Origin of the sequence: Rhodococcus sp. IEGM 1307 (assembly GCF_030056915.1) — a bacterium.
GTDB classification, from domain to species: domain Bacteria; phylum Actinomycetota; class Actinomycetes; order Mycobacteriales; family Mycobacteriaceae; genus Rhodococcus_F; species Rhodococcus_F opacus_D.
This window is the reverse complement of the sequence record NZ_JASHKW010000029.1, coordinates 1-57,671: the sequence shown is the minus strand read 5'-3', so window position 1 is coordinate 57,671 and position 57,671 is coordinate 1. Positions and strand designations below refer to the sequence as shown.

The following is a 57,671-nucleotide window of genomic DNA, read 5'->3' as shown; positions in this document are numbered from 1 at the left end:
CGCCGAATACCGGGAACGACCGGTACGCCTTGTGCCGGTCAGATCCGAGGCCTTGAGCGCGGCGACCGACTCGGACACGACCTGCGGCCTGTGGCTCTTTCGAGAGCACGACGACCTCATCGTCTACGGCTCCGATGTCTTGGAGTACCACGCGGACCAGATTATCGGTCATGAAGTGGGCCACATGATGCTCAAGCACGACGAACGTGCCCTGGTTGATCTCGATGGCGGGGTGTTCTCGACGTTGCTCCCCGACCTTGCGGGATCATCCATCCTCAAGGTGCTCGGCCGAAGCAGCTTTGAGGACGAGCAGGAGCATGACGCCGAGGTCTTCGCAGACCTGATCATGGTCGAGGCAATGACAGTCCGCCAACGGCGAGCGTCCCTTCTCCGCAGTACCTTTTTCCGGTGACTTCACCCGTAACCGGCTGGATCGCCTGGCCCATCATCATCCTGCTGCTGGTCGTAACCCTCACGAGATTCCGGCTACTCAATCGAACGCCGACCGATCAACTTATCAACCAGGCGTTGTCGTTTGCCGCTGCTGGCATGCTCCTCCGTGAGCAGATCGTGGAGGACGTCTTAGCTCGCTACCTCGGCCCATTCGGCGACGTTGATCTTCTCCGGCAGATCTCTTTCGGCTTCATCGTTCTCATCGTGCAGGCCATCTACGGAATGGCACAACTGTGGGCCGCGGGTCAGCGAACGGGGGTCGAAGCCGCCCAGGTCGATGAGGTGGCAGTGTGGCGGAGGCAGTGGATCTACTACGGAATCGGATTGGCGTCCGGCCTGACCGTCCTTGTAGCAGGCTCTCCTGCACGAAACGCCGGACTCCTCATTGACCAGTACCTCGGTTGGCCGGCCGTGATTGCTTGGCTCGCCTTCTACGCACCCATCCTTATGTGTGGTGCGCTGATCGTCCGCGTGTTTTCGAAGGAGATTTGCGCCAAGGACACCACTCGTCGAGAGCGCCTTCTCTACGTCCTCAACGTGGCTCTGGCGGGTGCGCTCGTAATCGATTCCGTTGTTGCACCACTGACGACGTTGTATGAGGTCGTCACCGCCACCCCAACACGAGATCCGCAGATGACGGTCAAGGCTCTGACCTTCTTCCTGGCAACTACAGGTGCCACTGCGGTGGTCACCGTTCCGACAGTCGCGGTCGTGATGAGTCGGCTGGGCTGGGACAGGACCGGGCGAAGCATCCGTCGGTTGCATCTGCTGTGGCAAGACCTCACTGACGCATTTCCCGATGTCCGTACAGCTCGTGCCGAAAACCCGGCTCGCCAACTTCATCGGATGATCATCGAGATACATGACGCCTTGCTCCGACTGCGCCGATTCGTCGCGCCCGCCGCGCAGGACGACATCGACTACGTCGCAGCTACGCACACCGACGAAGACCGGCGCAAGCAACTCCTGGCTGGACTGCAGATAGCGCGCGCCCTTGAGGCCAAACTGTCGGACCTCGCTCCCCACGATGGAGGCGTTCGGCTCGAGTTCCTCAACCTACGCCCCCGCGAACAGCACCTCACCGCCACGAGCGATCAATTGATCGCGCTGGCAGACGACTGGCCGACGGTCCGCCATTACGTCGAGACTTACGTGCAAGGCCCGAGCGCAACCACTGGCCCAGCCAGCTGAGAAAGGCACACCCTGATGGTTACAACGACAACTGGTGAGGCACTGCCGCACCCGCGCTACCGCCTTCCGCTGCTCGGGGATCTCCTCACGATCAACCCGGCGAAGCCCACGCAGACCAGCATGAAAGACGCGCGACAGCTTGGCCCCATCTTCGAACGCTTGATCGTGAACTATCCCATGGTGATCGTGTCAGGCCCGGAACTGATCGCCGAGGTCAATAACGAAGACACCTGGACCAAGCACGTTGGCGTCCTCTTCAAGAAACTCCGCCCGATCTCCCGCGACGGTTTGTTCACGGCGTACAACGACGAGCCGAACTGGGCGAAAGCACATCGCATTCTCGCGCCGGGGTTCACCCAGCAGGCCATGCGCGGCTACCACGACACGATGTGCGAGACCGCCCAAGAACTGGTGTCGGCGTGGGAGAGCAAGGAGGGCGGCTGGGTCGACGTCCCCGAGGACATGAACCGATTTACCCTCGAGGTGATCGCCCGAACCGGCTTCGACTACACGTTCGACTCATTTCGGCGTGCCGACACCCATCCCTTTGTCGAGGCCATGATGCGCGGCCTGACCTACATAAATCGCAACTCGAACCTGCCTCCAATCCTGCAGAAGACAATCGGCCGTAAACAGGCCGCGCAACACCAGCGCGATATTCACTACGTCAAGCAGGTCGTCGACGACGTCATCAAACGACGCAAGACAGAAGACTCAGGAACACACAACGATCTGCTTGCCCGAATGCTGACCGAGCCCGACCCGGAAACCGGTGAGTTGCTCGACGAGGTCAACGTACGGAATCAAATCCTCACCTTCCTCGTTGCAGGGCACGAGACATCGGCAGGGGTACTCGCCTTCGCATTGCATTACCTCGCAACGAACCCCGAGATCGCTGCAAAAGCCCGCGCTGAACTGGACGACAGGTGGCCAGCCGGAGACGTGACAGCGATCAGGTACGAGGACGTCGCGCGATTGCGCTACCTCCGACGGGTCGTGGACGAAACTCTGCGCCTGTGGCCCATTGCTCCGGGTTACTTCCGAGAAGCGAAAGAAGAGACGGTAATCGGCGGAAAATACCGCTTTGCTCCCGGTGACTGGGTTTTCGTGCTCACGTTGCAGGCGCACCGTGACCCGGTGTGGGGCCCCGATGCGGAGGAGTTCAATCCGGATCGATTCTTGCCTGAGAACATGCGACCAATACAGAGCTCAGTGGTCTACAAGCCGTTCGGAACCGGGTTGCGTGCGTGCATTGGCCGACAGTTCGCGTATCACGAGACGATCCTCGCGCTGGCGTTCCTGCTGCACCGCTTCAACTTCGAGGAAGACCCTGCATACCAACTCAAGGTCCAGGAGCAGATCACTCTCAAACCAGAAGGCTTGCGGCTTCGCCCCCGTCGTCGAAATTAGCGCTTTGGCTTACTGGCGACGAACAACGCCACATTGCCGACCTGAGAGACCTCGACGCGACCGAACGAGACCCGCAGAGCTTCGACGAGACCGTCGTAATCGTCGTCGCGGTTATGGAAAGCCCCGAGACGGTTGTATGCCTCACCGAGCGTGAGGCCGAAGATGTTCCGTTTCACCCCCCGCCCGAGAACTGTTGAACCGAAGAGGACGCCATCCGCTGCAAGCACACCGGCCAGGTTCTGAAAGACCATACTCTTCTCACTCCACCCACCCGGTAAACAGTGAAGGACGTAGTTGAGACCGACGGAGTCGAATGGTCCCAGGTCCGACGGCACGGGATCCAATACGTTGGCTTCCACTGTCCGCACGTCATAGCGCGGGGACAACCGACGGTAGGAGTGATTGAGACTGTTGGCGTTCAAGTCCAGGAGGGTGAGCTCGGTCCCCGCTGGCAGTTGGGCATTCGCCAGGTACCAGCCGCTCCCAGGACCTACCTCGAGATGACCGCGTCCGACGTGCTGGTCGTACATCTCCACGAATCGTTCTCGGCCGCAGCGCCAGGCTAGATCGTTGGAGAGATGAACCACCCATAGGTCATAGATGAGCAGGAAGGGAGCGGTATACGGCGCAGCTCCAGCCTGGACGGCCTTGTCATCAACCTTGGACACGCAACTCCCATCATTTGGTGGTACACCGTGTCACACCATATGGGCCAGGAGCTGCACAGAACAAGTGTGGGGAACGCACAGCGCAACCTGGCTCCGCCGTCCCCGAAGGTGTACACGGCATCGAGTGTGACGTCAGCGACGCATCGGTCGATGCGGCCTGCACGCACATCGAGACCGAAGACGGACCGTCGAAGAAGTCGTGCGAATGCCGGCATCACCAACGACGCCCTTGAACTGGAGAGCGATTCATACCGTTGACCTGCGCAAGAAACGTCCCCACTCGTAGCTCTCGCTACTGCGAACCGCGTAGCTCGGCATACGCGGCCTGGGCCTTGGGGAGTGCGGCAGCGTACTCGGTGGCTGCGGTCTCGCCCTTTTTGTAGAAGTGTTCCTTCTCGTTGTAGCCGCGTGGGTCTGCGAGCTGGACGGCCAGGGCGTAGGCAGCCGGTTCGTCGGCGCTGACGGTGATGGCGTTGTCCATGAATGTGTTCGTGGCGGCCTTGACCGCATCCGTGGAGTCGGCAGCAATGTTGTACCCGAAGCGCCAGCCGTAGACGTCGCGGATTCCCGTCGCAGGCGGGGCCATCGAAAGTCCTGACCTCCAGCCGGTTTCCGCCTCGGCCGCTAGGAGGGCCGCGAGTGCCTGGTCAGGGTTTCCGTGACGTGCCTCCACGGTCTCGACGATCGCTGTGGCGTTGTCACGGTGAATCTTGGCGATGAGGTCACTGTTGGCCTCGGCCCCGAACGGAGATGCGTCCGCGGTGGTGGTCGGCACGCTGGTGGGAGTCGCGGTGGTCGACTCATCGCTGCTGCATGCGGTCAGGCCGACGGCGAGAACAGCGGTGATCAGTGCTGCGGCAACGTTCTTGCGGGTCACGAGGTCCTCCGGGTCAGTAGCGAATGTCGTCGATGAGCCAGAGGTCACCCTCGCGGACGACGGAGACCCATACCGTGGTGTCAGGTTTGACCGTATCGGTGTTGCTGCCGTCGACCGCGGTCTGCTTGATGGTGGCTACGCGGTGGACGACGGTATCGGTGTCCTCAGGGCAGCCGGAGCATTCGACGCTGACGTCAGCGATGACCTTGGCCTGCTCCTGCGCCCACTCATCCCACTGCACGCCAGGCCCGCGCTCAGTGCGGGCGTCGACGAGCATGCGGTCAGCGAGCTTGCCGGTCAGCCAGTTTCGGGCCCGCCCAAATGCGTCGTTCTGGTTGGTGTCGGTAGCCGGGTACCAGGTGAACGCCACGGTCAGCCCCTGTCGCGCGGCCTCTTCAGCGTCGCGGGAGGAAGTCGGCAGCTCGGCGGTCTCGACGTCGACTGGCGACACCGCGGCCGCAGTGGCCGTGGGCGCGCTGGTGGTCATCGACGCTGCCACGCTCGCCGAGTCCTCGCCGTCGTTGGTTCGGGAGAGATACGCGTAGGCCAGGAATCCGACGACAGCGACCACCAACACCACGATGACGAGCTTCCGTGCACTCACGTCGCCCTCCCTCCCCGTGGCAGAATTCGGCCATTTACCACGATAAATGACACGTCCCCCGTCCTCCGAATGGGTGGTCCGGCGCGGGGCGGTCGACATCGACCACGGCAGCTGGAGGTATTCGTTGTACTTGTCGCCGAGTTGTCTCGTAACCTGCGGTTTCGCGTAGCTTTCTCACCGTTCTGTCGGTGGCTCTTCTCATCGAAATGTCGCTTTCCTTGGCCGGCGGCCAGCTTCCAGCACTCGGCGGCGCCTCCCGCCCCATCCGCATGAGTCGCTGACCTGGAGGTTCGTTGGCAATCCGGTTCGCCGTCGACGAATTGGCGACAGAATCGTGAGAAGGGCAAAAGTAGCGTGAGAACCTACACATGCGGAGATTGCACGTCCCCCTACATCACGCGGCGGGCCTTCAGCCCTGCCTGGAGTGGAGCTTCCTTGACGACATCGCCCGGCGTGGGGGCGTGGACCATCTGGCCGTTGCCGGAATAGACACCCACGTGTCCAGGCCCGTTCGGCCCCCAGCTGCCGAAGACGAGGTCGCCGGGCCTCGCCTGGTCGATCGGGATCTCGATGCCGACACCCCACTGCTGCTCCGAGGTGCGCGGGAGGGAGACCTTGCCTGCGCTGGCCGCGTGTACCGCGTACGAGGTCAGACCTGAGCAGTCGAACCCACCGCCGGAGGGTCCGCCGGTTCCGCCGCCACCCCACACATACGGGGTACCAAGGTATTCGCGAGCGGCCGTGACTACTTGGCTGCGGTCACCGGACGCGTTGGGGATGAATCGGCCGCGGGCATTGGGGTTGGTGAACCCTGCACGGGCCTGCAGGATCTTGGGCACGTAATTCTCGGTCTGGGCGAAGGGCGGGATACCGCCGAACTTCTGCACGGCGCCGGCACCGGCGTTGTAGGCCGCAAGCGTCAGTTCGATGGGGTCGCCCTTGGCCTGGCCGCTGGCGATGTAGCCGGAAACGTCCTGGTACAGGGCGCACATGAAATGCGCCTGCGACATCACCGCGTCACCGATGGAGTTCGGGTCGGCCTTCCCGTCCTCATCGTAGTCCTTTCCCCACGTTGCCCAGGTGCCGGGCATGAACTGTGCCGGTCCCAGCGCTCCGGTGTCCGATACCGGGGCATGGGGGCCGTGCCGGAATCCGTTCTCCTGCTGGAGCTGTGCGGCGAGCAACGGAGGGTCGATCTCCGGGCAGACACTGCCGGCGCGGCGTAGCCACGCCTCGAACTCGGCCGGCACGATCCCGAATGCCAGCTCGCCGCCGCCGGCCATGCCGAAGCCAGAGCAGTCAGCTGTCGACCGGGATGCGGCCACGAGTTGGATGGGACTGTTGCTGGCGGTGTCGGGGTCGCCTCCACTGGTGCCGTTCTGTTCGGCGATGTCGGGTAGGACGGTGAGGGGGTCGAGGGCCGTTCCGCCCTGCAGCCGGCCGCCCTGCCAGTACTCGAAGTGCAGGTGCGGGCCCGTCGATCCGCCGGCGTTGCCGATGTCGGCGATGTGGTCGCCGGCCTTGACCTGCTGGCCTGGTTTGATGTGAATTCCATCGGCGAACATGTGGCCGTAGACCGTGCTCATGGGCTTGCCGTCGACGTTCGAGTCGATGACCACCCAGTTCTCGAACCCGACCCCGGGCCCTTCGCCGGAGTCCCCGGCTTTGACGACGTTGCCGTCGAGCGCGGCGAGGATCTTCGTGCCGACCGGCCCGGCAAGGTCCACTCCTCGGTGCTGGGCTCCCCAGCGCTCACCGAATCCGGAGGTGAACGTGGTGGTCCCAGGTTCGACCGGCAGGCGAATTGGTCCGGACACGGTCAGCGTCAGATCTTCGGCGATCGACCCCGCGCTGTTGGCGCTGTCGGAGGTGACGGTCCGGCACGGATCTCTCGGGATGACTGGTGCGCCCAGTGAACACGCCGATGTCCCGATGATGATGCCGATGGCGCCGGTGAGCAGCAGCGCCCGCTGGGCGCCCCCGATGTTCACCTTCCTCCGGGGATTGGGGTGTCGAGTTCCGGGATCGGGATCGGACCGGGAATCGGTGTCGGGTCGTTGCCTTGGCTCGGGGCGGTTGCCGGTTCGTCGAGATCGAACATCGGCTGCGGCGTCGTTGACAGGCTCGACGTCGATGTCGGCTGCGGTGGTGTCGTTTCGGCCGCGGTGGTGGTCGGTGTCGTCGATGTGAGTGGTGTCGCAGTGGTGGTCGCCCGGGCCATCGTTTCGACCTCGGAGAGGTCGAGGGTCGGTAGGGGAGTGCCTACCACCCACCGCTTCTCACCGTTGACCTCGTCGACGGTGAGCGTGATCCGCAGATCCCCGGCCTGCGTCGGAACGGTCACCCGCGCGGTCCGCTCGCCGTCGGGCCCGTCGGTGAGCGTGCTGACCGTGGGGCCGGTGATGACCACCGGGGTCCGCGGCCGGGCCGCTACAACGTGCTCTCCCGGCTTGTCGGCGGTGTGGCGGCCGATGGTGCTGGCCCACATCGCATCCGACGGTGTGGTGTCGACGAAGGCGTGCGCGTAGGCCATTGCGGTGGCAGGCGCGCTGGATGCGGCCCAGGTTGCGGTCTTGGCGGCGACCAGGGACTCGTTCACTTCGTCGAGGTCGTAGCTGATCGTCTCCGTGGGCGTGACTGATTCGATGGTGGTTTCGGCCTGGTGGGTGACTGCCCGGGGCGGAGGGTTCTCTCCGAAGGCCGCGCCGGCGGCGAACAGCAACGCCACTGTGCCGGCCACCGTGATCGCCAGGTGGGTGCGGGAGTAGAGCACCCATCGGCGAATCGGTGCGAGGACAGGGTGGGGTCCAGATGACGACATCAGATGTACCGGTCCTCAGGTGTCGTGCGGGCCGGGGGGGCGGCGTTCCACACCTTCGCGTTCGGCGGCGCCTTCGCCGGTGATCGGTGCGGCGTGGACGCGGTGGCGTGATGTGCCCCTCGCTGGCCGCTGGTGGGGGTGTAGACCTTCATCGGCGCGATGGCCGAGCGGTCGCCGCCGTCCCACCGCTGCCCGACGCTGGCGGTCAGCAGTTCCTTGCGGGCCCGGCGTTCCTGGACGAGGTTGTCGGCCTCGTTCTGGTCGAATCTTTTCCACGTCGCGGCGCCGGACCTGACCGCGCGATCGGCGTCCTTGCCGTCGACCCCGCCCTTGCCGCGGCCGATGTCGCGGCTGGCCACGGCAGCGATCCCCGCGATACGTGCATCGCGATCGGCCGCGGCGTCGGACGCCTGGCCCAGGCGTGCGGACCGGCCCAGCCCCTGCGCCTTCCGGGCATCCGCTCGCGACTGCGTGAGCGCCTGCTGGCGGCGGTTGCCCAGTGCGCGACCCTCGGGCCGAGTGACCGTGGTCGCCCCGTCGTGGTCCTCCTGTCCGTCGCGTCCACGGCGGGCGAAGCGCTCGGTTGCCTTTTCCGTGATCGCCTGCGCGGGCCCGCCGACTGCAAAGCTCGCAGCGTCGAATGCCTTGCGTTTGATGGACTTCTTGGCGCTTCGGGCTTTGCGGTTGACCATGCTCGCGCTGTTTTGTGTGAAGGTCTGGCTCATCCGTTTGAACGGCCGCATGATCGCCCAGCACACGACGGTCAGCAGCACCATGAACCACAGTCGCCAGGAGCCGTCGACGGCCCCGTTCGAGTTGACGTAGAGCTGGACCAGCGCCATCAGGTAGAGCGCGACGATCACCGAGCCGGCCACGCCCCACATGTAGGCCGAGGCGAGCATGCGCATCACCCGGGCCAGCCACCCGCCGTAGGCGATCGCGACCGGAATCCAGATCGGGGCGAACAGGACCGCGAACCGGATCGCCAGCAGTGCGGTCAGTTTCAGCAGGGACGCGCCGATCCACAGCAGCGAGGGCATGGCCAGCTTGATCATGCCCATGAAGCCGGTGGAGGTGCGGCCGGAGTCCTTGCCCTGGAACTGGTAGTAGGAGAGCTGGTAGTCGGTTTCGAGATCGGTGACGATCTCCCGGAACTGGTCGGCCTTCTCCTCGGCGAGCTGCGCTTGGGCCTTCGGATCGTCCTTGACCGCGTTCTGCTGGTCATAGGTGAACGCCAGTGAGTCTCGGAGCTTCACACCGAGGCCAGCTTTATCCTCCGGGTCGTAATTGGTACCGAACCAGCCCTTGCGCCAGTCTGGAAGAAAAATCTGGTCGACCAGCACGTTTCGGGGGTCGGTGCTGCCGCCGGCGAGCGTGCCTCCGTCGTCGCCGAACTGCACCGCGAAAATCTGGTCCTGCGTCTCGGTGATCAGCGACCCGAACGTCTCGTCGGCCACCTGGAGCGCCTTCTGCGGAGCCCCGACCATCAACGCCCCGAACGCGAGCCCCGCCGCGGCGATCGCCGCGGTCTTCGTGACCCCGGCTGTGTCAGCTTTCAGGGCTTTCCACAGGATCATCGAGGCCACGACGACCAGGCCGATGCCGACCCATCGCCCGTAGAGGCCCCGCATGCCCTCGGCGATGGAGAAGACGATCTGGTCGAACCGCCCCAGCGCGGGCGTCACCCCGGCCGCGGTGGCGTCCTGACCGGTCTTGGTCTGGTCGTCGAGCCAGAACGCGGCGGCCGCCATCGATTTGCCGATGGTCAAGAACGTGTTGCCCAGGGTGGTGTCGCCGACCGCACCCGGCGCCTTGACCAGGTCCGCGCCGCAGCCGAGGTCATAGGTGTGCCACTTGAGCCCGGCCCACCCGTAGGTCTGATAGCCGGTTCCGCCGGTGGTCGGCCGGTCGGCGCTGGTCGAGTCGAAGGTGGTCTCGATGACTTCGTTCGGGAACTCCGGCGACGGGACGTCCTGGCAGTCGAACCCGCCGGCCGCCGCGACAGCGCCACCGAGTCCGATCAGCGACACCGCGGCCAGCATCAGCACCACCAGAACACGCCCTACGAGCCCCGTACGCCACCCGAAACGGCGCGGGGAAGGGGAACGGTCCATCCGTGCGGCTCTGGGCCGCAGCCGGCTCACGGCGCACCCCCGATCGCCGCGCGGGTTGCTCGCGAGTCCAGGGCGTCGAACACGTGGGCCAGGTGCACGTAGTGCGTCCAGTCCGATCGGATCAGTTCGATGTCGTCGGCCATTTTCACGATGAACCGGCGGGCCTGGTCCAGGTGCTCGGTGTCGGTGTCCTCGTCGAGAGTGTCCTCCCCGCCGCCGCCGAGGCCGGCCAGTAGTGACTCGTAGCCCTCGCCGAGGGGAAGGTTCAGCAGCTTGAGCGCGCCCTCGATCGCGTGGGCGTTGCCGCCGAGGTCACCGATGATCACCTCGTACGTCAGCGCGGACTTGTCGTCGGTGCCGTCGACGCCGAGGTAGTCGTCGGGCAGCTGCGAGCACACCAGAGCGCGAACCTTGTATTTCCGGCTGTCGCGGGCGATCCGCAGGTTCAGGGTGCGTCCGGCGCCGGTCTGCTCGAGGTATTTGTTCTCGTCGAGAAAGAGAACCTTGCGTTCGTAGCGCGGCAGCTCGTAGATGAGCCGGTTCGCCATCCACGCCGCCATATGCATGAGCGGGCCGGCCATCCGCTGCTGCGGGGTCCACTGAGCCGGGTCGGTGCCCGTCGGGGGCAGTTGCAGGCCGGGCATTGTCAGGACCGTCAGGCGCACGTTGCGGTCGACGGTCTCGCCGTCGCCGATGGTTCCCTCCTCTGGGAAGAGCACGCGGGCCTCGGCGAGCTGGGACATCATCGCCAGGTCCTGGTGGATGGACCGTGCACAGGAAATCAGGTCGACGTTGGTCTCGTCCTTGCCTTTGCCGATCGTGGCGATGGCGGTGAGGACTTCGCCCAGGTTGTGGTTCCGCTGGCCGCCGACCATGTTCGCCGCGGTCTGTAGAACCGTCTCGGTCCATTGATGTTCGAGCCGCGAGGGCGTGAGCATCATCTTCAGCACCGACACCGCCACCGAGATCCGCTCAGCCTCCGCGGCTCGTAGATCCGCCTCGTACTGCGACTGCGCTGCTGCGACCGGATCGGTGTCGTCGGCGTAGTCCGGGCTCATCGGGTCGTATTCCGGGTCCTCGCGCCGTGGGTCGACGATCACCCGGTACGGGTTGAGCGATCCCGGCCGAGAGGTGCGCCCTGTCAGGGCCTGCACCTCGGCGATGCCCCGAAACTCGGGCAGTTGAGCAAGCTTCTTCAGCGGCCCGGACGGATCGAGTACCACACCGTAGGCACCCGCACGCACTGCCTGGTAGACAAGCAAACCCGCGAGGAACGTCTTACCCGAGCCGGGAACAGCGACGATCGGCGTCAGACCCGATTTGTGCTTCTTCTCGTGCGCGGCAAACAGATCCCACACCGCGGGCCGCGGGGCGATCGACGCAGTCTGTCCCACCACCACGCCGGTGCGGTCACCGATCCGGTCACCGACCGCAGCCATGCCCGCCGACAATGCCTCGACGTTCATCCGCCGGCAGTGCGCGATGTTCGCCAGCGGCTCGCCCGGGACGAACTCGCGCAGCAGTTGGTATTGGCCGTGCTCCTGTTCCAGGCGAATCCGCGGCGCGTACACCTCCTGCAACAACGCAACCTTCTCCTTCGCCTCCTCCGGCGACGAGCCGACGACGAGGACGCGGTACCAGCCCTCGGTGCGCACCGACAGGCCCGAATGGTCCTCATCGATGTCGGAGATCACCCGTTGGGCGAGTGCATGCTGTTCGGCAAGCTCCTGCGGCGGGGACTGGTCGTGTTCGACGGTGTAGTGGTCGAACTGGGCCTCGATCTTCGACGTCAACCGGCGCAGGCTACGCAGCGTCTGCCCCTTCGTCTTGAGCGAGATGCGCTCGGACCATTCGAGCGGTTCCCCAGACGGATCACCGATCACCTGCCACGGCAGCATCTTCTCCGGTATCGGCAGCGGTGCCATACGCCCGACTGTCAGGACGATCGCGTAGCCGGTGTAGTCCCTGCCGCCGACCTGCCCGCGCACCGTGGTGTAGCCGTCGCCAGGAGTCAGCTCGAGATTGGTGAGGTCCTCGAGTGTGGCGACATCGGATTCCTCCCAGTCGCCGGCGCCGGAGATCACACCGTCCGCATCCAGCGGCAGCCCAAGCGTCGCAGAGCGCAGCAACAGGTAATCCATCTGGCCTGGAGTTGCGGGTTTAGCGTTCACACCCTGACCGGACAGGTGCCGCTCGATCGTGGAGAGGTGATCGGCGATCGCCTTCTGCTCGTTGAGAAATGCATCGCGCGCCCACTTGCGCCACAGCTGAGCGAACTTGCCCAGTAGTGGCCAGTCGACGACCGGAAGCAGCCACTGGCCGACCGTATCGAGACCCTGCGCGAGCACCGAGCGCGGCGGCAGCTCCACACCCCAATAGCGGCCCTTCTGCGTCGGGTTCCCCCACAGCATCGCGTGCTGTTGCCCGCGCAGGTAATCCGCCCATGACAGCGACCCAGGCACGTCCGGAATCGGATCGGCCCACGCGTCATGCGCCTGCGCCCACTGCCGCACCGGCCACGGCGTGCGCACCAACCGCCGGTGCAGCCCCGTCACACCGGACTCGGCGAGGTTCGCCACAACCAAGCCCTCGTTCTGGATGTAGCGTCGCTGCTTGCCGACCGGACGCATGTTCCACGGTCCCGGTGGCTGCACGAACCACGCCGTCGACTGCCGGCGCGTGCGAGTGACGTTGCCCTCCACGCCAACCAGCCCCAAACGCACCGCCTTGCGCTCGCGATCAGCGCGCTTCTTCGCCGCTGTGACCTGCCGGGTGACCTCCGCGTCCGGATCCCTACGGCGGCCGTCCCGCTTTCCGCGCCGCTTGCCCCTTCCCGTGGGCCCTCGCTCCGCATCGGGTGCGGGGGAGGGGACCACGACAGGTGCAGGGGCTGCGATGCTGCCTTCCGGAGCCTGAGACCATGCCAATTCCTGGGCCGGGACCGGCGCCGGAGCGGTCGGTGTCGCAGCCGCTCGGTTCGCGGCCATTGCCGCCGCCCACGACGGCGGCAACGCACCGGGCGGAACGATGGCTGGCTCCGGCTCGTCGAAGTTCGGATCGAACAATGCGGCGATCTCGTTGTCGGGCTGCAAAGTCATCGGGAGGACTCACCTTCGATCTGCGTGATGGCACCCGCACTGCCGGCAGCGCGGGAAATGGCGGGAAGGCGGAGTACGACGGTCTGACCGGGCTTCGGCGGGCGCGGTGCATTGAGGTCATTCCACGCGGCCCGGACCACCGACCGGACCGGACGATCGGCGTTGACGAACTTCGTCACTCGCGCGGTGAGCACGACAGTGATGACCACCATGACGACGAGGGACTTGAACCCCAGCGGCACATGGACGATCCCGCGGGCGATGACGAAGATCGTTGCCATGAATGCGGCCCCGAGTCCGAGCGCCGCGTATCGAATCCGGACCGGCAGGGTGAACCCGGTTGGGCCGAGGTAGTGCTGATCCACTCGGTGTAGCAGGTCGTCGTTGTCGATCACAGTCGGCTCCCTTCGATCGTCGATTGGTGATCGGGCACGGCAGGTCAGACCACTCGGATGCCGAACAGACCGAGAATCCAGTTGCCGATGCCGGTCGCGGCGCTCTCACTGCTCGCGAGGGAGAAGAACGCGATGCCAACGAGCGACAGACCGCCTACGGTGAAGACCTTCGACAGGTTGCCGCGCAGGCCGCCGAGGAGGACGACGCATGCGATCAGGGCGAGGATCGTGAAGATGATGTTGTCGCCGATCCACGCGCGCAGGCCGCCAGTGGTGACTTCGGTGTTCTGGGCGAGTACGTCGACGCTTCCGGGCGGGGTGGTCACCAGGTCGACGACTGCGGACGTGAGGGACATGAGCACACTCCATCGCTGAGTTCGGTAGGTACATCTGAATATGGATGCGCACGACCGTAAGTCGATTTCGCATTTCATCTCAACGGGGTGTCCGTATCAGAACGGGTCGTCGGCGCAGGTGAACAGGCGGTGCGGCCTCGGGAATATCGTTTACCAGTAAACGGGGTGCGCGGCGGCGCAGGGGCGAGACCCGCAGGACCTCGACGGTCAACCGGCAACCACGCTGCGCGTGAGGAAAATCCCCGCGGCGATTCACCGATGGTGGCGTCCTGCAAATCCTTACGGTTCTCAGAACCTCATGGGACGTGATGGTGATGACTGAGTGAAGGCGCTACGGGAGCGCCGAGGCAGGTACAGCCACGCACACTGGCTCTTCAAGCGGAGGTCTGGCGACGTGTTGCATGCGGTCCAGGCGGCGGCGGAGGCCGAGCCGAGATGGCCAGTCGCGACAGGTCCGCAAATCGGATCAAGCACCCGGTTTTGCCGGTGCGTGGATGACACGCTCAGATGCGCGGTGAAAACGGAGCCGGATTCGGCGGGGGATTTTGGCAGTGGATTCGAGCGATCGAAAAAGCGCCTCCCACGTCCACCCCCTCCGGGGGCCACTCCCCCCCGGCGTTCCTTGGGGGGGAGTGTAATCCAGAATTGCGCTCAGCGCCAACGCTATTCGGAACGCCCATGTCAAACGCTATGAGCGGTGCTAGAAGCGGCGCCGCCGACGAATGCTCGACGCCACGCATGACAACACGTTTCGAAGCGCTCACAACACAGCGGGTGCAACAGCCGCAGAGGTGCGTGGCGAAGCGCTCGGATGAGCACTCGCACGAGCGCTGAAAACCGCGCCGCACACTCCCGGAGAGCGCGCTGAGTGAACGCCCCGATGAGCGCTCGACCGAGCGTGTCGAACGGCGGTGATGGGCGAGCCCGTGAAGGGGGTGATTCGATCGCGTCGAGCGCTCGTCACTCTGGCCTGGAGTCCCGTGCACAAGGGCAGTTTTCCTCACATAGCCGGGGCGCGCCGCACGGGCGACACCCCGTTGAGGAAAAACACGGGTTTCTGTCACTGTCCTCAAAGACGCATCCCCGGACGGCGTTCAGGATCGCAACGATCGAAAGGTACAGGCGGCATGAGCGGAAATCACGACCCTCTCAAGGACTGGTTGGTCGCGACGTGGCGCGAGATCTTCGGCGATTCCGGAGACGGTCGTGGCAACCAGGTCGGCGAGAACGGCCAGCCGACGCACATCCACCGGTTCACCCCGTTCTCCCCGATCGCCGTCGTCGCCGCTGGCGTTGCTGTGTACTCCCAGCGCCTCATGTCGGCGGCCCCCGACAACGAGACGGTCGTCCAAGCCCTGACGAAGCTGCACGACTACCGGGTGCTACTCCTCGCCGCCACCGTCGCTCTCGTCATCGTCGACGTCCTGCGCCACCGCATGCACAAGCGGTCGCAAATACTCGAATCGGTGGTCCGACAAGCCACCGGACATCTGCCGAAGAAAATCGCTGTCCCGCTCCTGTCCGGATGGCGTGTGATCCGATGCGCGACGATCAAACTGCACCGTGGCACCGTCATGCGGCCCAAGCAGTTCGAGGAGTTGTTCCGAGCGATCAATACAGCGTTCCCCAGCAGTGAAAAATGGGAGGTCAAAGTGCGTCACGAGGCCCACCGCGACCGCATCATCATCGCCCGCGAGGCCATCGAACCGGATACCCGCTCCTACCGTCAGAAGGTCCTCCAGACGGCGCTCGACGGCGCCTCGATCTTCAAGGACCCGAAGGTCACCGTCGATGCTGTCGACGAGGCCGGCATCGAGACCGGCTACCGGATCGCGTTCGAGAAGTCGATGAACGCAGGCGCCAGGGGTTTCCAGCTCAAGGTCGAGGAAGCCCTCGCCTCCCTGGCAGGGCAGCACGAGTCCGGCCGCAGCTGGACCACCGACTGGTACCCCGACAAGGGCTACCTGGTGATGCGTCTGGTGACCGCGATGCCCCCTCGGGTCGACCATCCGCTCGAATTGGTCGACGAGAACCTGCGGCACCTGCCGTATGCGACCGGTACCGCGGACCGAATCATGTACTGGGACGTCTCCACCAGTTCCAACAAACCGCACTGCCTGATCGTCGGCCCCACCGGAGGTGGCAAGACGTCGGTGATCCGTACCCTGCTCACCGAAGCGGCCCGCCGGGGAATCCCGTTCGTCGGCGTTGATCCGAAGATGATCGAACTCGACGGACTCGAGGGCTACCCCGGCTGCGGCGCGATCATCTACGACGCACTGCGCGCGGCGATGTTCGTGCGCGCACTGCATGCCGAGCTGATGGCCCGCAATGCCTACATCCATCAGATGAAAATCGAGGGCTCGCAGCTACCACTGATGATCGCGGTCCTCGACGAGTTCTTCATTCTCTCCGGCAAGTGGCAGCGGTTGGCCAAGACCGGCGACGACGAGACCCGCGCACTGCTCAAAGAACTCGACCCTCTCGGTGCGTGGGCCGACCTCGCTGTTCTCGCCCGCTCAGCCGGCATCCGGCTGTTGCTCGGTGTGCAGCGCCCCGACGCCAGCCTGTTCGGTGGTGCCTCCGGCAACGCGCGGGACAACTTCGGTACCCGCATCAGCCTTGGCAATTTGTCGCAGGACGGCGCGCTGATGATGTGGGGCGACTCGACCGTCGGTCGCGAGGTCGACACTTCCGTCAAGGGCCGCGGCATCGCGCTCGGGGACGACGGCATCCCCGTCGACGCGCAGATGTGGTGGACCCCCAACGTCGACCGCCACCCCAACAAGTGGAACCAGCTCGCCCAGAGCGAGAAGGCGATCATCGACGGCCTCATGCCCACCGAGGCCCCGCAGTTCACCTGCTACTCGCAGGATCTGGCCTCGTTCATCGAATCCGAGCGCGCCCTCGCCAAGCGGGCACGGAGAAACGGCAGTGCTCCCGAGCCGATCGTCATCGGCACGACCGCCACCGACGGCGACCGGGCGGCCACGCCACCGATGGTGGATGCCGCGCCCACCGACGATGACGACTTCTCAGACGTCATTCCGGCCTCCGCAGTCGAGGCCGGAATGACCGTCCTCGTCGACGACGACAACGGCGAACTCGTAGCGGTCACCGTCGACTCGGTCGACGTTCGCCGCGGCACCAAGGGCGAGGTCATCGAAACCGTCCTGACCGTCGGCACGGGCCGCGTGAAGACCCGCATCACCTACGACGCCACCGGCGTCGTCGTCCTCCCAGAACCCGACCTCGTCGGAGCGCCTGTATGACCGCTCGCGGTAACTCCAAATTTCCTCGAGGACACCTGCCGAGACTGACCCACAGCTACACCAACACCATCACCAACACCATCACCGAAAGGGAACACCCATGAGCCGCCGTATCTCCCAGTCGATCACCCCGACGACCGAGGACGTGGCCGCGCTACGCGGTCCGTTCGTCGCCAAGGGTGCGAACGACCCTGTCATCAAGTCGCTGCGGGAATACTTCAAGAGTTCGGTCCCCGCGTGGCTGGCGAAGCTCAGCGAGGAGCAGGAGCTGACCCGGGACCGGCTCGCAGAGATCCGGGCCGCCTCGTCGAAGCGCCGCGTCGTTATCGAAGCGCTGCCTGAGGGAAGCGCCCGCGACAAGGCCCTTGCCGAGCTGGAGACGGCCGAGGCCGTCGTCGACGACATGGACAACGCGCTGTCCGGAGCGAGCGCCTTCGGGGTCAGCTAGAGATGACGCCGACTGTCGATGTCGAGATCACCTCCAAGACCACTGCCCGCGCCACCCTGGCGGACGCCAACGTGCCTCCAATGAATCTAGAGGCGCACGAAAGCAAGACCCTCTCCTCTGTTGTGCACGAGTTTTTGCACAACATGGCGCAGGCCCAGGGCGTCGATGTCGAGGTGATCTACCGGACAGCCAAGGACACTCGGTTCCTGACCGTCGGCCCGGACGGGAAGGCAGAGGAACGTGCTCCGAGCATGCCCCCGCCGATCACCACCGAGGCCCCACCCGAACCGGTTTTGGAGCCTGTCTCCACGCCTAGGGGTGGGCCGGTGGTGGTGGCGGCCGAACAGATGGCCTACGAGCCTGCCCCGCAACCCGTCGATGCCTCTACACCATCCCGGGTGGGGCAGCGGCCGACAGGGCCGGCCACAGGCCCGGTCAAAGGGCCACTGGATGTACGCCCGCAGCTCTTCGCGCCGCACGCAACCCCCCACGACTCACCCGACGTGGTCGCGCCCGCCCGCAAAGGACTGCGCGGCACCCTCAACACGCTCGGTTTCAAGCTCCCCCCGAAATCGGGATCCTCCGAGGAACGCGCACGCCGCGCCGCCGCTGTGACCGGTCGGTATATCGCTACCATCGGCCGGCAGGTGCACGCCGACGCGACGATTGCGGTACTCAACCCCAAAGGGGGCGTTGGAAAGACACCGCTGTTGCTCGGCATCGCCGACACCCTCGCGATGTACCGGCCGGCGACCTCGATCGTCGCCTTCGACGTCAGCGACTCCGGCGGCGGCCTTGCTGACCGGGCCGCAGTCGGTGCCGACCACGGACCCGACGTATGGGATGTCCTCGAACACGCCGAAGAGCTGACAGCCCCCGGAGTGCGGGCCAGCGCGCTGGGAAGGTTCACGATCCGACAGCCCACCGGCGTCGAGATCGTGCCCGGCTACCGGCGGATCGCTGCCGCGGCTATCGACCGCCACGCCTGCGAGACCCTCGCCTCGGTCCTGCGCCGACACCGACAGATGCTGCTCGTCGACACCGGCAACAACACAAACTCCTCGGCATGGCAGTGGGCCACCGAAGCCGATGTCGTCGTCATTCCTGTCCCCCTGCGCGGCACGATCCCCGGCACGGTCGCCGAGATGATCGATGACTTGGCGGGTGTGGCACCAGAAGTCCTCGACCGAGTACTGATGCTGATCACCGAAGGGCCCGACGATGACCCGGAAACCGAATTCGACGACGTGGAGACCTTCATCAGGGGCGGCATCGCGCCGGACAGGTTCGTGCGCATTCCCTACGACCGGCTGCTGCACAGCGGCCGCATCACCTACCCGCAACTCCAGCCGAAGACCCGAACAGCGATGATCGCCGCCGCCGCGAAGATCGTCGAGCTGCTGAGCACCATCGACCCCACCACCGAGGGACTGATCGACACCACCGAATTGCACTCGATCGCCCGCCCACAGCCCATCACCCGTAATCGCTCGTAATCCTTCGCTCACGTCCCTCTCTCGAGCACCACAGAACAGGAGCTACACCATGCCCGTCACCAACCGCGCCACCCGCCGCCATGGCCGGCACCGCCGCCAGAGCGCCACCCAGACCGCGACCACGCTCGCGGTGATCACCGCCGCCCTCGCCTCCGGTCTCACCCTCACCCCGTCCGCGCTCGCAGAACCGATCCAGGGCGGCGTCACCGGCGAAAGCAACCAGGAAGGCGTCACCGGCGGTGACACCCAGACTGGAACCGCAACCCCGATACCTGCACCCGAGCCCGCAAACGTGCCCGAGACCCGGGCGGAACCCGTGTACTGGGTCGACCCGCCCGCCACACACCAGAACATCGAGTACCAGCCCCTCCCGAACTATGACTACGAGACCAACGCGTATGTGGCGCCGGAGGACTACTACGTCGCACCAGTGCAATTCGACCAGCTGCACCTGCCGACGCCGGTGGAGCCGACGAAGCCGTTCATCGCCCCCCGGGACACCCTTCGGCTGGGTGAGCTGCACATCAAGCAACCGAACTGGGTGTCCGACATGGACCGGGACCGCACCAACAACACGATGGCCGTTGTTCAGGCAGGGGTCTCGACGGGTTGGCGGTCGATCGGTGTGGAAACCTCGCGGGCCGACCGGATCGCCGCCGCGCAGGTTGGTGCCGGAGCAGCCGGAGCAGCGCTCGGCGCAGTCACCGCAGGCAGTGCGGCGGCCACCGCAGGCGCTCTGGTCGGTGGCACGATCGGCGGCCTCGCCGGAATGACCGCGGGCACCGTCTTCCTTCCCGGACTCGGGTGGGTGCCCGCCGGGATCGTCGGCACCGCCGCCGGTGCGGGAATCGGTGCCGCGGCAGCGGGCATCCCCGCCGCCGCAGCCGGAGCCCTGGTCGGCGGCGGAATCGGAGTGGCCGCGGTGACCCCGATCGCTGCCGGCGACAAGGGCGAACCGAAGGAGATCGACGTCCCGGACATCGACTCGGAAGCCGTGACCGTACAGACCGAGACGGTCCTCACCGACTGGCAGAACTCCGGACCGATCGGACAGGCAGCCGCCTCGGCAGTGCAGGACACCGTCGAGTCCGCGCCCGCGATCGACCACCAGGCCCGCGACTTCGTCGCTGCACAGCCCGGCGGGCAGCAGATCATCGAGCAGGTCGACACCACCATGAACTCGTTCTTCAACGACGCCACACCCGGCCTGGCCGCAAACCTGCTGTCGGGCGCCATCGGCGGCGGCATTGCGACCGCGAACTGAACCACGAAGGCGGGTGCACACCATGAAGAAGCCGACCCTCGGCCGATCGACGCCGCGACATCCCGCGGTACTCGACCTTCTCGGTAGCCCATCCACCATCGACCATCCGCCGGGCGCCCGCACCATGGCGCCCGGCGGCCCTGCAACACCACCGCCCCCACCCCGGTCTCCATTACCGTTCCCACGCGGCCGCCGCCCGGGAAGGAAGGCGGTGGCCGGCATTGCAGCGGTCGCCGTCGTGGTGGCCGGCGGGGTGGCCATCAGCCACCTGCGTAGCGGAGACAGTGAAAGTGCCTCTCCGGCGGCCACAACCACCCCCACCGCTGCCGTTGCAGTTGACGAGAACGGGTTGCCCATCCTCAACTTGCCCGAACCCGAGCAGACCGAAAAGACAACCGCGTCGGACGGGGATTGCCGGGCAGACCGCGGTGATCAGAAGAGCGGCGCAGGCGTGATCGCAGCCTTCAACCACGCGTACTACAGCCTGCGCAACGGCGAAGCTGCCCGGGGCCTCGCCACCTCCACCTCATCGGTGCTGCCAGGTCCCGAACTGCAGAAGGTCATCGACGCGGTCCCGATCGGCACCAACTATTGCCTCCGCACCGTCGAGCTGTCCGACGGGGTCTACCTGGTCGATCTGTCGGTAATGCAGCCGGCTCAACCAGCCAAACGCGGCACCCAGACCGTCACCACCCAGGAGGTCGACGGCAAATGGTACGTCGACGTCTTCAACTGAGGACCGCCCCCGAAAGGACTTCAGCGAAATTGATGCCCGTGTCCTGCACACGGCCGCGATGTGCAGCCACCATCGCAGCAGAGACCGGAAAAGGAGCCTGGGTCACGCCGACACCCCGTTGAGGCGAAACGCCGAAATGGGTGAAGGTAGGCGTCAGTGTCCGTTCCGGTAATCGAGGTGCCAATGCCCGCCAGACGTTCGAGAACCCGTCGCACCGTCGCGCTGATCGCCACTGCGACCGTCGCCGGCGGCGGCGTCGCGCTTACAGCACCCGCGATCGTCAACGCCGCCCCGATGAACTGCGCGGCGGCGTTCAACCTGTTCATCCCCGGCACATGGGAGACCAACGAGCACGCCGACCCAAACCAGCCGGTGGGCATGCTGGCTCCCGTCGCGGAGGCGATCAAGGCGAAGAACGGTGCCCGAGCGCAGGTATACACGCTGCCGTACATGGCGCGCGCGTTCGACAATGGCCACACCTACGCTGACAGCAAAGCCGACGCGGTCAGCAAGGCCACCGCCGTGCTGAAGAACTACGCCGACAAATGCCCGGACGCGAAGATCACCATCACTGGCTACTCCCAGGGTTCCGATGCAGCAGGTGATCTCGCGTCTGCCATCGGAAACGATCAAGGACCCGTCGACGCGGACCGGGTACTCGGTGTGGCCTTGCTCGCCGATCCCGGTGCCGGTACGAAGGGCGCCGCGACGGTCGGTCCGAAGACCTCCGGGCAGGGGATCGCCGGTCCCCGGGAACAGGGCATGGGCAAGCTGTCCGGGCGGGTGGCCTCGATCTGTGATCCGAAAGACCTGTACTGCTCGATCCAGAAGGGCGCGAATCCGTTCCTCGGATCGCTCGGATCGATCCTGTCGAAGACCACCGGCGCCACCGATACCGGAGGCGGTAACGCGGCAGTCGCCACCGCACTGACCTCGGACTTCACCGACGCTGACCTGCCCGGTCTCGGTTCGAATGTCGACGCGCTCGGAAAGCAACTCTCCGGTATCGATTCCGGCGGCTCCGTCGATGTCGCGCAGATCGCTGACACTGCGACCTCGCTGTCGAAGACCCTCAGCCCCCTGGCCGAGCTGCTCCAGTCCGGGGCGGCAAACAGTGCCGCCACCATGGGCCTCGCCGCAGCCCCGGCTGGCACGCCGGAAAACGCGGCCGCGCAGGTCCTGACCGCAGCCAGCCGAGCGGACCTGACCGGTGCGCTGGACTCGGTGGCCACCATCGCGAACACCGCGGCCGAGCTCTCGAATAGTGGCACCACCACACTTCCCCCCACCGACCCGCAGATCTCGCAGCTCTCCACTACCGCCGCGTCGCTCGGTAACCAGATCGCCCCCGTTGCAAGCACACCCGCAGATGCCCTGTCGACCGCGTCGAGCGTGTTATCGGTCCTCAAACCGACAGTCGTCGTCGAGCAGGCCCTCAACGCGGTCACCGGCATCACCGCCCTCGACATCCCGAAGATCTTGCACAACCTTATGGTGCTCCCGCAGAAGATCGCCGCCGGCGATGTCCGCGGTGCCCGGGACGCCGCCCGAGAGTTGAACGTGCACTTCGCGCCGTTGGTGAAGATGGCCGCCGGCGTCGACCTAACGTGGGTGTCCCAAATTCTCTCGATCATCCCGGACCCGACCGGCTACACCCAGATCGCAGCCCTGGTCACCAGCATTCTCGGCAACGTCGACGTGATCAAGCTGGCCAACATCGCCGGCCAAGCCCAGGAAATCGCCTGGGCCGGCGCCGACAAACTCTTCCCACCGCCCGGCGTGCTACCCGATCCCATTGGTGCCGCGGCGCAGACCGCGGCGTTGATCCCCCTCGGCCTCGAACTCGCCTCGGTGGCCGCGAACATGCTCACCGGTAAAGCCAGCAAGACCGACCCCGCGCTACTCGGCAAGCAAGCCAACCCGGTCGGGAACGCGATCACCACACAAGCGCAAACCCTCGACCTACAAGGACTCGCCGGATCGGTGTCCACGATGGCGCGCTCGCAGGGGGCCGAGGATCTCGCCGCGGTCGTGGGCGAGGGCCTGAATGCGGCCAGCTTCTTCGCCTCCGGTGCCCACCAGAGCTACCAAACCCTGGTCGTCGACAACGCCGGCCGCAACGCCATCGAGTGGGTCTCCGACTGGCTGAACCTGCAGATCACCCGCGCCGTCTGACGAGCCGGCGGCGTCAGTCCACGAGCGCACGAGAAGAGGCACACGCGATGACAACCCACCGATCACACAACCCGTCCGCACGCTGGACCTGGTGCAGGCGCTGCAAACAACGCGGCTACTTCCTCCGATCCGACGCCAAGATAGTCCGTAAACGTCTCCACACCACCAGAGGTCTCGCAGTCTTTCCCTGCCCGCACAACACCGACCTGTATCACGTCGGCCAACGCCCCACCGCACTCAGTCGAGGCATCATCACCAGACACCAATTACGCAGGCACTCAGGCCAAAAGTCGCCTGGCGACGGTAGGCAACCACCACACCCGCGAAACACGCCCTCGAGCTGAGACCCGATAACGACCACGCTTCGGCCGACCCACCGCAGACGCTACTAACCACCGCCGAAGCACACCGACTATCGATCCCACGAAAGGCGCGCATGAACAGCTTCTCGATTTTGCGAGGTCACCCGACATCGCCGGTGATCCTGCACGTACCGCACGCCTCCCGCAAGATTCCCCCGCACCTCCGCGCACAACTGCTGATCGACGACGCGGCACTCGACGCCGAACTGGACGAGGCCACCGATACCGACACCGACCTGATCGCCACACTCGGCGCCGACCACGCCCGCACCCATCCGTGGATCGTGAACAATGCCCTCTCCCGACTGATCATCGACCCCGAAAGGTTCCCCGACGCCTCCGAACCGGCCGCTGCTTACGGCCGTGGTGCCGTCTACACCCGCGCATGCGACGGAAGACCTTTGAGGGACGAACCATTCGCCGACACTGAGACACTTCTCGACGAATACTTCCATCCGTACGCCCGCGCCGTCGCCGAACTCGTCACCGATCGCATTGCCGCATGCGGACAAGCGGTGATCATCGATGTGCACTCATACCCCAAACGACCCTCCGGATTCGAAAACCCATCCGTGATGCGACCAGCCCTGTGCATCGGCACGGATCCCCTCCACACACCGGACTGGTTGACGAGCACAACCCGTCAGGTCTTCCGGCCCCTCGGAGAGATCGCTGAAAACACCCCCTACGCCGGGTGCTACGTCCCACTCGACCGCTACGGCCACGATAAACGCGTATCCGCCGTAATGATCGAGCTGCGCCGCGACACCTACCTGCCCGACGATGGCCGCCCCGGAAAACTCTCGGTCACACAGCTCGGCGAATACCTTGCCGAACTCATCGACACCGCAACCGAGGTCGGCACCGATGTGTAAACCCAAACCCGGACCACGCTGCACCCCGCACATGCGCAACCGCCTCAGCAGCGCCGCTACCCGGCTGACCGAAGCCCGCCGAGACCTCGACGCCCAACCGAGCGCCGTCCACCTCCAACAACGGCTGACCAAGGCCGAATCCAACCACGCCGAAATCCAAGCCCTCTACGACGCCACACCCGGTGGCCAACAGGAACTGCGGTCGGCGATCAACAGCGAAGCCGGGCCCGCACGAAGCGACCTCGAGCGCCGCTTGGCCGCAGGTGACAGACTGCGTGCGAACCAAATCGAAGCACTGAACCGCGCCCGGAACGCTGGGAAAGATGTCCAAACCGAAGGAGCTGACCACCATGAATCACGAGCCGATGACGCAGGAGCGCAGGGAGGCGTTCTGGCGGAAGTACCGGTGGACGCCCGATCTGCCGCCGGAGCAGCGCAGGGCGATCGAGCACGTCTGGACGGACGAGAAGATCGAGGAAGCCGAAGCCCTCGGCTTCTGATTGGGGGCCGCCGAGTCGACCCGCTCGCCGCACATCGTCGGCAAGAGTCCGAGCGAGCCGAATTCGCGGCGCGCGGGCTATCGAGCCCGACCCTGTACGAGCTACCTTCGTCGGATGCGGATCTGTACCGCGCCCAAATGCTGGAACTGACCCGCAACAACCGATACGCATCCTCGGTCTACGTCTATGACGAGAGCGAATACGCCGAAATGAGGATGCTGGTCACCGACGATGGAAAGGCTGGCATCGCCCTGAAGGACGATGAAGTCGTCTCAGTTTTCTCCCACAACGACGGCGCGCATCCCAACGCGGCACCATCGATGCTGCGCCAGGCAACCTTCCTCGGAGGACGACGACTCGACTGCTTCGACACGGTCCTGCCGAACATCTATGCCGACGCCGGATTCGTCCCCGTCGCCCGGCTTGCATGGAACGACGACTACGCACCCGACGGCTGGGACTACGACACCTACCATCGCTACAACAACGGACGGCCCGACGTCGTGTTCATGGCCCACGATCCAGCAGCGGTCGGCTCACTGTATGACCGGGCGGCCGGTGAATACGTCAGCGACTACGACTACGGTATCGCTGCGGCGAAGGCATACCGATCCCCAGGGGCAAAGGCGTAGGTGCTGGCGCGTCGTCCACGGTGAGAGTGCCTTCGCACGCTCCGTCGTTGGCAAGAATCTCCACCGGGCGGTGTCACATGAAGGTAGAGCGGTCCGGGCGCCAATTCGCCCTCGATCAGCACGGATCACGGGAGATGGTGTCGGTGATCGTTTTCCGGGTGAGTTCAATGCGCCTACTGGGCAGGACGATCACGTCCGCCACGACTACTGACGGTCGAGTATGTCGAAGTCCAGCTAGTCACTCGGATTCTGCCGATAGCGCAACCGCCCTACCGGAGAATGCAGCGCGGCTACCGCAAAGGATATATAATGGTTTCTTCGGTGGCAACGAAGTTCCTTTGGTCTTCAAGGTCCCTCCACGCTTTACCTGGCCGGATGTTGAGCACTCGAATCGCCAGCCCCACCCTGGCATCGTGCCAGGACCAGGTTCGGGTAGAAATTTCGCTCACCCAACACTGCCCGATTTCGGTGCCCAGTAGAAGGGCAACCTTTCCGTTTTCGGCACACTCGATACTGTGGATGACACCCTCCACAGCCTCGGGAGTATCCCAGTCTCGTAATGCGATCCAGCTTGCGTCGCACCTCGGCCGGTCCCGGCAATACTTGCAGTTCCGCGACGTCGGCGCAGCCGTGCGCATTCCGTTCTCCCACATCTCGCGAGTTCTTACTACCTCAGCTACTGTTTCCGAAACCGCTGCCGCCTGAACGTCGAACGTCAGGAGTCCCTGTTCGAGGCTGAACAGGTCAGCCCGAACCGGGAGTACTCCGAGCGAATGCTCGATGAGGTGCGCATACAGCAGCAGTTGCCGCCTAATGCTCGGTGTCGGTCCGCCATTGACCCAAACCTTCCGACCTGATTTCAGGTCCATCACGCGGGGTGTGGCTGCGCCCCTCATCACGACATCGGGGCGCCCCCAGAGTTTTAGCTTGTCGTCACGAAGAACAATTTCGCATAAAGGTTCTGACTCCGGCCCAAACTCCTGCAGCGCGTCGACAATACCTCGTGCTCGAAGCCGCAATCGGCTGCCAATGAGGCGTACGCGACCGACATCTGCCCCTGCCGCCCGAGCCGCATCTGCGAACCGGGAGCGAAGCTGAGTACCCTCAGGATCGTTGTGCCATTCTCCCGACTCGATCCATTCCTGGACCGAGCGATGAGCAATCGAGCCAACATCGGTGGCTGTGTCGTCGACATGGCACTCGTGTGACGGCGGCGGCGCCCACGTCAGTGTGCGTGCCGGGCATGCGATTAATGCTGCCGCTGACGTGGGCGTCAACCACCTGTCCCTCTCGGACATTGGTTATTCGGGATTCACTGCGCGTCCTGCAAGCTCTAAGACCGCGGCGGGGTCTCGGTCTAGCACGAAACTGTCGACGGCGATCACAGGGCTTCCGTCCCCCAGCTTGAATTCCACTTCGGCGAACGCATCGGCCATACGCTGAGACATCGGTGCGTCCCTGCCGACCTCTGCGGCCTCAAAAGGGTGACGGACGATGATACCCAACCGCCCGTAGATGTTGCTATCGAGCACGGCCGCTGCTACCGCTGTGCCAAGTCCGTCGATTGGCTTAGCGCCATACGCCTCCGACCACTTGCTGAGGACCTTTTCCTCGTATCGAAGCCTGTCGGGCAGGGGCTTGCCTTCGAGAAGGGTGAACAAGTCGCCCGCGAGTGACCAGTCGAGCAATGCGTGGTAGGCCATATTCCCGTAGTCACGAAGGCACCTGTAGCACGACGAGGTACACGTCGCCGCGTGCTCGTCCGACGCCAACTCGTCCAGGTACTGCCTTACTCGGTCCAAGAATCGGGGAAGCACATCGGGAGATCCCAGATGACTGCTGAACCCAGCGCCATTTTCCAAAGTGTCTGCGATGAACGCGAATAATGATGGCTCGTCCCTTTCGACACCGGAATAGATTCCTGCGGTTAGCTCAGCAGGCTGTATATCGAGATATGACGCAGCTACGGTGCGGAGAAGGAACGCAAGTGAATACCACGCTGCCCTGCGTCCCTCCGAGCGATCCGGCACGTTGTGGGGCTGTGAACCGTTCCCGTCGAGATTCAGCCGGATTCCGGCTTCTCTGTCGACAGCGATGGAGGAACCCACAAACAACAGGTCGGTGGGTTGGACCGAGCCCAATGCGATACGAGTTGCCTCACCGGTGACCGCGGTTTTGTCGGCCTGGCCCCGCTCTATCGCGTCGACGGATACGTACCCGCCGTCCCAATATGACCCCGGTTTCACCTTTTTGAAGTCGAAAAGCTTGCCGCCGCGATCATTGATGACGTACCTATAGCCCGCACCTGAATACGCGACGGCTGCGCCTTCAGTAACCTTGACCAGCTTCTCGAAATCAGTCATCGCTCTGGCTGCCGTTGAACGCGAACTCCAGGCAAAGTTGCCATCAAAGTCTCGTTTGAACCCCGCGCTGTAGCCAAGAGGCTCGTACATCGGGACCGTATCGAATCTTCCCGGCTCGGCCCCGCAACGCGGGCATGGACCGGACTGCTGATCCGAATCCGCGGGACGCTCATCGAGGTACGAACAACTTCGGCACACATCGATCTGTCGAAGCATCCCTAGCGGTTCACGCTCGGGAAGCACCTTCGGGCCAGCTGGTCGATAGGCGACGATGCCCGAGACCGGATACACCGAACCGTCGCGAACCAATTCACTGGTTGGCGCAAACTGGGACACCGCCATGGCTGAATCCCGGTCGATCACGTCGGTCGGCGGCCACGGATAGGACCTGCCCGGCTTCCTCAGATAGAGGTTGCGCACCTTCGTCGGGAATCCGAACATTGGCATCAGCCCCTGTTCAGCGAGTCGCTGACTAAGGTCCTCGGCGCCTGCCTTTCCGGCAGATCGATCGATATCTCCTACAAGTTTGTTCTGGATACGCCGTACGTATTCGCCACTTCCTGCCCCGAGCCGGGATCGATCGGCGAGTGCCTTCGCAACCTTCTCGATCGTCGAACCGTTTTCCGAAAGCCACCTCGCGATGTATTGGCGCACGACGGGCCATTCGTCGGCACGCCCGAACTGACCGTGAGTATTGGTTCCCACGCCCGAGTAGCTCGGCAGGTCGTTCAGATGATTCGCGATCTGGCCAAACGCCATTCGCAGCGTCTCCGCTGTCAACATGCGGAAGTAGATCGACTCCTGATCGAGCGCCAGGTATGGCTCCGGGGTGGGATCATTCGTGATGCGCTCGGGTCGTTCGAAGTAGTACTCGTCGTGGCTCCGGCCACGGCATACTGTGAGAGCCATAGCAACTGGCGAGTTCCGTCGCCCGGCTCGGCCGACACGCTGCTGATAATTGAAGCGACTTGGTGGCATATTTCCAAGCACCACTGCCTCGAGTGTGCCGATGTCGACACCCGCCTCCATGGTGGTTGTAACTGACAGAAGGTCGACACCATCGGCGAGTGGATTCTCATTACCGTCGAGGAATACTCCCTGGAAGCGAGCCTGACGGGATTGCGCATCAACTCGGTCAGTCTGCCCTGTCAGCTCAGCAGCGTTGAGGCGGAAGCGTCCGATCGACTTGGAAGCTTTCCATCCGTAATAATCTTCTGTTGTCCGCACTGGTTCGTCGTCGACCGGGAGCTTGCGTGCGCACCGCGTGCAGATACCCGCACCGCGATGTAGGTGAGGGCGGTGGCAGGTCTCGCAAACCCACCATTCGGGACCCGGCTTGCGTAACACCGCCTTGGTGTCGTCGATGAGGTACTCGCGGACACCATCGCCCCATTGCCGCACCACGCGCTCCTGGACATCGTCGGGTTCCAGGGAGTGCGTCTGTGCAAGTTTCAGCCAGAAGTCCCGTAGCTTTCGGGGAGGATTGTCGGCCGGATTCCGCATCTCGAAGAATCGCCGCATATCGCCGAGCACACGTAGGCTCGAGCGCGCCATTGCGATGTCGGTCGTGGACCCAACCTCGTCGTCGGCAGAATCTCCTTGGAGAGCAATCCATCCAAGGCCGAGCGACTCAAAATCCCGTCCCGCACTGGAAACCAGGCCACCGAGGAATTCGTCCCGTAGCCCAAGCTCGATGCTGCCAAGCAAGCTCTCCTCCGAGGACTCAAGCCCGCCACGAGCCTTTGGAATCCCCGTTTGTGGCCAGTTGTACAGTGCGGGCCAGCCCGATGGCTTTCGTTCGGCCGCATTCTTTCCTGCAGCCCTGACGACCGACGTCGCGGACAACGATGACTTGGGTCCACCGGGATTAACACCCATTACAAGCAGCTTGTCGCGCACTTCCTGGCGAAGCGAGACGAGCGATGCGGGGCCGCTGAATCTTCCTTCGAGAGCGGCGAGTTCTTCCGCCGAAGCCTCTTCCGATTCCTCCCATATATCGCGAAGCCGCGAGAACGTGTCACCGTCACGCTCGCGAAGCACCTTAATGGCGGCTTTAGCGTCATCGCTGCGGTCCCCATTACAAACCCACCGCTGCGCCAGGACGAGTAGTTCACTGGAATCGCCAGACTCGGCAAGCGAGTCGTGAAGCAGGATACGTACGAGGTCCTGGTAATGACGCAGGCCGATACCAGACGACAGTTTCGCCGCATCCTGTCGGCTATCCGTAAACACGATCAGCTTCTTGTCGTTACCCGGCAGCTGATCGGCCAGATCCGTAATGAGGACCTGGTTGATCTTCTCGAAACCGGTACGCATCGTCCGGATCGGAGAACGCAAGCGGAGTGGATCGGTGAGCTGCACAGCGCCAGTCTTTGTGCGCTTGATTTCCCAGTCGTCGCTGCAGTTTGGGCACTTCGTCGGGATGCCGGAGAGTCGAGCGGGCTCGATCTTCGGCTTGCCCGCGTTGGCCCCCCTCTTGTCGACCTTCGACCGTACGCGGAAACTCCAACCTGTATGGCCGTTGGAAACCGCTTTGAGTTCACCGTTTGCTGGGTTCAATGCACTACGGTAGAAGCCAAAATCAACGCTATCCGTCGTCCACTCATACCCTGCCTCGTCCAGTTCGGGGTTCGTGGTCCGCGGCCAGTACACGAGGTAGTTGTTGGCAGTCCGTTCTTGGGATACTTGGTCGGGGATTTTGCCGAGTTCGGGGATGTCCGCCAGAAGAAGAGCTTTGAGCTGCGACTTCTGCGTCTCCCCCTGAGTGGTGAACCCGCCGAGGAAGACGTCACCGCAGTTCTGGCAGTAGAGAAGCTCGAGAACGCGAGAACCACAGTCACAGCGTGACCGAGGTTCTGCAAAGAGACGGCCAACGGTACGGTCGCCGTACGTACCACCTGGAATTTCGTCGCAGTGCCGGTCCGTGCATGCCCAAATCCCCGGGACATTCCGGAAGAACATATGGCTCCGAAGGCGCGGCCACCCACTGCCGGACTCGACGGACACCCTCTTGAGGAGTCTTTGAGTCTCCTGGACGCCCTCGGCATGAGACAGGCCCGGATACAGAATGTCGGCAAGTTGTTCTTCGGATTTCGCTTCCGTGCGGTTACTGAGCTTTCCGGTGCTGTCGGCACGGAAGGCGTTCTCGAGTGCCGCCGCTGGATCGACCGTAGGATCAAGTGTCTGATTTGCCGGGCGTTGAAGTTCACCTTCGAGGAACTGAAAGCTATCGGCATCGACTCCAAAGAATTCCTCGAGATACCCTCGGTCACGGTGCGCCTCGAGTGAGGCAGATGCAGCCAGTACCCTCAACTTCTCGGGGTGATCGGTGATGCCCAATCTATGCTTTAGATTCCGTATCAGCAGCGCCACTTCAGTGCCGGCTGTGCCTCGGTACGAATGCAATTCGTCGACCACGAGCGTAAACCGATGGGACTCGTCCGAGAATAGCCAGTCCCTTGTTGACTCGAAGAAATGCGCGTCACGGTCTCGCAGGAGCATCACGTTGAGCATCGAATAGTTCGTGATCAAGATGTCAGGCGCGGCGGCGCTCATGTCCCACCGCGAGACCATCTCCGCGCCTCCCAGACGGGGCACGAAGTACCGTTGGTCGTCATCTTCGGCCTTCTCCGCCTGCGCCGCAAGCTTCTCGGTTTCGAGGAGATAGCGTGCCAGATTGCCGAGCGCTAGCTTATCTGTCGGCGCACCGGTAACCGGTGTTGCGCCGGTGTACCGGCCAAAATAGAAGCGATGCCCGTTTCGGTTCCGGTCGAGCCACGCGCGGACGTTGTCGCTGTCGAGCGCTTTGCGCAGACGGATGAGCTGATCATCGACTAGCGCATTCATCGGATACAAGATCATCGTGCGAACGGCTGCTTTTCGTCCGGTCTCACCCTTGCGTTGAGGAATAAAGTTGCGCCCGGCGGTCGCCCACCAACGGTTCGGAGTAGCTACGCCGGCGCCCTGCCAAGACCGGGATTCCTCTACGAGGCCCGCCAAGACTGGAAGCAGGAAGGACTCCGTCTTGCCCGAACCGGTTCCGGCGGTTATCACGACATTGCGTCCTGGCGTCGAGCCGTCAATGAGAGACTGTTCCTGGTGCGTGTATAGCTGAAGATCACTCGGGACAAGACCGGCGCCGAGAAATTCAGCGCATTCATCGCGCAGCCCAGCTGCGCGAACAGAATCCGAAAGACTTCGCCCGCTGGACATGTACTGCGGGCGAACCTCGATCAGCGGTCTCTGATACACCCCCCCTGGCTGATCGAGCAGATTCTTCCGTTCCTTCTGCATTCGCTCATCCTGAAGGCCGAATGGCGAATCATAGTATCGAAAGAACGCCTCCCGAAGCGATTCGAAGGTTTCGATTGCGCCAAGCTCATTTGCGTGATCCTGAGTCACTTCTTCCCCTTTTTCGGGTCCCGTGCGGGCAATATGGTCAGCTGCTGCCGCAGTGACGCGGCGACGGTCTCCGCGATATCTCTCGGAACATTGACGTATGTCGTACTTTGCGTTTGCCGCGAAATTCGCGGACCAAATCCCGAGCACAAACCCAGGATTCGCCGCTGCGCGTCCGGTAGCGAAGCCCCATTGTCGACCATGAAACTCCCTAGTGCGCTCAAGCCGCGACCGGATTCCGGACGCCAGCGAACCAGATCGTCGGAGGGCCTCGCCGCCAAATACACGCCCTCAGCCCGTTCTGTCCGGTACCATTCCCCATTTCTATGAACGGAGTAATGCTGAGTGCCGTTGATTTCCTGACGGTACAACCCGTCGATCCACGCACCCGAGCTTTCGAGGGCTGTAAACCGCTTGTCCACTCTGGACCACAACCCGATAGGAGCACCCTGCCGCGATGGGCATGCCGCACGTTCCCCCACGCCTATCATCTGCAGGTTATCCGCTAGCTGCCGGTATGAGCCCGGAATAAATCGGACACCGAGTGTCTTTGCTGCCGCCTGAAGATCATCGGCCGAGCTGTATCCGATGAAAACGGCGGTCGGAGCAGGCAGATCGTCTTGGTTTGCAATCCCAGGGGCGCGACTGAGTACTGGGTCGTACTCGTCGTCCGCCCGGGCTAGCTTCTCGACCAATGAGTGCGGACGGCCGCCGGTCAGCAGCGCGTACCCATACCCTCCGGGGATTGTGGTCAGCACCGGTTCAGCAATGACCCAGGTGTCACTTCGCCAGTCGACGTTGATGCGCCCCAGCGTGACCGCATCCCTGATCCACCGTCCAGCGATAGACCGTGCCTGGTGTACTGATTCTTCGTCCATGAACCAGCAAATCCGATCACGCAGTGCGCGCAAACGCCCACCCGCCAGCTCGCTCATCCAGCACAGCATCACATCAGCGTCCATGCGAACCCCATTTCGTCCATGCCTTCAGATACAGGGCGAGGAAGAAGTCCGATTCACCCAAACCTGATCGCTCAATGAGCGCCCACAATGCCTTTGATTCTCGATTTAAGTCACGAAAGTTCGGTGTATGTAGAGCAACACGATCGATACTGCGAACGTGTTGACCAAGCACCCGGACGATCCACACGTCGCGGGCAGAGAGGCGGGGCTCGTACCGATACGGTGGCGCGAGTCCGGACTCGGCCAGCCATTCAGGTGTGTCGGGGTCCTCGACACGCTCAGCGTGACCTGTGAAATCGATTGTCCATACTTCGGTCCGACCACCCGGTGCGACCAGCGTGGGACTGGATGGTGCGTCAGCAGTCACACTGTCAGTCCACGGCTCGAGATCGGCGAGCTCGCGATTCGCCAGAACTTCGCCGATTTCCGGAGTACCAGCGCAAATGTGAAACACCAACCTGTGACCGTCCACAACAAGTTCATACCGACCGGGTGTTAGCGGGACCTTGGCACGGAGCTTTATGGGAAAGTCGCTTGTCCGGAGTCGTTCAGCTTGCACAACTCCGTCCAATGACGCGTCCACATGGCGGGGCTCGGTCCCGACCGGCAGCAGGAGGTCAGGTTCCCCGCCGGCGATGTAGTGGTTGTTCCGTGCGAGGGGGACCGGAAGCCTGAGACCGTTCACGAGCCGGGGCACCGGCGGATGATCGGGACGTAGTTGGTTCGTCAGTGACGGGTCGAGGGCGCCGATCACCGATTCGAATGCCTCTTGGTCGGAGAAAACCACGTTGCGATAAATCAGCAATCGAGGGATCAGCGCATTTTCGTGCCGCTGTAGGACCGGAGCCCAACCCCGCTCAGCCCCGGCCCGGAGAATCGTCTCGACCTCGGCTTTACGTGACGCTGCCACGACGAGGACGTGCTCGGCATATGGCTCGATACCTTGCACTTCTACCCATTTTCCAGCACGCGGATCGTTCGCTAGAACGTAGATCTCTTTCGGTTTGTGAAGGGCGAACGCATTGTTTCCCTCAGCAGTAAACCGTTCCCGTATCGATCCGGCCACAGTCGGCAGGGGTGCAGACAATGTGTATAAGTCGCCATAATCCGGCCAGGCAATATCCACAACAGTGCCATCCGAGAAAGTCAACGTGTCGGACTGCAGCTCCTTCCGCGTACCCAGCTCCCACGTGCATTCCCACGCATCCAAGTCGACGGTGAGAAGAAACGGCATCCAACGCCGGCCACCGGTGGCGAGGACGTTACCGTCCCATGTCGTGGCCATACCCATCAGTGATGGGACGATCAAGTCCTCGGCCAATTGACTGTCGAGGACTTTGGAGAAGCCGCGTGTGAAGCCGCGATCACGCGTGCACCATAAGCGCAGTGCGCGTAGCAACTGCACTGCGCTGGGTACTGCGTCGGAATCCAGCTCGATCGCCTCGAAGAATGACGTCATCCGAGCGCGATCGGAACCACGAATCACTGCTTGCGACAGTGAGTAGCCGATCTGAGTGAACTGATTGTGGTTTCTCGCGGTCAAAGGACCGAAGTCGCCCGGCTGCTCGTCGACCCAGTTAACCAGTCCTTCCCACATCGCCGGAACGTCGTCGAAACTGCTTTTGAGCTGGCCCGCATCAACGCTTTGGCCGCCTTGTTCAACGAGCTCAACGAATCGGGGATAGTAGGCGTTCGGCGAGAACTTAGCGTCCCACTTCATCCGAGTTGCAGCCAGCACACTCAAGGCGAGCAAGGGCAAAGTCGGCGGTGGGGTGATTCGAGCGCCCTTTCGCCAGCTCATGGTCTTCAATCGGATCGATTCAAAGAGTTCGTCCGGTTTCCGGAAATTGAACGCCGACACGACTGCACGCGAGAGTGAGCGCACTGGGTCGGATTGCGCCGCGTCGAACCGGCGACGGAGTTCGCCGTCATCGGCAAAGAGGGTTATCGGTCCCCTACATTTGGCCGGGGAGAGATACGCATCCGCGAGGTGCTCTTGCCACTCGTCGTAAGTCCAACGATCCTCCATGTAGTGCATCCCCCTTACCTCAACCACGGGGGCTGGTCGAGTTGACCTGACGGTCTCGTAACCCAGTTCACGCAGTGTTGCCGTTTAAACCGTGCGGCGGACTCGTCGCGTTACACGCACTCTGGAGAACCGGTCCCAAGTGGTTGCGCAGGTGGAGCAGCTAAAGGTCAACTCGATGCTCGGCGGCACCGTGTGCGCGGGCGATGCACGGTATCCCCGGTTGGCTGAGTCTTCGCGACCTGATCTGGGAGTACTTGCGAGTGCTGGCGTGCCGACCTAGGACAACTGATCTCCACCATACGAATCAGGCCGGACAGATATCCGCCAGGAACCAAGTAGCCTGATGGTCCGGATCTTGCAAGCATCCGTGTCCCAGGCCTTGCGAGCAATACGTCGTTCAAATGACACGAACAGAAACCGGGACCAAAGCCTCTGGCCCAGAGCGTTTGGCCCAGCCCATGTTGCCCGGAACGCCACAGGCTGAAAAGGAAGTCGAGCACGGCCGGTGCCATGCTTCAAGCCACGCTGGGTGTCGGCATGTACGACGTAGACGACACGCCCGAGGCCATTGGAATCGGCCGTCGGACAACGAAGGCGAGGCCGCATGGTGCCCTCGCTCTAGCTGTGATCTCGTACGTACTCCTGCAGTGATCGCCGGATCACATCGGAAATTGTCTCGTCCCGTCGATAGGCGATCTGCTTCGCCGTCTCCCACAGCTCAGGGTCGACGCGAATCGCCTTCTGTGGTGTGCCCTTGCTCATCGGGCGTACAGGGCATCGACGGCATCGATGACGGCCTGAACGTCGGTCGAGGGCATGTCTTTTGCCCAGGTGATGCCGAGGTTCCCGGCCTGGCGCTGAGCGGTCATGTGCATGACGACGTCGGGGGTGCCGTGTTTGGCGGCGAGGGCGGGGATCCAGTCGTTGAGTGTGCGCATTTTCGTGTTCCTTCCGTGGGGTGTATAGACACCGTAGCATGGTGTCTATACACCCGTGGTGGGAATACCAGGATCCTCCGGGCCAGGCGTGGCCATCCGCTGATCTCTGCGTCAAGCGCTGTTTGATCCCAATTCATTTCGGCGGAATCGAGACGGAGATCAGAGAACCGTTGTCCGTCACTGGCCGACCTCGCGATTCGCCGCAGCACCGGGCAGGCCATCGACCGGCGAGCTGCCGCAGATCCGGACACTGTCACCAATCAGCCAGAGACCTCGCCTGCCACGGTAGTCACATGAGCACACCGGGGCGTCCGTGTCGTATCCACCGCCTGGCTTCTGCGCCTCAGCGGTGAACTATGGGCGGCACCCGCTGTGTCCTTCGTGCTCCTGTTCGCGACGCATTCTCCGGTCGTGATGCGACGAATGGACGCTCGACCGGGAGGGTTGCTGAGGCTGCTCGCGCCTGGCGGTGAGCAGGCACTCAGTTACCTGATCAGGCAGTGAGTGAAGCCGTGACCGTGGCGAGCGCGTCGTCGAGGGGCACGTGTTCCCAGATTCGCAGGACGCGCCAGCCTGCCGATTCCAGGAGGCGGGTCTGTTCCCTGTCTCGCTCGGCGTTGCGTCGCAGCTTGGGGGACCAGTAGCGTTCGTTGACCGCGGGATTGCGTCCGTGTTCGGGGCATGAATGCCAGAAGCATCCGTCGACGAATACGACGACCTTCCGGCGTGTGAACACGATGTCCGGACGGATCAGCTTGCCGTCGATGCGGATCGGGAAGTCCTTGCGGTATCTGAACCCGAGCGCGTGCAGGGCCGATCGCAACCGGATCTCCGGCTTGGTGTCGGCGCGCCGGATGGCCTGCATGTTGCGTGACCGGCCCGCCGATGTCGCCACGACGTCGTAGCTAGGTGGACCCGGTCCGGTCCTCGGCGCTCGCGTCTCGGATGCCATGTCCGCAGGCTAGCGCGATTGTTGTCCAGTCTGTGCTGGGACTCAGACGTCCGCGTCGACAGAGACGTCTCAGCTGACCGCAGGCTTGTCTATTCCTCGGCCTTGCCGAACAGGGGTGCGGGTGTGGTCGAGTCCTCACCTGGGGCGGCTCGCCGCCAGTGTTCCCCCTTGATTTCGACGCCGGTGCTGGATTCGGCGGGCACGATCCGTACGGAGATGTATTCCTTCCTGCTGGGTACGGGGACCCCGAGGTCTGCGGCGATCTGCTTCTGCTTCTCCCACGTTCCGCTGATAATGATGTACCCCTCAGGGGCGAGGGCGGACCGGGCGCCGCCGTTGGCCCTGACGCGTTTCTGGTCGTCGAGTTGCATCGCGACGGTCCGGACGGCGCTGCGGTGCACCAGTTGCCCTTCGGCGAGGCGGAAGAGCTGGTTGGTCCGCTGCGTGCCGTGCTTGCGGGTGAAGAGGTCGTCCACGGCGGGCCGGGGGAGCTGCAGGAGAATATTCGCGGGCATCGCGGCGTCCTTCCACAGCCAGCGCACCGAGGACCTGCCGAGGGCGTTGAGGGTGGTCTTCTTATCCCGGTTCGCCCCCTCCAAGCGGTATTCCTGCCGGACGCGGACCAGGCCAAGGGACCAGATCGCGCGTTCGTCGTTGCCGGTGGCGACCAGAGCGAGGCGGCCGAACACCTCGGGGGGAAGCATCCAGGAGCCTTCCTTCTGGCTCCACTTGGCATCGACCTGGTGACCGGCGATGCGGTAGTCGGTCTGGTCACCGCCCTCGAACTCGAATTCGCGCTGGGCGTTGATCTCGAACAGCGTCCCGAAGTGGGTCTTCTCGGTTTTCATCAGCTGGTCCCAGCGGTAGCGCCCTGTTTCGGCACCGTTGTAGATCATGTCGTAGGTGTGCCGGACCACGGCGGCCCAGCGGGCTCCGTCCGGGTCGTTGCGCAGGAGTCCGTCTGCGACAGCGTCCATTTCGGGGTCTGGGGCGGCGAAGGCGTCCATTGTGGTCACAGGTCGGGTTCCTTTCCGGAAACTGATTCGCGCCGGTTTTGGCGCAGGGGTGATCGCGCGGGGTGCGTGTTGCGCCTCGCGGTTGTAAGGGGTGGTGAAGAGGGGTGGTGCGGTTAGCCGTCGTCGTCGGCGAGGACCTGCTTGCCGAATTCCTGCATCACCCGGAGTTGTTCGGAGTGGGGCAGGCGGCACCAGTCCAGGAAGACCAGCTCGGTGTCGTCGGGGTCCTTGCGGCGGGCGACCATCCAGGCGAACAGCCGCTTCTTCTCCTTGCGGCTGCGGATGTTCCTCGCCCGGGTCAGGACGAAGTCGGTGGTGGGCGGGTCGAGGGTGTTGTCCCGGGACTCGTCACCGCAGCGCTGGCATTCCGCGCGGAGGTTGTTCTCGTCGTCGGTGCCGCCGCGGGCCACGGGAATGAGGTGCCCGATGGTGAGCACCGCCCGCCGACTGGGGGCGTCGGGGAACGGTTCACCGGCGGGCACGCCGCAGATGGCACAGACATGCCCGTCGCGTTCGAGGATCCGGCGGCGTTTGGCTCCGCCGACGGTCTTGCGGGCGGGCTTGGGCGGGCGTTCGCCGAGGTCGATCCGGACCCCGATCTCCCGGACGAAGTATTCGTCCGGCGCCAGCGACGGGTTGACCTTGTAGTTGTCGATGACCCATCCGCATTCGCGCAGGTCACGCATCCGCCGGTCGTTCTGCGCGTAGAAGGGGATCGCCCTGTTCAGGTCGAGCTTGGTGAACTTGTTTCCCTCGCCGATTCCGGCGATGAACTCGGCGACCAGGACCCGCGAGGAGCGGCGCACTTCTCCGTTCGTCACGGGCACTCTCCTTTCGCGAGGTGTCGAGTGGGCGCCGGTCCGGGTGGCCCCGAACAACAACTACCTGCTCATCCGAGCAAAAGCGCCGGTGAAAGTCCGGCAACGTCCGGCGAATATCCGGCGTCGTTCGGCCTCGCACTGCGGCGTGACACGCCGACAAAGACAGCATCAAACGGGTGTTCGAACGAGGGGATATCATCGAACTACTCCGCGTAAGGGAAGATGGGGCCCATGCCAGCGAAGAAGAAGAGCGCCACGCCGAGGTCCGACTATCAGGTCGTCGAGATCTGCGCCGGTGCTGGGGGCCAGGCTCTGGGCCTGGAAAAGGCTGGCTTTTCGCACAGGCTGGCGGTCGAGCTGGACACCAACGCGTGCGCGACCCTCGAGCTGAACCGGCCAGATTGGGACGTCGAAGAGGGCGACGTCGCCGACCCCACGTTATGGAAGCCCAGCGAACACGAGGGTGTCGATCTCCTCGCCGGTGGTGTCCCGTGCCCGCCATTCTCGATCGCCGGCAAGCAGCTCGGCGCCTCCGACGAGCGGGACCTGTTCGCCTGGGCGGTGGAGACGGCCGGGCAGATCCAGCCCCGGGCACTGATGCTCGAAAACGTCCGAGGGCTCTCCGCCCCGCGGTTCGCCGCCTATCGGCAGCGGATCCTCGACCGGCTGACCGAATTCGGGTACGTCGCCGACTGGCGGCTGTTGCAGGCATCGGACTACGGAGTCCCGCAGCTGCGCCCGCGGTTCGTCCTGGTCGCACTGCGGCAGGAAGACGCCGCCTACTTCCACTGGCCCGAGAAAACCCCCACCCAGGACACCGTCGGGTCAACCCTGAAGGACCTGATGGGCGTGGACGGGTGGCGGCATGTCGACGACTGGGCCGCGCTGGCCAACGACATCGCACCCACCCTGGTCGGCGGCAGCAAGAAACACGGCGGCGCCGACCTCGGTCCCACACGTGCCAAGCGGGCCTGGCTCGAGCTCGGCACCAGCGGCATGGGCATCGCCAACGACCCCCCGGCAGCCGATTCCCCGCACCCGGCGGACGTGCCGCCGAAGCTGACCCTGCCGATGGTCGCCCGGCTGCAGGGCTGGAAGGACGGCGAGTGGGAATTCTTCGGGGGAAAGACCGCGAAGTACCGGCAGATCGGTAACGCGTTCCCCCCGCCGGTGGCGCAGGCCATCGGCCAGTCGATCGTCGCCGCATTCGACAAGACCGCCGCCCGCCGCGACATCCCCGAGCTCGCCCCGGAGACCGTGCACGACGCCGTCTACCGCATCCTCAAAACAACTGACGGATTCGTCACCGCAACGAAGCTTCTCAAACTGTCCGATGGGCTCGTGGAAGAGCATGACCTCGAACGGCGGATCGCCAACCTGTCCCGCGACTTCACCGTCGACATCAAACAAACCAAGTCGGGCGTGTCCTACCGGCTGGGGGACTTCAAGGGGTTCACCGGGCAGGACAATCACCAGCGTCACGAATACATCGCCGCTTTCCGGTCGCGAGTCAGCTGAAAACAGATCGCTTGCCCGAAGTGAGGGCGAAATAGGACGGACGACGGTGGCATTGACATCAGTTGAGATCTGCACAGGTGCAGGTGGGCAGGCCCTCGGCCTGACGCGGGGCGGTTTCAAGCATCGCGCCGTTCTGAAGATCGACAGGCATGCCTGCGAGACGCTCCGCAGGAACCGGCCTGGCTGGAATGTGATCGAACAGGACTTCCTGACCTGGGAAAAAGCCAATGCATACCGTCAGGCTGGGAATGCATTCCCACAGCCGGTAGCAAACGCGGCCGGTGAGCAGATCAGGAAGGCGCCCAGCCGCAAGAAAGGTCTCCGGGTATCGGCATGACGGGCGTACTCACTCAGGCCCGCAAGCGATTCCACGACAACTTGGTGGCAAAACACACCCTCTCACTATCTGAGGGCGGGGTGGCTTCGAACGCGGACGGCAACCAGAACACCAGCAAGGCCATCGCACTCCGGATCGCACGCGACCTCAAGGCCCTGACCATCCCCGAGAAGCTCAACGGCCAGCGCGCCGGGAAGCAGTTCGAAATGGCCGTCGAATCCTTTCTCCAGGAGACCTTTCCCGCTCTCCAATCACTCCGGCCGGGGAGCTGGCGAATCGAGAACGTGGGTGGGTCTCGATCGGGGTACCAGATCGCCAAGTACGAGCCATACACCCACCTCGATAACCTCGCCAATGCCATTGAGGCGAACCCCACCCTGGCTTCGGTCCTGGGGAACTCCTACGAGATCAGTCCGGACGTCCTGGTACTGCGGCACCCAGAACCAGACGACGTGATCAACAGCCAGGGCAACATCGTCGATGCCGACTCAGCGTCGTATGCCGTCATCCGGCGGGCGAACCAAGACCGGGCAATAGTGCACGCCATCGTCTCGTGCAAGTGGACTCTACGCAGCGACCGTGCCCAGAATGCACGTTCAGAGGCGCTGAACATCATACGTAACCGCAAAGGCCGAACACCCCACATTGCGGTCGTGACCGGCGAGCCGACCCCGTCCCGGCTCGCTTCGCTTGCCCTGGGAACCGGTGACATCGATACCGTCTACCACTTCGCGTTACCGGAACTGATCGACGCTGTGGAGCACACGGGCAACGACGAGGCGATCAGCATGCTGAGCATCCTGGTTGATGGCAAACGCCTCCGCGACATCAGCGATCTTCCCCTCGATCTTGCTGTCTAACCTGGGGCCATCCGCGGGACGTGAGCACGGCGAGGACCCGCTGCACGCATCCGTCGATGTCCCGGTTCGACGTCCTCGTCCCAGATCCGACCCACCTCCCGGCCCGGACAGAGCCTCGCCAGTCACGCAGCCACGCGCGATACTGCGTACGATTTTCTGCCTCCCGTACCCGAGGCCTCTACGAGAGAGTCCAGGCCGCCGATGGTGGCAACTACGACCTCAGGCAACGTGGTGGGACGTTCACCACTGTGGACGCACCGGGGCCCAGAGCCTGCACGGCTGGCGCGGCGGCACACTTTCAACAGCCGATGAGCGAGCGCCGCCTTGCGGGCGGCATGCGCGTCTCCACATGCCGGCGACCTGATATGGAACCAATTTTGTCAAGGGGGCAGGGAGAAGCGGCGCCCATGACCGTCGTCGCGGACGCCGCTTCATTTTGACCGAATGACCCGGTTGTGGTGGTGGCGAGCGTGTCGATATCGACGCGCGGTCACTCTGATATACGCGGGTTGGCTACCGCAAGGACGGACTGTTCGGCTGGAGTGGCTCCGCTGGTCTAATAACGAGCGTGATCCCAACGCACAGTTGAGGATTACTCATAGGTCGCTCGCGGGTCACTCCCAGGCGCTGCCGTCACCACCGCGTAGGGCAATCCGGACACTTGTTGGCGCCTCCGAGGGATTCCTCGGTCCCGGGCCTGTCGGATCGTCACCGAGGCGGAGGGTCAGGGTGGAGTCCCCGCAGCGCAGCGAGGAGAACCGACCTTGCCGTCCGACGAGTGACGACCAGGATCTGGCCCCCAGAGGAATGCTCTTGGCGCCCCCGCTCACTCGTCGAGGACGGCCAGTGACCAGCACCAGCCGGCGAGTTCCCGAGCGATCGCGGTGTTGGCCACGACCGGCCGCTTGCGCCGCTGCTCGAAGCCGTTCCACCGGGCGTGCAGGCGCCGGTTACCCTGCTGACCGCGGGCACGGGCCGCCGGGCCGGCCTTGTCCCATCGCCGCCGCAGAGCCACCCCGGGACGATACGGCCGACGGTGTTGCCAGGCGGCCTCGATCAGCAGCCGGCGCGCGTGCCCGTTGCCGGTCTTGGTGATCGCTCCCTGCGACCGCGTCGCGCCCGACGACGATTCGGTGGGCACCAGCCCCAGGTAGGCGCCGATCGAGCGGCCGGTCAGGCGCTGCCAGTCGCCGATCTCCACGGCCAACCCGAACGCGGTCAGCGTGGACACCCCGCGCAGGCACCCGAGCCGGGTCACCACCGCAGTGTAGGCACTTGTCGCGGCCATCTCGGCGATCGCCGCATCCAGGCGGTCGCGACGATCCACGGCCGCAGTCATGGTGTCGTAGGCGGTGTCGTACGCGAGCTGCAACCCCGGCACCTCGAATCTCTGCCGACGCAGCCAGGTATCGTGCACCTTCGTCCACGTCTTGCCCTCGTAGTAGACGATTCCTTGCCGCAGAAGCAGTTTCGACACACGATGCCGAGCCGACATCAGGTCGCCGCGCACGTCCTCCCGCGCCCGCACCAGATCCCTCGCGGCCTCCTGCTCGACATCGGGGATCGTCACCGGGATGATCTGGCCCAGATGCAGCAGCCGGGCCAAATGCCGGGCGTCTCGCGCATCTTCTCCGAACTAACAAATGAGCTTGCAGTTTGAGGGTGGCTCGGCGGGATTCGACAAGGTCAGCGATGGTTCTGGTGGCGGGGTGGGTTCGTGATGGTGCGGCCGGCGGAGTCGGCGAAGCTGGGGATGCCCAACGTGACGGCGCTGTGGCGGCGGGCGGCGATCTGGTCCATCTCGGCGAGCTTGGCGCGGGCGCCGGCGAGGCTGACCTTCAGGCCCTCGGCCTCGCCGAACCAGCGGCGGGATTCGGCTTCCGCGATTCGGGCGAGGAGGTTGTCACGGATCTGCTCGAGGCGGGGCCGGGCGGCGGGGTCCGGGCGCAGGAGTGGACAGCGCAGGCAGCTATGTTCATGGATGCAGGGGGTGTCGTAGGAGCGGCCGCAGTCGCCGACGGCGACCTTGCGTCGTTCGAAGTGGCCGACGAACTGTGCCCATTCCTCATCGGTCGGGGTGCGGTATTCCTCGCTGGGGCGCAGAGCGCGGCGGCGGGCGATGAACGCTCGATGACCGTTGATCACCTCTTCGGGGTAGACGGCCTTGTATCCCATGGTGGTGTTGATGTCGCGGTGTCCGGCGACGAGTTGGGCGATGTGCGGCGGCATTCCGTGTGTGATCGCGTCGGTGATGAACAGTCGGCGGAAGTCGTGGAAGGTGTAGCGCAGCGGACGGTCACTGGCGTCTTTGACGCCGATCGCGGTCAGCGCATGGTCGAGGTATTTGCGTAGCGCCCTCTCCGACACCGCACGGTTCTCGAGTCGTCGGCGCCATTGGAACAGCAGCGGCATGGGTGGGTTGTAGACACGTTCGTTCTTGTCGTAGGAGACCACCAGCGGCACGTGCGGTTGGTCGAGGCGGATCCTGGCGATGATCGCGGACAGCACGTCGGCGAGGTCGGGTGAGATCACCAGAAGCCTCTCGGTGTCAGTCTTCGACGGGGTGATCTGCAGCAACGGAATCAGCTCACCGGTGGCCGGCAGCCGGTATTGGATCAGGCTGTGGTGGGACAGTTCGGTCAATTCTTCAATTCTAATTCCGGTGTGGCGCAACACTTCCACCATCGACCAGGTCCAGAACCCGCGGTGTTCTTCGAAACTGAGGTCGCGGCGTGGACCGCTGTCGGGGTCTTCGGCCCAGATTCGCCCGGTGGTTTCGGTCTTCATCTGCGACCGGCGCAGGGTCACCCCGACTGCGGTGAACAACTCACCGGGCCCGGCGCGTTCGGCAGCGGCGAGCAACTCGGCGGTGTGAGCGCGTTCGGCCGCGACCCAGGAGACCAGCGCCGGCAGCACCGGGAGCCGTTCGCGGGTGCGGGCGTCCATGCGGGACTTGCGCCTCGACCGATCCTTCTTGTGGGAGACGTCGCTGGCGCTGACCGGGCAGCGCACCGCCCATGGCCCCCACCGGGCCGGGTCCTCGTCGGCCCACTCGGCGATGTCGAGGTAGAAGGCGCGCACGGCGGTGAGCACGCTGCGCCCGTCCAGTCGCGGCGAGGCGACGGCGACCCGGTCACCGTCGGGAGTGGTTCTGGTGCGGGTGCGGGTGAGCACGCGTTGCTTCCAGGCCGCGGCGACGTCGCGAGGCAGCGTGAGCGAGTCGATGCCCGGGTGGTGGGCCTGCAGATCGGCCCAGAACAGTTTGCCGAGCAGGTAGGCCAGTCGTTGCAGCGAGGAGAAGTCCACCGACGGCTGACGTTCGCGCAGGTAGTCGACCAGCACGTCCCGCACCGGCCGGCAGTCGATCCGGTAGCGGTCGATCAGCTGCTCACAGCTCGGCTGCCCGCGGCCGGAGAACATCTCGATCGCGGCCGGCGCATCTTCGCTCAGGACACCGTGGGCGCGCAGCAGTTGGTAGAACAGCGGGCTGTGGCCGTGGACCTCGGAGGTGGCGCGCATGGAGGCGGCGACCTCGAGAAGCTCGACGCAGTCGCCGACGCGCACCGCGTCGATCTGGCCGCCCTTGGCGGCCAGGATGACCGCGATCCGGGTCAGGGCCTGCTGTCCGCTCTGCAATCCGACCCGGCCATCCGTGCACAACTGGGCGAGCGCGGCGAAGGCATTCGGGTCCCGAGTGCGGGCCATTTCGGTGGCGAGGTTGCGGCGCGCCGGCGCGAAGCGCAGCAGCCACTGTTGGCTGGGCCGGATCACATCGGCGCAGATCAGCACCAGCAGTCCGGGGCTCAGGTGCGGCAGCGGCTTCGCGCGATCGACGTCGGGCGTGACCAGCTCCCGCCAGTCCGGCTGGTCTTCCGCGCCGCTGGCCCGCCATCGCTGCTGCCAGCTGTCCCCGGGCCGGGTCTCCAGCCAGCTCAGCACCGCCAGGATCCCCAGCCGCCGAGTCTGTTGACTGTTCGGGTTGTCCAATGCCCACGGCGCGGACAGGACCCGGCCGAGTACCTCGGAGCGGCTCGCCTCGGTTGCCGGCCACGACGCGGCGACCGGCCGGGGCGGGAACGACGCAAGCAGTTGCGCCCCGGTCGGATTCACCGGGCCGGTCGTCGCCGGCACGGTATCGGTGGCTCCGGTCAACAGCACCTGGGAGTCGGCGTGGGTCACGACTCGTCCTCGCCGAACAGGATCTGCAGACTCTCGGCGCGGTATTCCGTCGCCGGCAGCGCGGCCTGGCCGCCATCGCGTTGTCGGGCATGGAAGGCCAGCAGGCCGGCGATCACGTCCTCGGTCACCGGATTCAAATAGCGCTGTGTGGTGGACAGGTGGGCGTGGCCCATCACCCACTGCACATCGGTCAGCGGCATCTGCGGGTCGCGAGCCATCCGATATGCGGCGGTGTGTCGAAGATCGTGCAGCGACCAGTTCGACCCCAACGCAGCGTTGGCGCGGGTGAACATCGCGCGTGCCGCGTCGTAGCGCAGCGCCCGGAACGGGCGCCGCAGCGTCCACCACAGCGGCTCGTCCCTTCCGGCCGGCACCAGACCGGCCAGCTGAGCCTGATACAGCCGAAGCCACACGAACGCATCCGGTGCGGCGGGCAACGGTTGCAACACCCGAGTTCCCTTCCGGATCACGGTGATCAACTGTTGTCCCGGGTCGACATCGGCGACCGTGGCGCCCAACAACTCCGACGCCCGCGCCCCTGTCGAGACCCAGAACGCGACCAGTGCCCGGTCACGGTGCGAACCCAGCTGTGCGAACAGCTCGTCGAACCGGGCGTCCGGGATGCAGCGCGGCGCCCGCGTCACGACCTTCGGCCGATACAGGCCGCTGCGTTGCCCGGGGAACGGATCCATCGGGTTGTGGTGCGCATGAGTCCGACCTGCGCGGCGCTGCCGAGACAATGGGAACGGATTGACCATCGGCCCAGTGCACGCCTCCAGATGGAAGTCGTAGAAGCCACGCAACACGCTCTCACAGTGCGCAACCGTCGCCGCCTCGTACCGGTCACCGCGAACAGCCTTGCCGGTCACCGCATTCGACCCCGATGCGGTCCGCTGCCCACCCGACTGCGGGGCATCACCGTCGGGATAACGCCAATGCCGACGGTGCGGCTTGACCGCGACCTGCAACCAGCGGCAAAAATCACGTGCCTCGATCCGAGTCGCCTGATCCCAGCCCACCCCGAGCGCCCACAAGAAGCGGAACCAGCGCAACAGATCCATCCCATACGAACGCTGCGTCGTCGCCGGACGCCCGCATGCCGCCAACTCGGCGAAGAACGCCGCGACCGGCACGACCACCGCGCCATCGCCGTCAACGAGCCGATACGGCTCGAACAGATCTCCTGTCGCCTCGAGCGACCCCAGCAGCGGCACCACCAGCCCGGACAACTCCCGCGGCATATCCCCGTCGTCGGTCATGGGAAGCGAACCTAGCGAGCCCAGTCGATCCCCGCACGCACCTTCCAAAAGACCGGCCCGATAGTTCGGTCAACAAGTCGGTTTTGACCCTGTCGCCGGCCGGGCGCTGCAGTTTCGACGGAGCCGCGACCAGACACTCGATCCCCGCGGCCAGCAGGAACCGCGCCAACCCGAACCCGGTCGGGCCGGCCTCGTAGGTCACCGCCGCCCGCCCGGGCAAGCTACGTATCCATCCGAGAATCTCGTGGTGATCCGGCGTCAACCGCCGCTCAAACAGCTCGCCGGTCTCCCCGTCGAGGCCACACGCGACCACCGACCGCGCGTGCACATCCAACCCAACACTCGTACGCTGTGTACTCACTGGGGCCTCCCCACATCTGTGGCTCTACCGGCCAGGACCGCTTCCTGTCGGCAACCCACGATCACATGTGCGCGAGGCCCCAGCCATTACCTCCATACCGTCTAAGGTGTCATCATGGCCAACTGGATGTGGGATGAGATCCTCCTCGCGTGTGATCTTGTCGCCTCCAATGACTGGCGAGAACTCCGATCTCACCACCCTCAGGTAATCGAGCTTTCGAAGTTTCTTCGCGCGCAGGTCACCGGTGACGTCCTCGACCGCGATCCGAAGTTCCGCAACCCTGACGGCGTGTCACGCAAGACTACCGACATCATGACCGCGCACCCCGGCTACACCGGTGCCCGAACCAAGGGCGGACGCACCACCACCGAGGTCGTGCTCGCATATCTGGCAAACCCACAGATGCACCACCACGCCGCCGTCGCGATACGCGCGAGCGGCGACCTCGGCCGAATCGGCGGGGATGCACTCGACGATCCCGTCGCTGACGTGGCCGATGAGAAGACCACCGCAATCGAGGGGCGCGTGACCCACCGATTGACCCGGGTACGGGAGCGGGACCCCAAGCTCCGCGCCAACAAGATCAAAGAGGCGCTCAAAAATTCGGCACCCTTGCCTGTGAGGTCTGCGCGTTCGACTTCGCACGTACATATGGGGACCTCGGGAGCGGATACATCCACGTCCACCACGTTGTTCCACTGCACACTTCAGGTGTTATCGCGAACTCACTCGATGATCTCGTTCTGGTCTGCGCAAACTGCCACGTCATGCTGCACCGCGGCGTGACGTGGCGAACACCCGATGAACTACGTGAACTCATCGACGTCGCTACACGTCATGGCTATACGAGCTCCTGAAGCCGCTACGTCCCGGCTGGCGGCGGAGGTGTCCGGTCGAGCTGCGCGACGAGCCGTTGTGGTTCGCGTTCGGTCAGTTGCTCGTCGACCTACTTGCGGATCAACGCATCGAAGCTCTTGCCGCCGAGCGCGTCGTCGCCGCGAGCAGACAAGTTCGAACGCGCGGGTGTCGGTGGCTTTGAGGATTGCCACATCCGATGTGTCGGCGCCGAAGTCGACCACTGCGATGGTGGCGCCGACGGGCATCGGCGCGGTCTGGGTGTCGTAGTGCACCGCTGCACGCGGTTCGGAGATGGTGACGGCCGGGACCGGATCGATGCCGAGAAGTGCCGCGGGGTCGGTGAGAATCCCGGAGATCCGGTGACCATGGTTCCAGACGGGTGAGCACCACTCGGCTCGGCCGCTGATGGTTGTGCACCGACGAGGCCCGCTCGTAGACCGGCCGCAGGGATCGCGGCGACCAGAACAGTGGCGAGCGCTCGTAGCCGTTGACTGGCACTATTCCGAATCCGAGCATCGGTTTCGGTGCGGGTAACAGAGCCTGCGAATGTTCTTCGGCATTGTTCAGTGCGGCGTCGCCGGAGAACACGACTTGTGGGGAATCGACGAACACTACCGACGGCATCAGGTTGCTCTGTTGGCTCAAGGGATCGATCTGCACACCGTTGCCGGACGGGCTGGTGTGAGCGGCGGCGGTATTGGATGTGCCGAAGTCGACGCCGCGAGTCCCAGTTGTGTGCCACTGCCGCTGCGTGCCCACTTCTGGCTGACCGAGAGACCGGAACTTCCGGATCTTGGGGAGTTGGCGAATGGGTGTCGGACTACAGATTGAATCGGTTACCGATGCGACCCTTCCATCGTGGGGATCTGCTGTTCGCACACGCCAGGGGCCGAAAAGTGCTTTCCGTCAGCTGCTACCACTACAGAACTTGCCACAGTCGGGAGGAGTGCGGTGGCTCCCATATCAGGTCGTACCCGCGGTCACTGGGGCGCCGCGGAAACGGACTTCCAAGCTGTCAAGTACGGTGTCCTGATGAATCATGGGAAGCGCCCGTGCCAACGTGCAAGTACGGGACGAGGGATCATGATTAATGGTAGGCAATCCGCGGTTGACCGTTTCGCAAGGAGTTTGCGTTGGATATTCTAACTAAACGGAAAATGAACTCCTTTGCTAAGGAGAATGGATTCGAAGGAAATGAATCCGAACTGTTCGAAAAGTACGTAGCTGGAGTCTATTTGGGTAGGTACCTCGGCTCTGATGTGAAGCTGATTGACGATGTCGTCATAGGTGGCGGTGGCGATGGCGGAATTGACATTGCAGCGATTGTTGTAAACGGATCGATTGTAACAGATCCCTCCGATATTATTGATCTAATAGCTGACCGTGAGGACAACAATGTCCGCGTTGTGTACATACAAGCTAAGACCAGTGAAAGTTTCGATACGAAACTAATCTCCAAATTTCTCCACGGTATCGAGCAAGTAACGAAACATGCTGCGGATAGTTCGACAGTCCCGCTCGAATCGGGACTTTCTCAGACAGTCGCAATATTGGACGCCGTATTGGAGAATATCGGGCAGTTTAACGCCGCGAGAATCCCGTGCGATATCTATTATGTGACAACCTCGAAGCATAACGGCAAAGATGCGGCAGCGGATTCCCAGGTGCTCGCTTCCATGGAAAGACTACGTGAGCTGGACTTCTATCCTGAGAGCCTAGCGTGCCAGTTGCACGGTAAAGCGGAATTAGCTGCAAAGCAGCAAGAGCGGTCCGGCCCGCAGAAAGTCCAGTTTAACTTTCCAAAAAAACAATCGATTCCAGAGGCTGACGGGATCGAGCAGGCATATATAGGAGTCATACAAGCAACTGAGTTACTTAAAATTCTATCGGACGGACAGGGGTTTCGGCCGGGTATATTTGATGACAACGTGCGCCTCTATCAAGGGGATGACAATGTCGTTAATGAAAGAATATATGACACCCTTAAGTCGGGCAAGAAAGAGATGTTTCCCTTCTTGAACAACGGATTAACTATCATTGCCCGCGAGCTAACAAACGTGGCAGACAAGTTTTCAATATCTGGGTACCAAGTCGTGAATGGCGGTCAGACTAGTAACCAAATTCTCCGGTGGTCGGAGTATCTACGGATGGAGGGAGGTCTACCGGGGAACGGCCAGAGTGGGTTGCACCAGAGTGGGTTGCAATCGATTTGGGTTCCAATCAAAATAATTTCCACGAAGAGCCCGGAGATATTGTCAGAAGTGACGATTGCAACAAACTTGCAGACCTCGATCGCGGCTACTGATATTCAAAGTAGTTCGCAAGATGCGAAGGATGTTGAGGAGTACTTTTCCCAGTCGGGTGCTGAAGGTCTCCGATACGAACGCCAAAGCGGGTTAGATGCGAGTCGCGACGAGTTTCCTCGATTGCGCGTTGTGTCAACGCCCGATCTTAACAGGGCAGTTGCCTCATGTGTGTTTGGAGAGTCGTCTCGGGCGATTGGTTCGCCGAATGAATTTTCGGCAGAAGACTCTTTCCTATGGCGCGGACATCCTGTTGCAATATATTATTTCTCGGCTTGGATTTTGTATCGCGTTGAGAGGTACTTTGCAAGAAACCTTGATGTCGAAAAGCGCGCGTTAAAGGCGGCAAAGTATCACGTGGCAATGCTGGTTTCGGCCCAAGTATTGCCTGAGGTCAAGCTGCTTTTCGCAAATCCTTCTGATTCGAAAAGTATGAAAAAAGTTGGACAAGCTGCGCACGATTTGGAGTCCTGGGAGGCTAGTGTTGATAAAGCGATTGACCTGGCAATTGACGTTGTTGGTAAATATTTTGAGAATGTGCTCTCTGAGGGCAGAGCCTTGCGTAAAGACGATGTGCGCGCGCTTAAGAATCAAACTGAACTCTTGGCTGAGCTTGAGAATTATCAGTTTGAGGATCGCGTTAAGGATGCATGACGCTGGCATATCATCGGTCAGGATCGCGCGAAGGACGAATGCCGCTTCCGCCCTCACCGAGGATTTGACCTGATCTCGGGTGATCGCCGTCGCGCCGACGAGGTGACACCGGGCAAGTCAGGTCCGACGTAAGTCACGCCAAGTTCGTCGTCGTAGACCGCGAGATCGTTCTGCTGACCAGCGCCAACCTCTCTGCAGCGCAGAAACCCGCAATATCGAATTCGGACTCCTCATGCAGGACAGCGGACTTGCCGCCTCGATCGAATCCACGATGTCGGCACGCGCGCGTCGCTGTATGTACTCACCGATGGCTAAGGCCGGGTTGTGACATCTTGCCGGCGTCCAGCGCATACCCTCAGTGACGGCAGCGGAGGAGCCTTACCGCCAGTGGTCGAATTCGCAGGCCATGTGAATAGTCAACTTCCTACCAACGCTCATCAACATCCTCGAGCGCCTCGGCGATCGTAATTCTGAGTGCATTCAACTCTTTTGCTACACCCCACTCGGCAGCAAGAGAGTCGAATTTTCGAGTCAGATTACACGGATCGCCTCCTCTGCATTTTACCCCCGTGGCGGCTAGCACGATCTCTTTCTCCCAGTCGTAGTTCGAGTCTTGAAATTGCGGTGCGCCACCGCGATATAAAACATAGCACTTAATTGCCTCTTCGAACTCATACTCTGGCCGCATTTGTTCCCACTTCTGCTGTGGCTTATAGGGCCAGCATCAGCCCCTGTTGCGGAGGTGGCGGGCAATCTCCGATTCGATCTGTCGAGCGCTAGTCTCTCGATATTTATTACTGAGATCACTCGCGGCTTTCGTAGTATCTGATTGAGATACATTCACCGCCAATCCAGCTGCAAAAATGATCGCTTTGACAGTCTCTTTATGTCAATGTCCAGGCTCATGGAAAGCTCCAAATCGGCGGAGTGCATTCTCTTGTTAGAGGGGGTGCATCATTGCACCTTGGGGATTGTCGTTCACCAAGCGTTTACGCCCTTCTATTTGTGAGGTCGAGACCAGTTGGTTCTATCTTGATCGTCCTCGCTGACGGTGGCGCTGTCACTGTTGGTTCGCGTGTCTAACGGTGGTGACGCCCCAGCGAAACGACTGGGGTTACCGGTCGGCGTTCCAGGTCGTCGACCAGGCATGACCCCCGAAATGGGAGGGGATGGCGCTGCTGGTGATCCGGGCGTCTGGGCCCTCTACGCCGTGTTTGCGAGGGGCGGTTGCGATTGGGAACTCGACACTGCCCTTTCAGCGCATTGTTGTCGCGATGGACGTGAGGCGGGTGATCGTGGCCGGAAAGGCGACATCGGACCGTCGATCCCTTCGATTCTCGAGGAGGAACTTCAGTTCAATACTTTGCGATCTTGATCTTCTTGTCCTCGTTGTACTGCACAATCTTTAGCTTGAAGTCCTCACCCCAGTCAACGGGCTTGACCTCGAAATCTTCTCCCCAATCGACCACCCTTACCTTGAAATCCTCGTTGTAGTGGACGAACTTGCCCTTGATCTTTGTGGCCATCGTAATTCTCCTAGAAGCGGTTTGTCTGTGGGGTCGGATGGAGGTGCCTGTGCGCCGGTCGGCGGGACGCCTTGCAGATCGGGGAGACGGCGATTGCGCCGTCGTTGGTGGGCGGGCGTCCGTCTCAGCTAGGCTTGCGAGACACCTAACCGCACTGGCCTGGCGTGGTTCACGCGACTTGCCCATCGGCTAGTGCTGAGAGTCGACACCGTTTGAGTTGTCCGCGTAAATCGAACGTGTAAGCAGTTGTATAAAAGCATGCTCGACTCCGGAGCAAGCTGCGGTCGCTATTGTTGGCGGGGGTAGTCAATGACCTCGCTCCCGCCGAAGGTGCGACATACCGCGAACAGAATCGGCAACTCGTCGACTGCATCCTTTATCACATCTTCGTTCTTCAACAGAGTTTTGACATCCGAAACAGTTTGTGAGGTCCCCTGCATCAAGCTGTCGATCGTATCGCCGGGTACTTGATTTCCCTGAAAATTGCGCCAAGTTAACGCATATTCCATCAGCTTGTACTGTTGCGCAAGTTGTAACTCCTCGTTTGTGAGTTGTAGTTGGCATGAGAGCGTGAACTGCATGCCCTTGTGGCCTCCGAGTATTCCCTTCACTGCGGATTGGCTCCGGTTGATGACAAGTCGCATAGTAACCTTCCCATCGTTGATCGCTATAATGATCAATTATTCGCGCTCCGAAATTGGCCACAATGGCGAGGTCAACGCCTGGCGCTTGGTTCAATTATCCTCATCTTCGAACGCTTTAACGAGGTTAATTCTGAGTTCTCTCAACGCGTCTATTTCGCGCAGTTCAACGGCATCTGTCGAGTTTGTAGGTCAGGCTAACCGGGTCGCCACCTCGCCATCTGGTGCCTTTAGTGGCCAACGTGATGTTTTCCGTCCAGTCGCCATCCGAATCCTCTTGCTCTCAAGAGCGCACCAGCAGATGATGTTTGACTCGTGCGTCAAATTCAAATTCTGACAACCATTCATTTCTCCCATCGAGCCCGTAGATTGGGGAAGGTTCAGGTGCAAGGGTCGAGACTGGTTGGTTCGTTTTTGATCGTCCTCGCCTGCGGTGGCGATGTCACTGTTGATTCGCGTGTCTAACGAGTGGCGCCACAGAACGGTGGGGTGGAGGAGGCCGCCGACGGCCTCGGTATGACCCGGCAGGGCGTGCTGAAGGCGATCAAGGGCAAGGTCCTGCCGGCCCACTCGTGTGGGTGGTACGTGGGTGCTGCAGCGGTCGGTGGTCGATAGTGCCCGTGCCCGCCGCGGCGCATTGCCATCGACCGTCGCCGGGTTCAGGTGGTGAGTTCGGCTCGTGCAGCGGTGAGGGTGGCGGCGCATTGTTCGTCGTGGGGATCGAACAGTAGGTCCCATCGATTCGTCGTTTCGGGGATTGTGTACGCGAGTTGCAGCGCGTAGACGGCGTACACGGATACCCCGGCCAGCAGGAGTGCGATCACCACGAGCAGGACCATGAGTGCTGGGGCGTCCTCGAACGCGGCGGTGGCCGGTGCCGCTACGACTGCTGCGGCGAGGAGCGTTATCAGCGTCAGGGCCTCCCACCAGCGCTCCTGGTGCGGGCGCCGGAAGTTGCCGAGCTGCAGGCGCGCCGCGGCCCGAACTCGGGGTCCGGGCGGCGGGTTGGCAGTCCTCCAGCGGTCGATGCCGTCGAAGAATCCAGTGGTGGTGTCCTCGCCGCCGGGCCATCTTTGTCCGCATCGATCGCCACGCATTCCTATCACTGAACTGGGCCGATGACACGTCCCGGGGACGTCGGAAGGGCCACGCCTGCAACGCGTTACTGTCCACACCACCTCCAGTCAGCCCAGAGGATGGGGGAGATCTCATGACCGGAAATGCCGCAACCACGCCGCCGCTCGGGAAGATCCTGACCGCCGACGAGATCGCCCGGTTCGCGTACCCCACCGGCCCGGTGGCGCCGGTAGATGAGGAACTCGCCCTGGCCGCCCTGGCGCGGGCCTACGGCGAGTGGCGGGGTGCGCTCGGCCTGCCGGACCTGGCAGAGAAGGCGCGCACCCTTCTGCCGGAGACAACCGGCAGCCGCGCCGCGTTCGACACCGACACCGTTTCCGGGCTCGGCGTGTAGCGACCCCCCTCGCGACCGACTCGAACACTGCGGCGCTTGAGGCCCTGACGAGGTATTACGACCGTCCGTACCTCGGTGACGGCGCCTACGTCGGCGCGCACTTCGACTCCTGGTCCAGCACCGGCGACCGGGCCGGGGAGGCGGACCGGTTCACCGCGGATGATCTGGTGGCGGTGACATTCCTGTCCGTGCAGGTGCCCGCGATGGCGGCGCGGGCGATCCTGCACACTCAGGCGGAAGCGCTGAGCGCCCTTCTGGCGGCGGTGGGCCGGGATCGCGACCTTGGGTCGACGAACCAGCCCCGCTGGCCCCGGGGTGGCCCGTCTGGGCGCTGGAAACGGCCCTGTGGGCGTTGCCGGGGATCGGACGGGATGAAGGCGACGAAGCTGGTCGCCCGCAAACGTCCCCGGCTGTTCCCGATCTGGGACTCGGTGGTCAGTGCGGTCCTGGGTACGGAGCGGTCACACCTGAATCCGGTGCGGGAGGCGCTGCGGGCCGACGACGGGGCGTTGCACCACCGGTTGCTGTCGATCCGGAAGGAGGCCGGCCTCCCCGACGAGATCTCGGCCCTCCGCGTGTTCGATGTGATCGCGTGGATGGACGGCAAGAACCGTGGCCTCGGCGATGGCTCTGACCAGGGTAGATGACACGTCCCGGTGTTGTCTTCGGCGGGTGCACGAGGATGATGCGCATGCGGATGAAGTTTCACGAGCAGCTCGATGAGCTGACAGACCGTCTGGCGTCGATGTGTCACCTGGCCGGGGATGCCGTACGGGCGGCAACCGAGGCCCTGGTGCTGGCTGACCTGCCCCTGGCGGAGCGGGTGTTCGACCTCAACGAACAGATCGAGGAGCTACGCGGGCCGTGCGAGGACCTGGCGATGGCGCTGCTGGCGTTGCAGGGCCCGGTGGCGCGTGATCTCCGTCAGGTGGTCACCGGTGTGCACCTGGTGACGGATCTGAGCCGGATGGGTGGGTTGGTGCAGCATGTGGCCGAAAGCGTCCGCCGGCGTCATCCCGAGCACGTCGCTTCCGGTGAGGCGGAGGAGTTGCTCTCCGAGATGGGGCGGGTGGCGGCCGAGTTGGCCGGCCTCGCCGAGCGGGTTCTGCGCACGCACGATCCCGAACTGGCGGCCGAGATCGGTAGACGCGACGACGAGCTCGACGACCTGCACCGCCGGCTGCTCACCCTGATCGAGGATCCGGCCTGGACCGGCACCATCCCGGCTGCGGTCGATGTCACGTTGTTGGGGCGTTTCTACGAACGCTTCGGCGACCATGCCGTCGTGGTCGGGCGCCGGGTGATTTTCCTCGTCACCGGGGAACAGATGACCCCGTAGGTCGTCGCCGTCACGGGCCGCATCGCCGCCGATCCGCGTGTGGACTTCGCCCCTGCTGGAGCTGTTCTTCACTGCTATTCGGGTTGTTCGAGGGCGTCGGTGATGCGGCCTGGGACCGGAGGTTTCGAGGTTCTGGCCGGCGGTGCGGGCCGCGGCCTGGGCGCGGGTGTATTCGTCGTCGCTGAGCCGGATGGGGATGCGGTGGGCGGGGCCTGAGGTGGGCTGCTGGGCCAGCTCGCGTCTGAGGTGCTCACGCATCTCGCCGATGCTGAGAGTTACGAGGTCGGTGAGGATCTGAGCGCCGGTGGAGGCAGGGTCGTCGAGCAGGGCCAGGAGGAGGTGGTCGGTGCCGACGCCAGTTCGGTGGTGGGTGCGGGCGGCGCCGGCGGCGAGGGGTGACCACCTGGCGGGCTTGATCGGAGAATCTCTCGAACACCATGACGCGCTCCCTCCCCAGGCGTCGCCGCGAGCGACGCGAACTGCTGCTGAATTCCCTGCTGCCCATTCTGGGTGGTGTGTAGGTGGTTATGGGTGGGATCGACGCGACCTCGGCACTCGCGGGCGTAATCCCACTGTGACCTGGTGTGATGACATGTCCCCGGTTTGTGATGTGGGGGTGCCGGCGACCTGTCGGGGGGTGCAGGCGCCGGGGTGCCCGGGGGTGTGCGGGTGTCTGCTTCGTCCGTTTTCGAAGCCGTTTCTGAAAGATGTTGTTTGACAATATGTTTCGGTAATAGATTGGTGAACAAGTATTTACGTCTGTTATGTACAAACTTCAGGTTGTAAGGTTCGGAATTGATTGTCGATCAATAGATTTGGGTGTTTTGGGATTTTCGATTGTTTTGGGTTGTGTGGGGTGGGTGGTATGCTGTGGGTATGACATGGAGCGGCGCGGGAAGGCGAGTGGGCGGCGGGTCGGGCGCACCGCCCCGTCTCCCCAGCCTCGTTCGGGTGTGGGGGACCGGATCAAACGTGCTGATGAAAAGTGCAGGCGAGAACCTAATCTCGGAAACTCAGAGGAGCGAAGCGACTCGATCGACGGCAACGGGAATCGACCCACTGCGAGCCGCGCAGCGGCTCCCCGGCGGGGAGAGCAGCGACTCGCCCCGTCTCCCGGCGCGGAGCGCCGGGAGCAGCTC

General features: G+C 63.5%; 43 protein-coding genes and 3 pseudogenes (1 of these 46 running past the window's edge). 21 read left to right on the top strand and 25 right to left on the bottom strand.

Going from position 1 to position 57,671, the window contains the following annotated elements; genetic code table 11:
• The 3 genes in view from QM841_RS38355 to QM841_RS38345 are tightly spaced (at most 15 nt apart) and all read left to right on the top strand, a layout consistent with a single transcriptional unit that may run on beyond the window.
• Positions 1 to 412, top strand: the 3' portion of a protein-coding gene (locus tag QM841_RS38355; RefSeq protein WP_271209427.1) for a hypothetical protein. 71 nt of this gene lie to the left of the window's left edge; the window shows 412 of its 483 coding nt (coding positions 72–483); the start codon falls outside the window, past its left edge; the stop codon is at positions 410 to 412.
• On the top strand, positions 409 to 1,644 hold the full coding sequence (locus QM841_RS38350) for a DUF6545 domain-containing protein (protein WP_283336035.1): 1,236 nt from the start codon (positions 409 to 411) through the stop codon (positions 1,642 to 1,644). The genes QM841_RS38355 and QM841_RS38350 overlap by 4 nt, the downstream gene beginning before the upstream one ends.
• 15 nt (positions 1,645 to 1,659) lie before the next feature.
• Positions 1,660 to 3,054, top strand: coding sequence for a cytochrome P450 (locus tag QM841_RS38345; protein WP_283336033.1), 1,395 nt, complete (start codon positions 1,660 to 1,662; stop codon positions 3,052 to 3,054).
• On the opposite strand, the gene QM841_RS38340 is transcribed toward QM841_RS38345, so the two are convergent.
• From QM841_RS38340 to QM841_RS38300, 9 genes are all read right to left on the bottom strand, one after another.
• Positions 3,051 to 3,722 (bottom strand): class I SAM-dependent methyltransferase, encoded by a 672-nt coding sequence (locus QM841_RS38340; RefSeq protein ID WP_283336032.1) that lies wholly within the window; start codon positions 3,720 to 3,722, stop codon positions 3,051 to 3,053. The genes QM841_RS38345 and QM841_RS38340 overlap by 4 nt on opposite strands.
• Positions 3,723 to 4,014: 292 nt before the next feature.
• Positions 4,015 to 4,599 (bottom strand): hypothetical protein, encoded by a 585-nt coding sequence (locus tag QM841_RS38335; protein WP_283336031.1) that lies wholly within the window; start codon positions 4,597 to 4,599, stop codon positions 4,015 to 4,017.
• Positions 4,600 to 4,612: 13 nt separating this feature from the next.
• The gene (locus QM841_RS38330) at positions 4,613 to 5,203 is read right to left on the bottom strand and encodes a hypothetical protein (protein WP_283336030.1); all 591 of its coding nucleotides are present in this window, start codon (positions 5,201 to 5,203) and stop codon (positions 4,613 to 4,615) included.
• Positions 5,204 to 5,592: 389 nt separating this feature from the next.
• Complete coding sequence (locus QM841_RS38325) at positions 5,593 to 7,194, bottom strand: peptidoglycan DD-metalloendopeptidase family protein (RefSeq protein ID WP_283336029.1); 1,602 nt, start codon at positions 7,192 to 7,194, stop codon at positions 5,593 to 5,595.
• Positions 7,191 to 8,024, bottom strand: coding sequence for a hypothetical protein (locus tag QM841_RS38320; RefSeq protein WP_283336028.1), 834 nt, complete (start codon positions 8,022 to 8,024; stop codon positions 7,191 to 7,193). Before QM841_RS38320 ends, QM841_RS38325 begins: the two co-directional genes overlap by 4 nt.
• A complete protein-coding gene (locus QM841_RS38315; RefSeq protein WP_283336027.1) occupies positions 8,024 to 10,138 on the bottom strand; it encodes a hypothetical protein in 2,115 nt (704 codons plus the stop codon). Before QM841_RS38315 ends, QM841_RS38320 begins: the two co-directional genes overlap by 1 nt.
• 26 nt (positions 10,139 to 10,164) lie before the next feature.
• On the bottom strand, positions 10,165 to 13,236 hold the full coding sequence (locus QM841_RS38310; protein WP_283336026.1) for an ATP-binding protein: 3,072 nt from the start codon (positions 13,234 to 13,236) through the stop codon (positions 10,165 to 10,167).
• Positions 13,233 to 13,631 carry a hypothetical protein gene (locus QM841_RS38305; RefSeq protein ID WP_120661508.1) on the bottom strand — a complete coding sequence of 133 codons (399 nt, stop codon included), beginning with the start codon at positions 13,629 to 13,631 and terminating at the stop codon, positions 13,233 to 13,235. Before QM841_RS38305 ends, QM841_RS38310 begins: the two co-directional genes overlap by 4 nt.
• A 44-nt stretch (positions 13,632 to 13,675) precedes the next feature.
• The gene (locus QM841_RS38300) at positions 13,676 to 13,987 is read right to left on the bottom strand and encodes a hypothetical protein (protein ID WP_283336025.1); all 312 of its coding nucleotides are present in this window, start codon (positions 13,985 to 13,987) and stop codon (positions 13,676 to 13,678) included.
• 1,127 nt (positions 13,988 to 15,114) lie between these two features.
• Between QM841_RS38300 and QM841_RS38295 the strand changes: the two genes are divergently transcribed.
• The 9 genes from QM841_RS38295 (at position 15,115) to QM841_RS38255 (ending at position 25,747) form a co-directional block, all read left to right on the top strand.
• On the top strand, positions 15,115 to 17,259 hold the full coding sequence (locus QM841_RS38295) for a type IV secretory system conjugative DNA transfer family protein (protein WP_283336024.1): 2,145 nt from the start codon (positions 15,115 to 15,117) through the stop codon (positions 17,257 to 17,259).
• A 100-nt stretch (positions 17,260 to 17,359) separates the two neighbouring features.
• Positions 17,360 to 17,707: a hypothetical protein gene (locus tag QM841_RS38290; protein ID WP_054246128.1), complete on the top strand. Its 348-nt coding sequence runs from the start codon at positions 17,360 to 17,362 to the stop codon at positions 17,705 to 17,707.
• 2 nt (positions 17,708 to 17,709) lie between these two features.
• Positions 17,710 to 19,203, top strand: a complete 1,494-nt coding sequence (locus QM841_RS38285) for a MinD/ParA family ATP-binding protein (RefSeq protein WP_283336023.1) — start codon at positions 17,710 to 17,712, stop codon at positions 19,201 to 19,203.
• 49 nt (positions 19,204 to 19,252) lie between these two features.
• On the top strand, positions 19,253 to 20,467 hold the full coding sequence (locus QM841_RS38280) for an insoluble domain protein (protein WP_283336022.1): 1,215 nt from the start codon (positions 19,253 to 19,255) through the stop codon (positions 20,465 to 20,467).
• 22 nt (positions 20,468 to 20,489) lie between these two features.
• A complete protein-coding gene (locus tag QM841_RS38275) occupies positions 20,490 to 21,203 on the top strand; it encodes a DUF8176 domain-containing protein (RefSeq protein WP_283336021.1) in 714 nt (237 codons plus the stop codon).
• Positions 21,204 to 21,386: 183 nt separating this feature from the next.
• Entirely contained in the window at positions 21,387 to 23,378 is a 1,992-nt protein-coding gene (locus QM841_RS38270) for a cutinase family protein (RefSeq protein WP_283336020.1), read from the top strand.
• A gap of 436 nt (positions 23,379 to 23,814) precedes the next feature.
• Positions 23,815 to 24,615: an N-formylglutamate amidohydrolase gene (locus QM841_RS38265; RefSeq protein WP_283336019.1), complete on the top strand. Its 801-nt coding sequence runs from the start codon at positions 23,815 to 23,817 to the stop codon at positions 24,613 to 24,615.
• 323 nt (positions 24,616 to 24,938) lie between these two features.
• Positions 24,939 to 25,115 (top strand): hypothetical protein, encoded by a 177-nt coding sequence (locus tag QM841_RS38260; protein WP_283336018.1) that lies wholly within the window; start codon positions 24,939 to 24,941, stop codon positions 25,113 to 25,115.
• A gap of 137 nt (positions 25,116 to 25,252) precedes the next feature.
• Complete coding sequence (locus QM841_RS38255; protein ID WP_283336017.1) at positions 25,253 to 25,747, top strand: hypothetical protein; 495 nt, start codon at positions 25,253 to 25,255, stop codon at positions 25,745 to 25,747.
• Between the two features lie 290 nt (positions 25,748 to 26,037).
• Here the strand turns inward: QM841_RS38255 and QM841_RS43655 are convergent, their stop codons facing one another.
• From QM841_RS43655 to QM841_RS38220, 8 genes are all read right to left on the bottom strand, one after another.
• Entirely contained in the window at positions 26,038 to 27,045 is a 1,008-nt protein-coding gene (locus QM841_RS43655) for a PD-(D/E)XK nuclease family protein (RefSeq protein ID WP_502943320.1), read from the bottom strand.
• A gap of 3 nt (positions 27,046 to 27,048) precedes the next feature.
• Complete coding sequence (locus tag QM841_RS38250) at positions 27,049 to 32,511, bottom strand: DEAD/DEAH box helicase family protein (RefSeq protein WP_283336016.1); 5,463 nt, start codon at positions 32,509 to 32,511, stop codon at positions 27,049 to 27,051.
• Positions 32,508 to 33,470, bottom strand: a complete 963-nt coding sequence (locus QM841_RS38245; protein WP_283336015.1) for a hypothetical protein — start codon at positions 33,468 to 33,470, stop codon at positions 32,508 to 32,510. The genes QM841_RS38250 and QM841_RS38245 overlap by 4 nt, the downstream gene beginning before the upstream one ends.
• Positions 33,460 to 35,508, bottom strand: a complete 2,049-nt coding sequence (locus QM841_RS38240) for a hypothetical protein (protein ID WP_283336013.1) — start codon at positions 35,506 to 35,508, stop codon at positions 33,460 to 33,462. Before QM841_RS38240 ends, QM841_RS38245 begins: the two co-directional genes overlap by 11 nt.
• A gap of 749 nt (positions 35,509 to 36,257) precedes the next feature.
• Positions 36,258 to 36,437 carry a hypothetical protein gene (locus QM841_RS38235; protein ID WP_283336012.1) on the bottom strand — a complete coding sequence of 60 codons (180 nt, stop codon included), beginning with the start codon at positions 36,435 to 36,437 and terminating at the stop codon, positions 36,258 to 36,260.
• A 493-nt stretch (positions 36,438 to 36,930) separates the two neighbouring features.
• Positions 36,931 to 37,389: a very short patch repair endonuclease gene (locus QM841_RS38230; RefSeq protein ID WP_502943319.1), complete on the bottom strand. Its 459-nt coding sequence runs from the start codon at positions 37,387 to 37,389 to the stop codon at positions 36,931 to 36,933.
• 89 nt (positions 37,390 to 37,478) lie between these two features.
• Positions 37,479 to 38,396, bottom strand: coding sequence for a NaeI family type II restriction endonuclease (locus QM841_RS38225; RefSeq protein WP_283336077.1), 918 nt, complete (start codon positions 38,394 to 38,396; stop codon positions 37,479 to 37,481).
• 122 nt (positions 38,397 to 38,518) lie between these two features.
• A complete protein-coding gene (locus tag QM841_RS38220) occupies positions 38,519 to 39,226 on the bottom strand; it encodes an HNH endonuclease (RefSeq protein ID WP_283336010.1) in 708 nt (235 codons plus the stop codon).
• A 231-nt stretch (positions 39,227 to 39,457) separates the two neighbouring features.
• On the opposite strand from QM841_RS38220, the gene QM841_RS38215 reads away from it, so the two are divergent.
• From QM841_RS38215 to QM841_RS38205, 3 genes are read left to right on the top strand one after another with little or no spacing between them, the layout of a single operon-like run.
• Positions 39,458 to 40,744, top strand: coding sequence for a DNA cytosine methyltransferase (locus QM841_RS38215; protein ID WP_283336009.1), 1,287 nt, complete (start codon positions 39,458 to 39,460; stop codon positions 40,742 to 40,744).
• Positions 40,745 to 40,790: 46 nt separating this feature from the next.
• Entirely contained in the window at positions 40,791 to 41,081 is a 291-nt protein-coding gene (locus tag QM841_RS38210; RefSeq protein ID WP_283336008.1) for a DNA cytosine methyltransferase, read from the top strand.
• Positions 41,078 to 41,941, top strand: coding sequence for an NgoMIV family type II restriction endonuclease (locus QM841_RS38205; protein WP_283336007.1), 864 nt, complete (start codon positions 41,078 to 41,080; stop codon positions 41,939 to 41,941). The genes QM841_RS38210 and QM841_RS38205 overlap by 4 nt, the downstream gene beginning before the upstream one ends.
• 826 nt (positions 41,942 to 42,767) lie before the next feature.
• Here QM841_RS38205 and QM841_RS38200 read toward each other — a convergent pair.
• The 4 genes and pseudogenes from QM841_RS38200 to QM841_RS38185 form a co-directional block, all read right to left on the bottom strand.
• Positions 42,768 to 43,568 (bottom strand): annotated as a pseudogene (locus QM841_RS38200) (IS110 family RNA-guided transposase); the annotation flags it as partial.
• A gap of 59 nt (positions 43,569 to 43,627) precedes the next feature.
• On the bottom strand, positions 43,628 to 46,120 hold the full coding sequence (locus QM841_RS38195) for a tyrosine-type recombinase/integrase (RefSeq protein ID WP_283336006.1): 2,493 nt from the start codon (positions 46,118 to 46,120) through the stop codon (positions 43,628 to 43,630).
• Entirely contained in the window at positions 46,117 to 47,379 is a 1,263-nt protein-coding gene (locus QM841_RS38190) for a tyrosine-type recombinase/integrase (protein WP_271210747.1), read from the bottom strand. Before QM841_RS38190 ends, QM841_RS38195 begins: the two co-directional genes overlap by 4 nt.
• 76 nt (positions 47,380 to 47,455) lie before the next feature.
• Positions 47,456 to 47,740 (bottom strand): annotated as a pseudogene (locus QM841_RS38185) (IS110 family RNA-guided transposase); the annotation flags it as partial.
• Positions 47,741 to 48,276: 536 nt separating this feature from the next.
• Between QM841_RS38185 and QM841_RS43650 the strand changes: the two are divergent.
• Positions 48,277 to 48,597: an HNH endonuclease gene (locus tag QM841_RS43650; RefSeq protein WP_502943323.1), complete on the top strand. Its 321-nt coding sequence runs from the start codon at positions 48,277 to 48,279 to the stop codon at positions 48,595 to 48,597.
• A gap of 1,134 nt (positions 48,598 to 49,731) precedes the next feature.
• Entirely contained in the window at positions 49,732 to 51,555 is a 1,824-nt protein-coding gene (locus tag QM841_RS38175) for an AIPR family protein (RefSeq protein WP_283336004.1), read from the top strand.
• 1,355 nt (positions 51,556 to 52,910) lie between these two features.
• On the opposite strand, the gene QM841_RS38170 is transcribed toward QM841_RS38175, so the two are convergent.
• Complete coding sequence (locus tag QM841_RS38170; protein ID WP_283336003.1) at positions 52,911 to 53,081, bottom strand: hypothetical protein; 171 nt, start codon at positions 53,079 to 53,081, stop codon at positions 52,911 to 52,913.
• 287 nt (positions 53,082 to 53,368) lie between these two features.
• A complete protein-coding gene (locus QM841_RS38165) occupies positions 53,369 to 53,725 on the bottom strand; it encodes a hypothetical protein (RefSeq protein ID WP_283336002.1) in 357 nt (118 codons plus the stop codon).
• A gap of 465 nt (positions 53,726 to 54,190) precedes the next feature.
• Here QM841_RS38165 and QM841_RS38160 point away from each other — a divergent pair, with 465 nt between their 5' ends.
• Positions 54,191 to 54,337 carry a helix-turn-helix domain-containing protein gene (locus tag QM841_RS38160; protein ID WP_283336001.1) on the top strand — a complete coding sequence of 49 codons (147 nt, stop codon included), beginning with the start codon at positions 54,191 to 54,193 and terminating at the stop codon, positions 54,335 to 54,337.
• Between the two features lie 44 nt (positions 54,338 to 54,381).
• Here QM841_RS38160 and QM841_RS38155 read toward each other — a convergent pair whose 3' ends face one another.
• Positions 54,382 to 54,819 (bottom strand): hypothetical protein, encoded by a 438-nt coding sequence (locus tag QM841_RS38155; protein ID WP_283335999.1) that lies wholly within the window; start codon positions 54,817 to 54,819, stop codon positions 54,382 to 54,384.
• A 113-nt stretch (positions 54,820 to 54,932) separates the two neighbouring features.
• Here QM841_RS38155 and QM841_RS38150 point away from each other — a divergent pair, with 113 nt between their 5' ends.
• From QM841_RS38150 to phoU, 3 genes are read left to right on the top strand one after another with little or no spacing between them, the layout of a single operon-like run.
• Positions 54,933 to 55,193 carry a hypothetical protein gene (locus tag QM841_RS38150; protein WP_283335998.1) on the top strand — a complete coding sequence of 87 codons (261 nt, stop codon included), beginning with the start codon at positions 54,933 to 54,935 and terminating at the stop codon, positions 55,191 to 55,193.
• Positions 55,076 to 55,840, top strand: a complete 765-nt coding sequence (locus QM841_RS38145; RefSeq protein ID WP_283335997.1) for a DUF6308 family protein — start codon at positions 55,076 to 55,078, stop codon at positions 55,838 to 55,840. Before QM841_RS38150 ends, QM841_RS38145 begins: the two co-directional genes overlap by 118 nt.
• 44 nt (positions 55,841 to 55,884) lie before the next feature.
• Entirely contained in the window at positions 55,885 to 56,532 is a 648-nt protein-coding gene (phoU, locus tag QM841_RS38140; RefSeq protein ID WP_283335996.1) for a phosphate signaling complex protein PhoU, read from the top strand.
• A 237-nt stretch (positions 56,533 to 56,769) separates the two neighbouring features.
• Here phoU and QM841_RS43645 read toward each other — a convergent pair.
• Positions 56,770 to 56,865, bottom strand: a pseudogene (locus QM841_RS43645) (Clp protease N-terminal domain-containing protein); the annotation flags it as partial.
• Positions 56,866 to 57,671: the final 806 nt, after the last annotated feature.

Coding starts and splice junctions, on each gene's coding strand:
- QM841_RS38345 (WP_283336033.1), top strand. CDS start 1,660: ATGGTTACAACGACAACTGGTGAGGCACTGCCGCACCCGCGCTACCGC.
- QM841_RS38320 (WP_283336028.1), bottom strand. CDS start 8,024: ATGTCGTCATCTGGACCCCACCCTGTCCTCGCACCGATTCGCCGATGG.
- QM841_RS38315 (WP_283336027.1), bottom strand. CDS start 10,138: ATGGACCGTTCCCCTTCCCCGCGCCGTTTCGGGTGGCGTACGGGGCTC.
- QM841_RS38310 (WP_283336026.1), bottom strand. CDS start 13,236: ATGACTTTGCAGCCCGACAACGAGATCGCCGCATTGTTCGATCCGAAC.
- QM841_RS38300 (WP_283336025.1), bottom strand. CDS start 13,987: ATGTCCCTCACGTCCGCAGTCGTCGACCTGGTGACCACCCCGCCCGGA.
- QM841_RS38295 (WP_283336024.1), top strand. CDS start 15,115: ATGAGCGGAAATCACGACCCTCTCAAGGACTGGTTGGTCGCGACGTGG.
- QM841_RS38290 (WP_054246128.1), top strand. CDS start 17,360: ATGAGCCGCCGTATCTCCCAGTCGATCACCCCGACGACCGAGGACGTG.
- QM841_RS38285 (WP_283336023.1), top strand. CDS start 17,710: ATGACGCCGACTGTCGATGTCGAGATCACCTCCAAGACCACTGCCCGC.
- QM841_RS38280 (WP_283336022.1), top strand. CDS start 19,253: ATGCCCGTCACCAACCGCGCCACCCGCCGCCATGGCCGGCACCGCCGC.
- QM841_RS38275 (WP_283336021.1), top strand. CDS start 20,490: ATGAAGAAGCCGACCCTCGGCCGATCGACGCCGCGACATCCCGCGGTA.
- QM841_RS38270 (WP_283336020.1), top strand. CDS start 21,387: ATGCCCGCCAGACGTTCGAGAACCCGTCGCACCGTCGCGCTGATCGCC.
- QM841_RS38265 (WP_283336019.1), top strand. CDS start 23,815: ATGAACAGCTTCTCGATTTTGCGAGGTCACCCGACATCGCCGGTGATC.
- QM841_RS38260 (WP_283336018.1), top strand. CDS start 24,939: ATGTCCAAACCGAAGGAGCTGACCACCATGAATCACGAGCCGATGACG.
- QM841_RS38255 (WP_283336017.1), top strand. CDS start 25,253: ATGCTGGAACTGACCCGCAACAACCGATACGCATCCTCGGTCTACGTC.
- QM841_RS43655 (WP_502943320.1), bottom strand. CDS start 27,045: ATGTCCGAGAGGGACAGGTGGTTGACGCCCACGTCAGCGGCAGCATTA.
- QM841_RS38245 (WP_283336015.1), bottom strand. CDS start 33,470: ATGGACGCTGATGTGATGCTGTGCTGGATGAGCGAGCTGGCGGGTGGG.
- QM841_RS38240 (WP_283336013.1), bottom strand. CDS start 35,508: ATGCACTACATGGAGGATCGTTGGACTTACGACGAGTGGCAAGAGCAC.
- QM841_RS38235 (WP_283336012.1), bottom strand. CDS start 36,437: ATGCGCACACTCAACGACTGGATCCCCGCCCTCGCCGCCAAACACGGC.
- QM841_RS38230 (WP_502943319.1), bottom strand. CDS start 37,389: ATGGCATCCGAGACGCGAGCGCCGAGGACCGGACCGGGTCCACCTAGC.
- QM841_RS38225 (WP_283336077.1), bottom strand. CDS start 38,396: ATGGACGCCTTCGCCGCCCCAGACCCCGAAATGGACGCTGTCGCAGAC.
- QM841_RS38215 (WP_283336009.1), top strand. CDS start 39,458: ATGCCAGCGAAGAAGAAGAGCGCCACGCCGAGGTCCGACTATCAGGTC.
- QM841_RS38205 (WP_283336007.1), top strand. CDS start 41,078: ATGACGGGCGTACTCACTCAGGCCCGCAAGCGATTCCACGACAACTTG.
- QM841_RS38190 (WP_271210747.1), bottom strand. CDS start 47,379: ATGACCGACGACGGGGATATGCCGCGGGAGTTGTCCGGGCTGGTGGTG.
- QM841_RS38170 (WP_283336003.1), bottom strand. CDS start 53,081: ATGGCCACAAAGATCAAGGGCAAGTTCGTCCACTACAACGAGGATTTC.
- QM841_RS38165 (WP_283336002.1), bottom strand. CDS start 53,725: ATGCGACTTGTCATCAACCGGAGCCAATCCGCAGTGAAGGGAATACTC.
- QM841_RS38155 (WP_283335999.1), bottom strand. CDS start 54,819: ATGCGTGGCGATCGATGCGGACAAAGATGGCCCGGCGGCGAGGACACC.
- QM841_RS38150 (WP_283335998.1), top strand. CDS start 54,933: ATGACCGGAAATGCCGCAACCACGCCGCCGCTCGGGAAGATCCTGACC.
- phoU (WP_283335996.1), top strand. CDS start 55,885: ATGCGGATGAAGTTTCACGAGCAGCTCGATGAGCTGACAGACCGTCTG.